Origin of the sequence: Dactylosporangium sp. NPDC006015, assembly GCF_040614215.1 — a bacterium.
In the GTDB taxonomy this organism is placed as follows: domain Bacteria; phylum Actinomycetota; class Actinomycetes; order Mycobacteriales; family Micromonosporaceae; genus Dactylosporangium; species Dactylosporangium maewongense.
Genome location: NZ_JBEXUD010000016.1, coordinates 126,573 through 180,657, shown reverse-complemented (window position 1 = coordinate 180,657; position 54,085 = coordinate 126,573). Strand labels below are relative to the sequence as shown.

Here is a 54,085-nt window from a genome sequence, read left to right as displayed (position 1 = left end):
AGCTGCACCTGCACCCGGACCGCACGGCGGCGATGGCGGTCGCGGTGCGCCGGTCGTTCCCCGCGATCCTCGCCTCCGCCGCCACCGTGTCCCTCGGCGTGCTGTGCCTGCTCGCGGCTCGGATGAACGACATGCACAGCTTCGCCCCGATCGCCGCGACGGGCATCATCGTGTCGTTCGCGGTGATGACGACGCTGCTGCCGGCCATGCTGGTGCTGCTCGGCAGGTGGCTGTTCTGGCCGTTCGTGCCCCGCTACGGCGCGGCCGTCACGACCAGACGCGGGTTCTGGCACCGCGCCGGGGACCTCGTGGGGCGGCGGCCGCGGCTGCTGTGGACGGTCACGGCGGCGGTCCTCGTGCTGCTGGGGATCGGCGTGTTCGGGCTGCGGCTCGGGCAGAGCACCTCCCAGATGTACACCACGGAGGTCGGCTCCGTCGCCGGCCAGCACCTCATCGACAGGCACTTCGCGGGTGGCGTGTCGTCGCCGGCGCTCGTCCTGGCGGACGCGTCGACGGTCGACGCGGTCGTCGCGGCGGCGAAGGCGACCGGCGGGGTGGCGGACGCGACGGCGACCGGCCGGTCCGCGGACGGCCGCTGGGTGTCGATCGCGGCGACGCTCACCGACCCGCCGGACTCCGCCGCCGCCCGGGCGACCGTCGACCGGCTGCGGGCGGCCGTGCACGCGGTGCCGGGCGCGGACGCCGTCGTCGGCGGGGAGACCGCGACCGCCGTGGACGTCGCCAGGGCGTCGGAGCGTGACAACCTCGTCGTCGTGCCGCTGATCCTCGGCGTGGTGCTGATCGTGCTGATCCTGCTGCTGCGGGCGCTCGTCGCGCCGCTGCTGCTGGCGGCGAGCGTGGCGCTGTCCTACGTCGCGGCGATGGGCCTGTGCGGGCTGGTCTTCCAGGCGCTCGGCCACCCGAACATCGTGCACGGCATGCCGCTGTACGCGTGGCTGTTCCTCACCACCCTCGGCGTCGACTACACGATCTTCCTGATGACCAGGGCGCGGGAGGAGGTCGCGGTGCGCGGCAACCGCGACGGCATGCTCACCGCCCTCACCGCCACCGGCGGCGTCATCACCAGCGCCGGTCTGGTCCTGGCCGGGACGTTCGGCGTGCTGGTGCTGCTGCCGTTCGTCGCGGCGGTGCAGATGGGCCTGATCGTCGCCCTCGGCGTGCTGCTGGACACGTTCGTCGTGCGGACGCTGCTGGTGCCGGCGCTCGCCATCGACGTCGGGCCGCGGCTGTGGTGGCCGAGCCGGCACGCCCAGACGCCGGCCGCCCCGCCACCGTCGAGGATCACGGTCGACATAGCAGGATGATTCCGCGTCGCGGTGCCCGCACCCCGGGTGCCGCAACGCGGTACTGTCGGCGTGCGGGGCCGGCTCCATGGCGTGCTTCCTTCTTTCTCGTACTCCGGTTCGCCGGAAACGAACCCTGCAGCGCGCCCGCTTCCCGGCCCCGCCCATCCGCACGGAACCACGGAACCACGGAACCGGATCGGTCGCGGGAGCGTCTCAGCAGCATGAGCATCGATGGAGGCCGCCGGTGGGCGGTCGTTGCCGCGGCGGGAGCCGGCACCCTGGTGGCCCTGGTCGCCGCCGTACTGGTGGTCAACCGGCCACCGGCCGCACCCGGCGAGCAGCCGCCGCCGTCGGCGCGGGCCGCCGCCGACCCCAGGACGCTCGTCGTCGACGACGGCGACCTCGTCGAGGCCAGCGGGCAGGTGCTGGTCGCGCCGGGGAAACCGGCCCGGCTCTGCGCGCCCGCCCCGGTCCCCGCGATCGGCCGCCCCGGCAACGAGCCGCCGACGTGCGCGCTCGGCGTCGACGTCACCGGCGTCGACCCCGCGAAGCTCACCGGCGCGAGCGTCGTGGCGGGCGTCACCACCGGCCAGGCCAGGCTGCGCGGCACCTGGCGCGACGGTCAGCTGCACGTCACCGAGCAGGGGCCGCCGAAGCCGCCGGCGCCGGTGGGCTTCGACGACACCGTGCCGTGCGGGGCGCCGAAGGGCGGCTGGAAACCCGGCGGCGGCGCCGACAGCAACGCGATGCACCAGTACATCTACGAGCAGCACCCCGACCGGTTCCGGCCGCTGCGGATCGCCTACCCGGACGGGCCGCCGACCGGGGCCACCACCGGCCCGCAGCCGACCGAGGTCACGGTCGTCGAGGTCGTCGCCGGCGACGCCGCGGGCGAGGAGCAGCGGCTGCGGAAGCTGTTCGACGGCAACCTGTGCGTGGTCGCGGCGCCCGGCCGGCCCAGCCTCGCCCGGCAGGAGCAGCTGCGGGAGCAGGTCAGCGCCGGCCTCGACCCGCTGATGTCCGACCCGGCCAGCGGCATCTGGTCCGTCGGCGGCGACGACGTGTTCACCGTCGAGCTCATGATGCTCACCCCGCGGCTGTACGAGCAGCTCAACGCCATCGGGTTCGACCTGCTGCGGGTGGAGCCGTGGCTGCGGCCTACCGTTGGGTGATGAGCAGTCGCACGGACATCCTGGGCCGGCGCAAGCAGGTCGCCCTCACCACGTTCCGCAAGGACGGCACGCCCGTCTCCACCGCCGTGTGGCACGTCGTCGACGGCGACGAGGTGCTGATCCTCACCGAGCCCGGGTCGGGGAAGGTGAAGCGGCTGCGCAACAGCGGCCGGGTCGTGGTCGCGCCCAGCGACATCCGCGGCCGGGTCCCGGAGGGCGCGCCGTCGTTCGAGGGGACCGCCCGGCTCGTCGAGGACCCCGACGGGGTCGACCGCATCCGCCGGGCGATCGGCCGCCGGTACATCTCCTCGCGGATCGGCAACTGGTTCAACCGGCTGCTGCGCCGCCCGCGGGTGAGCATCGGCATCGTCGTCACCCTGTAGCCGTCTCTGTGGCTGTGGCGGGCCGCGTTGTTCAGCGGGCGGCGACGTTCGGGGTGCCGAAGCGGACCGGGACGCCGGGGGAGTAGAGCACGCTCACCGGCGGCCCGGCCGGCGCCGGCAGGCCCGCCGCGGTCACCAGAGTGTCGTCGAGGTCGAGCAGGTCCGCGCGGTACAGCGGCCACCGCGGATGCTCGTTCGGCAGGTGCAGCGTGCGGCCGAACGCGCGGGTGTGCAGCCCCCAGCGGGCCGTGACGAAGTGCTCCAGGGGCGACGGCTCGGCGACCGGCGCGCCGACCCGCACCGCCATACCGTTCACCGCGGGGCGGGGACCCGGCCAGCGGCGGCGGCTGGTGTACCGCACGACGTCGCCGTCCTTCACCAGCCGCATCCTCGCCCACTTGTACGGCAGCCGCAGCGACACCTGAGCGGTCAGCACCGGCAGCAGGCGCGCCGCGTCCAGCGACAGGAACACCACGGCGCGCCGGCCGGCGCCGTCGACGCTGTACAGCCGCACGTTCGTCTCGCAGAACGTGCCGAGATAGGGCAGGCCCGGCCCGCTGAACAGGCCGAGCCGCACCATCCGGAAGCCGATCAGCCCCACGAACGACACCCCGTCGAGCGTGTCAGGGACCGTGCCCGCGGGCAGGAACGGCGCGACGGTCTCCGGCGGCACCGCCCAGTGCAGGAACGCGAGGTCGTGCCAGCGCTGCACCAGCATCGAGCGGCGCACCGGCCGCAGCGTCTCCGGGGTCACGTCCTCGATCCGCACGGCCCTCATTCTCCGGCATCACCCCGTCACCTTCACCACCGTCCTCGTCCACTGCAGGCCGTCGCTGGAGCGGTACAGCGCGTCGGCGTCGAACGCGTAGTAGGCGCCGGGGCCGGCGGCGAGGACCCGCTCACCGGCGGTGTGCAGCAGCGCGGTGCCGAGACCCGGCTGCTTCGCCGGGCGGTACGTCTGCCCGCCGTCGGTGCTGGCGTACCACTCCTGCGGCGGGTCCATCCGGGTCAGCACCACGTGGGTGCCGCCGGCCGCGACATAGGCGTCGCCCTCCTGGTACGCCGCCCGCGGCAACGTCTGCCCGGGGTGCACGCGCTGCCAGGTGCGGCCCCCGTCGCCGGTCCGGTAGACCAGCGTCCTGACCCCCGCGGTCGCCGCCGACGTCGGGCCCACGCCGGTCGTGTCCGCCGGGTCCGGCTGGGTGATGACCGTGTACCCGGTGACGCCGTCGACGCTGTCCACGGCCGGGTACACGTACATATCCGGCGCCGGGAAATCGGCGTCGCCGCGGCCGAACACGGACGTCGCCCACGTGACGCCGCCGTCGTGGCTGACGGACACCGCGGGCCGGTGCTCGCCGCCGCGCTCCCACCCGCTGACCCACAACCCGCCCGCCGCCGGCACCGCGACGGTGTCGTGGACGTCGATGTCCGGCGGGTTCGCCAGCAGCGTCGCGCGGGCGGTGACGGGGTCGACGGCGAGCATCGTGCACAGGTCGGCGGGCCTCGTCGGCGGCGCGCAGATGATCCAGCCGCCCGCCGGCACCTTCGGCACCTTCCCGGCGACCGTCTCCACGACCCGCCAGCTGCGGCCGCCGTCCCGGCTCACCATCGGGATGTGCAGCAGCTGCGGGCCCGCCGGGTCGGTGTTCTGCTGCTCGACGGTCTGCGCCAGCACCCCCGGCGACGGCGCGGACACGTCACCGGCGACGTCCTCCGACCGCACCGTCCACGTCTTGCCGCCGTCGTCGGATCCCACCAGGTTCACCGTGCACCGCGCCCCTTCACCGCACGCGTTCACCTTCGCGTACAGGTGCTCGGCGTCGGCGGCGGCGATCGACACGATGGACCCGTCGCGGGTGCCCGCCGGCCACCCGTCGGCGGTCTGCGTCGGCGGGTCCGCGGGCTGCCCCCCTGACGGCGTGAGCGTCGCCGCGGCGACGACCGCGGTGGTTGCCACCGCCGCCGCGACCGCCGTCCACCCCGCGGCCCGCCGGCGCCTGCGCTGGAACGCCCGCTCGTACACCGCGTCGGCGGACAACCTGCTCGGCGGCGCCTCACCGGCGGCCTCGTCGAACCGTTCCCGGATCTGGTTCATCGCAGCCCCTCCGTCAACGCGAGCTCACCGTCGGCCTCGAGCAATTCCCGCAGCCTCGCCAGCCCGCGCGCGGCCTGGCTCTTCACCGTCCCCTGTGCGCACCCGAGCACCGCCGCGGTCGCGGCGACGTCGAGGTCCTGGTAGTACCGGCACACCAGCACCGCCCGCTGCCGCGGCGGCAACTGCCGCAGCGCGGCCGCGAACGCGATCCGGCCCGGGCTGCCCTCCGCCGCGCCGGCCGCCCCCGCCACATCGGGCGGCTCCGCGACACTGCGCTCCCGCCGCCGCCAGACCCGCCGCACGTCCGCCAGGTACGCGCGCACCAGACACGTCCGCACGAACCCGTCGAGCGCCTCCCGGTCGCGCACCTTCCGCCAGCCCACCGCCAGCCGCATGAACGCCGTCTGCGTCAGGTCATCAGCCCAGTGCCAGTCCCCACACAACAGGTACGCCGTCCTGCGCACCACATCCCGCCGGGCCGTGAAGTACTCCCGGAACTGGCGCTGCTCTTCGCTCTCTCCGCTCGGCATCGCACCTCCCTAGCCCCTAGGTGCGCCCCACCCCTCGTTTCGGTTGCATGCCCCGTCCCGCCGCCCGCTCTGCTGGCCCGCCCGCCTGGCTGCTGGTTTCGGTTGGACGCGCCGCTCTGCCGCTCGTTCCGGTTGGGCGCGCCGCCTGGCTGCCGGTTTCGGTTGGGCGCGCCGCCCGCGCCCGAGCCGAGGGCGTCGCGCCGCGCGTCGGTCCAGAAACCGAAGGATCCCGCCGGTGCCGTCCGCATCCTGCACCCCGCCGTCCCTGCCCGTCAGCGATCCGACCGCGCCGCTCTGCCGACCGCGCCGCCGGCGCCACCCCTTGCTCGACGGCGCTGGCATCGACGCGGTCATCCGGTACACAGGCTGGCAAGGAAACGACGTCGATCACTACCCCTGATCCTGGACCCGGTGCCGGAACTCCGCGAGCGCCGACTGCACCACGCCGTTGAGCCGCTGCAACTCCTCCTCGGTCGGCTCCCGGCGCAGGTGCACCTCGATCTTGAAGTCCCCGTCGACGATCCTCGCCTCGAAGCGCTCCAGCAGATCCTGCGGCAACCGGCGCACCACGAACTCGCGGAACGCCTCCTCGACCGCGCCCGCCACGTCCCCGCACCCGCAGGTCCGGCCCTGCAGGACCGCGCCGAGGTGACTCCGCCCGGCGATCGCGTCCGGATGCGCGTCCGGCAGCGCGGCGAGCCCCTGCTCCAACGCGGTCCGTGCCTGCGCCAGCCGCTCCTGGTGCTGCAGGAAGATCCCGAGGGCGACCCCGGCCCGGCCGAGGATCTCGAAGTCCGCGCCGCGCTGCGCATGGGTCACCGCGTCGGTGAGGCACCGCTCCGCCTCCGCGGTCTGGCCGGCGTCGCGCAGCGCCAGCCCCCAGTTGCGCAGCACCAGACTGGTCAGCTCCGGCCGGTCGATCCGCAGCGCCCGCCGGTGCGCCGCCTCGTACGTGCGCAGCGCACCGTCCCGGTCACCGGCGTCGCCGTACGCGAGGGCGAGGCCGAGCTCCGCCGTGAGAGCGTCCTCGGCGCGCCCCTGCCGGTCGTGGGAGGCGAGGACCCTGCGGATCGCGTCGACCCGCCCGGCCGGATCGCCCAGGTCGCGGCCGGTGTTCGCGAGCGCGGTGAGGACGTTGAGCGTCACGGGATGGTCCGGGCCGAGCCTGACCTCGACCGCGGTGGCGAGCACGGCGATGACGGCCCGGTGCGCGGCCGGCTCGGCGAGCCCCTGCCGCAGCAGTACCGCCGACGCCATGGCCTCGACGACTCCGTCGGGCAGCTGGTCCAGCCCCGCGAACAGCGGCTCGCCGGTCCCGCCGGCGTGCACGACCTCCGCGCGCAGCGCGAGCGCCGACGCGACCTGGTCGTGCCCGTTGCTCCACAGGTTGCGCACCGCCTCCTCGATCACGTCCCGCGCCTGCCCGACGTTGCCGCGCTGCAGCAGCACGTCCGCCAGGGGTTCGAGGCCGAACGCGTACCCGGCGTGGTCCCGGCCGTAGAACGCCTGCCGCCCCTCAGCCCCACGGCGCAGCTCGGCCTCGGCGTCCTCGAGCCTGCCGGTCATGCGCAGCGCGAGGCCGAGGTTCAGCCGGTACGTGAGATGCTCCTTGCGGTCCACAGCAGGCACCGCGATCGCCGCCCGGTAGCAGGCGATGGCCCGGTCGGGCTGGTCGCAGTTGAGCAGGATGTTGCCCAGGTCGCACTGCGCCGACGCCCACGCGGCACTGCCGTGCCCGTGCCGGACGGTGACCGCCCGCAGCTCGCGCACCATCACTTCCTCGGCCTCGACGAACCGCCCTTCATGCATGAGCGAGACGGCCACGTCGATCGGTGCGGCGGATACGTTCACGGCGCGGAAGTCTATCCGTTCCCGAGACATAGCCTTATGGCTACATCGTGATAGGGTGAACACCGTGAATGTGCAGCGACACGTCCCGGCCATGTACCACCAGATCGCCGACCTCCTCCGCGACGACATCACCCGCGGCATCCATCCCTCCGGGCAGCCGTTGCCCACTGAACGCGAGCTCTGCGACCGGTACGCGGTCAGTCTCACCACCGTCCGCCGCGCCCTCGCCATCCTGCGCGAGGAGGGCCTTGTCACCTCCCGCCGCGGCGCCGCCTCGATCGTCCGCGAACGCCCCGCCCGCCGCATCGTGGTGATGGGCCGCGGCAGCCGGCTCACCTGCCGCATGCCCACCACCACCGAACGCTTCAAGCTGGGCATCGACCGGGGCGTCCCCCTCGTCGAGGTGCGCGACCGGCTCGGCCAGGTCGAGGTGTTCCTCGCCGACCAGGTCGAGGTCCTCAGCCCCGAAGGCCTCGCCACCGCCACCACCAGGGTCATGGACGTCGCCTGACCAGGCTGCCCACCGACTCCTCGCAACGGTCCCACCTCGACACCCTCCCTTCACCTCGCGGGTCACCACGCCCCGCCGGACGTCGGCCACTGCCACTCCAGAGGCCTGCACGACACATCACCTCGGATGCCGGCGCACGCCGCAGACCCGCACCGCGAGCCAGGCGCCCCCGTCCTGCCGGCCCTGCATCGCCTCCTGCACCGAGCCGCTCCGCAGCGCGCGTAAGGCCGCCACGGCGCTCGTCACGCCCGCAATCGCTGCCACAGCCGGACACCCCTCCTTCGCTGCCGGACGCGGACCTTACTGCGACGCCACCCACGGACCTCTGCGACACCATCCGTGGACTTCTCTGCGCCGCCACCTGCGGACGTCTCTGCGTCGCCGATCCGCGGACCTCTCTGCGCCGCCGGCGGACCTCTCTGCGCCGCCGCCGGCGGACCTCTCTGCGTCGCCCATCCGCGGACCTCTCTGCGACGCCGCCGGCGTGACCGTTCCGCAGGCCCTACAGCGGCTCCTGCACCGGCCCACTCCGCAGCGTGCGTAACGTCGGCACAGCGCTCGCCGCGACCGCCAGCAGCAGGCACAGCCCGACAACCCCGCCCACCACCGTCCACGGCACGACCAGCTCCACCGGCGCCCCCACCTGCTCGGCCAACCCCGCCCTGATGCTCAGCAACGCACCGAACGCGACCACGCCCCCGAGCACCGCCCCGATCAGCACCACGAGCGCCGACTCCGCCGTCACCAGCCGCAGCACCTGCCGCCGCGTCGCCCCCGCCAACCGCACCGCCCGCAGGTCCGCCGCCCGCCCAGCCGCCGCCATGAGCAGCGTGTTGGCAACGGCGATGGCCCCATACCCAGCAGACACCGCGATCAGCAACACCGTGAACATCCAAACGAGCCGGTCCTCGGCGCCGTCCTGCTCCGCCGCCCACGTGCCCACGTCGACGACCCGCGCACCAGACCCCGCCGGCACCTCGACCCGGTCCCGAACAAACACCGCCGACGTCAACGCCGACAGGTCATGCGCCCGCACCACCGCCCGCGGCAGGACCATGTCTCCCGGGATGGACGCATCGGAGATCACCGCGACCACCCGCAACGCCACCACCGTCCCGTCGGCGAACATCACCGGATACACCCCCGGAACCCCACCCCGCCCAGCCCCGCCACCCGCCGCCCCCGCGCCACCGGACGGCATGGCGGCTCCGGAGCCCGCAGCTCCAGTCGACGGCATCGCGCCATTGGACGGACCCGTCCCACCGGACGGCACCGCACCACCGGACGGCACCGCGCCACCGGACGGCACCGCGCCACCGGACGGCACCGCGCCACCGGACGGCACCGCGCCACCGGACGGTTTCGCGCTACCGGACGGCACCGTGCCGCCGGACGGCATCGGAGCGCCGGATGCACCGGCCGAGCCCGTTCCAACGCTGGCGCCGGATTCGGTCGCCGAGGCCGCCGCGGCAACAGATGCCGTCAGGACCACCGTGTCGTCCCCGCGCAGATCCGCGAGCGAGCCGCTCACCACCTCGAGACGCCGGTTCACCGCGGCGAACGCCGCAGGCTCCACCCCGAACGCGGTCCGCGGCGCCCGCCCGTCACCGCCCTCGGCAGGCGGGACGAACACCGTCGTCGGCAGGATCGCCGCACCGGGCACCGCCGCGACGGCCGCGTCGGACAGACCGGGCGCCCGGTCAGGCGCGACAACCCAGCCGGCGTCGACCCGCGCGGACCGCCCCGCCGCGTACGCCCCGGTCGACGTGCGGACCATGCCGGACACCAGCACCGCGAACGAAACCGTCAGCAGCACCGGCGCCGCCGTCGACGCCGTGCGCCGGGCCGCGGTCAGCGCACTGCCACGGACCAGCATGCCGATCGCACCGCCCCGCGACGGCAGCGGCGAACGCAGCAGCCGCACCACAGGACCGACGACCGCCGGCGCCAGGACGGTGACACCGCTGACGAGGGCCATCATGCTGTACAGCGCGAACGTCGCCGAATGCTGCGCGCTGCCCGACGTCGCCGTCCCCACGCCGAGCGCGGCACCGGCGGCGACCAGCAGCAGGCCGGTGACCCAGCGCGCCCACCCCATCGGCCGCTGCTCGACCACCGCCTCCCGCAACGCCTCGAGCGGACGCACCCGGGCCGCCCGCCGCGCCGCCGACCACGCCCCGGCCAGCGCGACGACCGGCCCGGCCGTGAGCGCCACGACGAACGGCCACGCCACCAACCGCACCCGGAACGTCGCCGGCTCGAACCCCGCATCGACGAGCGCCCATCCCAGTGGGGTTGCGGCGGCGGTCCCGACGAGCATGCCGACGACAGAGCCGGCGGCGCCGACGGCGAGCGCTTCGCCCTGCACCGTCCGCCGGATCTGGCGTGGCGTGGCGCCGACGGCGCGCAGCAGCCCGAACTCCCGCCGCCGCTGCGCCACCGCGAACGCGAACGTCGACGCGACCACGAACACCGTCACGAACCCGGACAACGCCGCCACCGCGGTCAGCACCTGCATCCCGATCCACCGCATGCGCGCGTCGTCGCGCGGCTCCAGCACGCCCCGGTCGTCGCCGGTCAGGACCCGGGCGCCGGTGCCGGTGACCTCGCGGGCCGCCGCGGCGACGGCCGTGGGGTCGGCGCCGGGGCGCAGCATCAGGCCGATCGTGTCGACGCCCGGCGCGAACGCCGCGGCGACCTCGTCGGTGACGTGGAAGCCGGGCGAGTCGACGGTGCCGCTCACCGTGTACGACGTGGGCCCGGCAGCGGTCAGCAACGTGACCCGGTCGCCGGGCGACAGCCCCAGCGCCCGGTCGACGACCACCTCGCCGGGACCGCGCGGGGCGGTGCCCGCCGTCAGACGCAGCCCGCCGAGCTGGGCGCTCGCCCAACCGTGTCCTTCGCGGGCGTCCTGCCTCCGCCCGTCGGCCGCAAACGGCCGGCCGTCGACGATCGCCTGCACATAGAACGTGCGGTCGGGGATGGCGGCCGCGACACCAGGGACAGCGGCGAGGCGCCCGGCGAGCGCCGAGGCAGCGTCGGAGGACAACGGCACCGGCGGCGGGAATGAGTCGGCGGGCGCGACGGCGTCCACGCTGCGGACGACCACGCCGGCGGCCGCGAGACGGTCGGGGACCTGCGGCCGTCCCGACGCGAACAGCAACGTCGTCGCCGTGACCAGCGCGATGCCCACGGCGACGGCGACGAACGCGCCCGCGAACCGCCGGACGGTCCGCGTCACCGCCGTACGCCACCCGTCACCGCCGACTGAATGCGATGCTCGCCGCCGGGTCAGCATGCCGGCCCCACGGCACCCGCTTCGACGGCGGCGGTCCGTGCGGCGACCGTCTCGGCCGTGATCCCGCCCCGCCCGCCGCTGCCGACCAGCTCGTCCACGATCCGCCCGTCGGCGAGGATGACCACCCGGTCCGCCCACGCCGCGGCGACCGGGTCGTGCGTCACCATCACGACCGTCTGCCCGTGCTCGTCGACGAGGGCCTGCAGCAGCGCGAGGACCTGCCGGGACGTGGCGCTGTCGAGGGCGCCGGTCGGCTCGTCGGCGAACACGACCGCGGGCCGGCTGATCAGGGCCCGGGCGAGCGCGACCCGCTGCTGCTCACCGCCGGACAGCTCGCTCGGCCGGTGCCCGGCGCGGTCGGCCAACCCGACGGCGGTGAGCGCCGCCGCGACGTCATCCCCTGCCGGCCGGCGGCCCGCGAGACGCTGCGGCAGCGCCACATTCTGCGCGGCGGTCAGCGTCGACACCAGGTTGAACGCCTGGAACACGAACCCGATCCGATCGCGGCGCAGGCGCGTCAGCGCGTCCTCGTCCAGGTCGTCGAGGCGGGTGCCGTCGACGGTGACCGAGCCTGACGCAGGACGGTCCAGGCCCGCGGCGCAGTGCAGCAGCGTCGACTTGCCCGACCCGGACGGTCCCATCACGGCCGTGAACGTCCCCCGGTCGAACCCCACTGTCACGCCCGCGAGGGCCGTCACCTGCCGTGTGCCGGAGCCGTACACGGCCCGCACGTCGTCGAGAAGCACCGTCGGTGTCATGCCCACGAGCCTGCCCGCGGGCGGGGTGTCGCCGCGTCCGACTCAGGTCGTTCGATTGCGTCGTACTTGAGTCGGAGGCACCGGGACCTGAGCCCGATGCGTAGTTCTTAAGTATGACCTCGCGAGGCAGACCTGAGAATGACGCGTCCCCGCCTCACCTGCGGCTACCGTCGACCTCGTGCGCGAACTCCTGCTGACCCGCCGCCTGCGGCCCGTCGACCTCTACGTGGTCGACGCGGTCCTCGCCGTGGTGCTGGGTGCTTCGCTGTGTGCCTATGCGGCGCTCGAGTCGCCCGAGGGCACAGGCGTGGTCGAGCCGGTATGGGTGTCGGTGCTGACCGGCCTCGTCATCGGCCTGCCGCTCGCCGTGCGCCGCCGCTTCCCGGTCGCGGTCGCCGTCACGGTCAGCCTCGCCACCACCGTCGCGCTCGCGACCGGCGTCATCCCCAACTTCGCGGCCGCCGCGCCGTCTCTCTCGCTCGCGCTGGCCTTCTATACCCTCGCCGTCGCGACCCCGCCACGATGGTCGCTGCCGGTCGCGGCAGGCTGCCTCGCGGCGGTCGTCACGGCGCTCGCCACGACCGGCGGCACCCTCTGGTCGAGCAGCTTCGCCGTCGTGTACGGGGCGGTGATGACCATGCCCGGCTGGCTCATCGGCTGGACGTTGCGGGAGCGGCGGGCGCACGCGGCACGGCAGAGCGAGCAGGTGACCCGGCAGGCGGTCGCGGAGGAGCGGCTGCGGATCGCCCGCGAGCTGCACGACATCGTCGCCCACACGATGAGCCTGATCGTGGTCAAGGCCGCCGTCGGCAACCACGTCGCCGAGGCGAGCCCGCAGGAGGCCCGCGACGCGCTGCGGGTCATCGAGGCGACCGGCCGGGGCGCGCTGCTGGAGATGCGCCGGGCCCTGGGCATGCTGCGCGACGACGCGCCGTATGCGCCGGCGCCCGGGCTGGCAGAGCTGCCGGCGCTGGCCGGGCAGGCCTCGTTCGGCGACGTGGAGGCGTGCCTGGAGGTCACCGGGACGGTGCCGCAGGAGGCAGTGCCCGAGTCGGTGGGTCTCGCGGTGTACCGGATTGTCCAGGAATCCCTGACGAACACGGTGAAGCACGCGGCGCCGGCCCGCTGCCGGGTGACGGTCATGATCGCCCCTGCGGATGTCCGCGTCGAGGTCGCGGACGACGGCCGCCGCCCGATCCGCGCGCACAGCACCGGCCATGGACTGATCGGTATGCGCGAGCGGGTCGCCGCCCACGGCGGCGACTTCACCGCCGCACCGAGGGAGAGCGGCGGGTTCGTCGTCACGGCGAGGTTGCCGTACACGCCGGTCGAGGTGCCGACATGACCACGACGCAACGCCCCGCATGGGCTGCCGCGCCGGCGCGACCCGTACCCCCGTCGACGGAACCCGCGCGGCCCAACGAGACGGCGCGCCTCCGTCGTGTCCTGACGGCGGTGGAGCTTGGCTGCGTCGAGGTTGTCGCGGCCGGGGTTCCCGGCGGCGGGTCCTGCTCGGGTTGGGGTAAAGGCGCGGCTGGGACTGGTGGCGGTAAGGCTGTCGGCGGAGGTGCTGTCGGGGGTGGAGCTTGGGCGGGTTCGGATGGCGCGGGTGGGGTTGCCGCCGGTGGGGCTTGGGTGGAGGGCTTGGGTGGCGCGGATGGGTTCGTCGACGACTGGGTTTGGGACGTTGGGGTGGCACGGTTGGAGTTGTCGGCGGTGGGGCCTGGGTGGGTTGAGGTGAAGGCGCGGCCGGGGTTGTCGGCGGTGGGGCCTGGGTGGAGGGGCTGGGTGGCGCGGATGGGTTCGTCGGCGGTGGGGCCTGGGTGGGTTGAGGTGAAGGCGCGGCTGGGGTTGTCGGCGGTGGGGCTTGGATGGGCTGGAGCGGTGGCGTGTTCGGCGTGGGTATGGGCGTGCATGAGAGCGTGGGGAACGGTCAGGTGCATGGGATTGTCGGTGGAGGTGGTGGCGTGATCAGGGTGTTGATCGCGGATGACCAGGCGTTGCTGCGAGGGAGCTTCCGGGTCCTGGTCGACCTGAGCGAGGACTGCACGACGGTCGGCGAGGCGGGCAACGGGGTCGAGGCGGTGGCGCTGGCCGGGCAGCATCGGCCGGATGTGGTGTTGATGGATGTGCGGATGCCGTTGATGGACGGGATCGAGGCGACCCGGCGGATCTGTGCCGACCCGGTGACCGCTGCGACGCGGGTGTTGATCCTCACGACGTTCGACCTCGACGAGTACGTGTACGGGGCACTGCGGGCGGGGGCGAGTGGGTTCCTGCTCAAGGACGCGCCGCCGGGGGAGCTGCTGAACGCGATCAGGGTCGTGGCGGCGGGGGACGGGCTGCTCGCGCCGTCGGTGACGCGACGGCTGATCGGGGAGTTCGCGCAGCGGCCGGTCGCCGTGCCGGCGGTGCACCGGCGGCTGGACGGGATCACCGGTCGGGAGCGGGAGGTGCTGACGCTGATCGCGCGCGGTTCGTCCAATGTGGAGATTGCAGGGCAGCTCAACCTGAGCCTCGCCACCGTCAAGACGCACGTGAGCCGGTTACTGGCCAAGCTTGAGGTGCGGGACCGGGCACAGCTGGTCATCGTCGCGTACGAAACGGGTCTCGTTACCGTCGCGCAATGACCGCCGTCGGCCAGTGGATGCGCCCCGTTGCCGTCGCAGCCGCCGGTGTTGGGTGCGTGCACGACGCTGGGTGTGCGTTGGGATGTCGGTATTGCGACCTGGTGGGGTGGGGGAGTTCGGGGCGGGGGATGCTCGGGGGCGTTGAGCGGAGAGGTTGTATGACGGTGGGAGTTGCGGTGCGCAGGCCTGGGACGGTGGACGCGGCGCGGTGGTTGCTGCTTGGGGTTGCGGTGCTGACGGTGGTTGGTGCGTTGCTGGGGGTGGTGTTGCTGGAGGACTTGCGGCGGGCGTACATCTCGGCGTACGGCGGGATGCGTGGCGGGGACGAGGCGACCGGGGCGGCGATCGCGGGGGTGATCGGTGCGGTGGTGGTCGCGGGGGTGTGTGCGGTGACGGCGTTGTTGCTCGGGCGGCCGCGGAACTGGGTGCGGGTCGGCGCGTGGGTGGTCTGCGCGATCGGGGTTTGCTGCCTGAGTCCTGGGCTGCTCGGGGGAGGGGTGGTGGCGTCGGCGCGGATCGTTGGCAATGGGGCGGGGTCGGATGAGATCGCGGCGGCGATGGAGGTGGCGATGCCTGGCTGGTACGGGCCGCTGACAGTCGTCCTCGCGGGTGCCTCGGTGGCCGGGGTGGTCGCTGCGGGGGTGTTGCTGGCGTTGCCGGCGTCGAACGCGTACTTCCGCAGGCCGCCGGCGCCGGTAGTCGGGTAGCCGCAGGCGCCGGTCGTGGGGTGGTCGCAACTGTGGGGTCGTCGGATAGCGGCCGGTGCGGGGGCAGAGGGCGCGGCCGCCGGGTAGCTGCCAGGCGTCGGGTAGCCGCAGGTGCCGGTCGTGGGGTGGTCGCAACTGTGGGGTCGTCGGATAGCGGCCGGTGCGGGGGCACAGGGCACGGCCGCCGGGTAGCCGCAGGCGCCGGTCGTGGTCGCAATTGTCGCGTCCTCGGGCAGGCCGTCCCGCCGGTGCACGGGGTGCGGCCGCCGCAAGGGGGTCAGGGCACGGCGGTGAAGAGTTCGTAGGCGATGCCGTCGGGGTCGAGGACGTAGACGCCGCGGCCGCCGGACAGGTGGTTGATCTGGTGGTCGATGACGTGTGGGGCGGAGCTCCACTGGAGGCCGGTTCGTTCGGCGTACGCGAGCGCGGCGTCGAAGACGGCGTCGTCGACGAGGAACGCGTAGTGGCCCGGGCGGGCGCCGGACCGGTCGTCGAAGTCGAGGGTGAGGTCGGCGTTCACGCGTACCGGAGCGAAAGGGCCGGCAGGAGGGGCCGCCTCGACGCCGAGAAGGCCGGCGAGCAGCTGCGCGGCACGGTGGCGATCAGAGACCGGGACGATGGTGTGGTTCAGCACGATGGTCATGACGCTCCTGAAGGACGGTCCGAGGAAGACGCGGGCGGAGAAGACGGAGAAGGCGACGAAGCCAGGCGGACCAGATAGGCTGCGAACCGGCGGGCGTCCGCCGCGGGCCAGTCGGCGACCAGCCGCGCGAACGTCTGCTCCTGCCACGCCCGAGCCCCCGCGAGAAGGTCCTCGCCGGCAGGTGTCAGGTCGAGCCACGTCCGCCGGGCGTCCTGGGGCGACACGGTCCTCGTGACCAGGCCGGCGGCGACGGTCGCGGCCAGCATCCGGCTCGCGTTGGAGCGGTCCAGGCCGAGCTCGACCGCCACCGCGCCGATCTGTGCGGGCCGGCCCGCGGCGGAGATCGCCTCCAGCACCAGGATGTGCGTGACGTCGCCGCCCTCGTCGTGGGTGATGCCGGCCGCCCACCGCCGCGACCAGAACCGGACCAGCCGGAACAGCGCCGGCCCGCCACCCGAATCAATATCTGTGCGCATCGCACAGATATTACGTGCGATCCGCACACAGTCGCAAGGGAGGACCGAAATGCGTCCACAGTGGACAGATCTGCCGGAGGCCGTGCGGAAGACGGTCGAAGCGCTGGTGGGAGGTGTCGGTCGGGTCGACGCGTGCCCGGACGGGTTCTCGCCCGGGTTCGCGGTGCGGTTGACGCGCGCGGACGGGCAACGCCGGTTCGTGAAAGGGATCGACGCCGGCGCCTGGCCGCACGAGGTCGACGCGTACCGGACCGAGGCGAGGATCGGCGAAGCCCTGCCGCCGGCGGTGCCCGCGCCGCGGCTGCGTGGCGTGCACGACGACGGCCACTGGTGCGTGCTCGCCTTCGACGACGTCGACGGCCGGTCGCCGGGCCGCCCGTGGACGCCGCAGGACATCCGCCGCGTCGTCGGCGCGATCGGTGACCTGGCCCGGGCCGCCACCCCGTCGCCGGTCCCGCTCCCCGCCAGCCATCCGCGGCTCGGCGGGTGGTCCGACCTTGCGTCCGACTCCTCACGATTGTCCGGATTGCGCCGGTACGACGAATGGGCCGCCGCCAACGTCCAGCGCCTCGCCGGGCTGGAGCGCAGTGGCCTCGAAGCGGCGCGCGGCGGGTCGCTCGTGCACGGCGACCTGTACCCGCACAACATCCTGCTGACCGGTGACCGGGTGGTGTTCGTCGACTGGCCGCACGCCCGCCGGGGCTCGCCCGTCATCGACCTGGTGGCGTTCCTGTCGAGCGTGGCCGCCGACGGCATCGACCCCGAGCCGTTCCTGCCCGTCGGTACGCCGGAAACCGCCACCACGGCGATCCTTGCCGCACACACCGGATTCCTGCTGGCGGGGGGCCTGGCAGAGCCGCTGCCCGGCCTCGAACGGATCACGGCGGAGAAGCTCCGCCTCGGACGGGGCGCGTTCAGGTGGCTGCGCACCCGCCTGTGAGTGGAAGTTTCACCGTCCGGCCCAGGTCCGGGACGCCCCGCACGAACGGAACACCACGGCCGGTCATCGTGGCCCTACGCTGCGCGGCATGCTCCCACGCATCCTGGCGGCGCTGGCAACGGTGCTCACAGCGACAGCAGCGACAGCAGCGACAGCAGTGACAGCAGCGCCGGCACACGCCGGCGGGCAGCACACCAAGCCGGTGAACGGGTTCTCCAGACAGGGGCCGTGGAACACGAAACTGCCCCGGCACGTGCCGCTCGCCGCCAACTCCGCCGCGGTCGTGGAGAACATCCGCCTCGACAAGGTGAACAACTACGGCTCGTGGGCGGTGAACACCGACGAGTACTCCACGCCGATCTTCACGGTCGGCAGGGACGCCCCGACGCAGCGGTGGACGTTCTCCGACTGCCTGAACCTGCCGCACCTCGCGCCGGTCATCGCCGACAGCCTCGCGGCGGTGCCGACCCCCGCGGACCTGATCGTGTCCAAGGGCACCGACGCCGCCGTGACGATCTACCAGCCGTCGACGGACACGTACTGGGACTTCTGGCGCGCCGAGCGGGACGCCGCCGGGCACTGGTCGGCGTGCTGGGGCGGGAAGATCGAGCACTACTCCCGCAACCCCGGCATCTTCACCAGCCCGCTCGGCGCGACCGCGACCGGCCTGCCGATGGGCGCGTTCACGATCCGCATCGACGAGCTGCGCCGCGGCAGGATCGACCACGCCGTCAACATCGCCACCGTCCGCACCCGCAAGGACTGCAACTCGTGGCCGGCGACCCGCAACGACGGCAACACCGAGGGCGCCGACATCCCGTGCGAGGGCCAGCGGTTCCGCCTCGACCCGGCGTTCGACATCAGCGTGGTGCGCAGCCCGGCCGCCCGCACGATCGCCCGCGCCATGCAGGAGTACGGCCTGATCATGACCGACAAGGCGGGCGCGCTCGTCACGTACGCCGAGGACCCGCGACCGTACATGGCGGCCAACGGCGGCGTCGACCCGTACTTCGCCCTCATGGACCCCGACGACATCGTCCCGGACGGCGCCGAGAAGTACCTGATCCTCGGCGACATCCCCGTCGAGCGGCTGCAGGCTCTCCCGTACGACTACGGCCGCCCCTGCTGACCGCGCTTGTTGCGGGCCCATCGACGATCCGGCATCATGACCGCATGATGATCAACCGGAAGGGCGGCCTCCGCCCGGCTCGATGAGCCCGCACGGGTGGCACCTGCCACCGCCCGACGACGATCGCCCCACCGTCCTCGCACACGCAATGGCGCTGCGGGCCGCGCACGGCCCCGGCCCCTGGCCAGACGGCGGCGACCCACTCCCGGACCGGCAGGCGCGGCCGGCCGCACCGCTGATCTCCGACACGGTCCTCGAGGGCATCCGCTCCCAGCACATGACCCGGGCCGCCGCGCCCACCGCGAGCCCCGGCCTGGCCGACCTCATCGAGGCGGTCGTACGCCGCCCGCCGGAAGCCGGCGCTGTCCGGCGGTTGCGCGCCGCGGCGACGGCCGCGGGCTCCGACGACCTCGTCCGGCAGTTGCAGGGCCGGGACCTGCCCGCCGGACGCCTGCGCGAGCTGGCGCTGCATCTCGCGCGGCACGGGACCGGCCGGGACGAGGTCGCCACCGGCGTGATGCTGCTCGGCGTCAGCGGCGACCGGCGCGACCGCGACCTGCTGCTCCTGCTCGGCGCCCTCGACACCCTCACCCGCTACGCCGTGGCCGCGCTGCGCGGCTCGCAGCCCGACCCGGACCGCGCCGTGTACGAACTGGCCCGCCGGGTCGACGGCTGGGGACGCATCCACGCCGTGGAGCAGCTGCGCGGCACCGGCGACCCGGAGATCCGGGCGTGGCTGCTCCGCGACGGGTACCGCAACACGATCATGGATGAGTACCTCGCCCACCTCGCCGCCACCACCGGCGGCCTGCTGGACGCGCTGGCACCCGACGCGATCGACGAGCCGCTGCTGTCCGGCGCCGACGGGATTCTGCTCGCGCTGCTGCACGGCGGGCCGGCGGCCGACATCACCCACTACCCGGACGGGCCGCGGGTCATCGACCGGTACCTCACCCACGCCGGCAATTACCCGCCGGACCTGAGCCGGGTCGGGGTCGTCGGCACACTGAGCGACTTCATCGCCGGGCAGACGGTGCGGCCGTCGGGTTCAGGTCCGAAGGCGGACGCGGTGGCGTGGTCCGCCGCCGAGCGGGCCCGGCTCCGCGACGCCTGCGACGCCCTGACCGCCCGGCCCGCCTGGCGGGAACTGCTCGACCGGGCGCTGCACAGCGCCGACCCCAAGGAGTTCCAGCGGGCGATCTGGGTGGCCGAGAAGCTGCACGTGCCGATGGACGGCCTGCTCCGGGCGCACCTGCGCCGCGAGCCGTTCGACACCTACCTGTGGTTCTCCCTCGTCGACGGTACGAGCGACATCGACGGCGTGCTCGACCTCGCGGCCGAACTCCTCCCGCTGGCGGACCTCGCCACCGGGCCCACCCTCGACCTCGGGCTCGGCAGCGACCGGCCCGAGCACGTCCTCGACATCGTCGTCAGCCGCCTCGACGCGCACCCCGGCAAGGGCTGGCCCCTGATCGCGGCGGCCCTGGCCAACGCGACGGTCCGCAACCGCAACATGGCCGTGCGGGCGCTGGACGCCTGGCCCGCCGGGACCCCGGCCGCGGCGGAGGCCGTCGCCGCCGCGGCGCGCGTCGAACCGGACCCCGGGATCGACCGGCGGATGCGGGCGCTGCTGCGCAAGTGGGGGATGTAGCCGAACCGGCCCGACAGCGAGGGACCGGCGGCCCGGTCCCTCGCTGCGAGGGAGGTCAGCGGGGGCGGCCCAGGAAGGCGCGGCCGGCCTGGCGCTGCTGCTCGGCGAGCAGGAACGCGGCGAACTCGGCACGCTGCTCGTCGGTCATCGTGTCCTTGGGGATCGTGAGCGACTGGACCTTGCCGAGCAGCATGTACCAGGCGTCCGGTGTCTCGACGACGCTGTCCACGCCCGCCCAGCGGTAGCGGGACTCGACGAGCGGGTACACGACGCCGACCCACTCGTCGGTGAGCGTCATCTGGAAGCCGTCCTTGATGACGTGCGACTGCATGCGCACGGCCCGGCTCGCGGTGAGCGGGCCGATCACGGTGCCGATCAGGACGCCCAGGACGAGCGTCATGACGATCAGCTCGAGCGGGCCGCCGGTCGCGATCAACAGCACGCCGAGCGCGAGGAGGATGCCGCCCATGATGCGCATCCGGCGGACCTGCGGGCGCATCACGACCGTGATCGTGCGGCGCAGGCGCCGCTCGTCGTAGGGCACCCACATGGTGATCTGCATCGGCGCATCGTAGGCGATCCGAACTGGACCTGAAGTCCCGGTGAGGTCCTACGATCGTCTGCATGGCCGCCATTCGGGGAGATCGCAGGACCTTCTACCAGCTGCTCGTCAACACGCTGCTCGTGTCGGTGGTCAACTTCACGGTGTGGTTCGCGATCACGTTCTACGTGTACCTGGAGACGCGGTCGGTGTTCGCGACCGGGCTCGTGTCCGGCATCTTCCTGGTCATGACGGCCGTGACCGGGATCTGGTTCGGCAGTCTCGTCGACCATCACAGCAAGACGACGATGATGCAGGTGTCCGCGGTCGCGTCGTTCCTGCTGTACGCGGCGGCGTTCGGCGTCTACCAGACGGTGCCGCGGGAGGAGTTCAAGGACCCGGCGAGTGTGCCGCTGTGGGTGATGATCGTGCTGCTCATGTTCGGCGTCATCGCCGGCAACATCCGCACGATCGCGTTGCCGACGATGGTGACGGCGCTCATCGAGGAGGGCGACCGCGACCGGGCCAACGGGCTCGTCGGCACGACGTCGGGGGTGTCGTTCCTGGTGACGTCGGTGATCAGCGGCTTCCTGGTGGCGATCGGCGGCATGTTCTGGGTCCTCGTCATGGCCCTCGCGGTGCTGGCCGCGGCGGTCGTGCACATGTCGCTCCTGCGCGTGGTCCCGGCGGCCGTGGCGACCGCCGAGGACGGCGAGGAGCCGCGGCGCAGCGTCGACCTCAAGGGCACCATGCGCGTCGTGGGTGAGGTGCCCGGCCTGACCGCGCTCATCCTGTTCTCGACGTTCAACAACTTCCTCGGCGGCGTCTACATGGCGCTCATGGACGCGTACGGGCTGTCGCTCGTCGACGTGCGGACGTGGGGCCTGCTGTGGGGCGCGCTGAGCGCCGGGCTGATCGTCGGCGGCCTGTGCGTCGCCCGGACCGGCCTCGGCAGCCGCCCGGTCCGCCTGCTCCTGCTGGTCAACGTCGTGCTGTGGACCGTCACCGTGCTGTTCCCGGCCAGGTCGTCGATCGTCCTGCTCGGCGCGGGGATGCTCGTGTACATGGTGCTCGTCCCCTACGCGGAGGCCGCCGAGCAGACGATCCTGCAGAAGGTGGTCCCGTACGAGCGGCAGGGGCGCGTGTTCGGCTTCGCCCAGAGCGTCGAACAGGCCGCGTCGCCGCTGACCGCGTTCCTGATCGCGCCGGTCGCCCAGTTCGTGTTCATCCCGCTGATGACCGACGGCGCCGGCGCCCGCCTGATCGGCGACTGGTTCGGCACCGGCGCCGACCGCGGCCTGGCGCTCGTGTTCGTCCTGACGGGGTTCGTCGGCCTGGCCGCCAGTGTCGTCGCGTTGCGCAGCCGCCCGTACCGCCGGCTCAGCGACCACTTCACGGCGACCCCCGCGCCGTTGGTGGAGAAGGTCACCGAACCGTCCTGACAAAGACCACCCGCAACGCTGGCGTTCGTACACGTGTACGAATAACGTCTACGTTGGTCGGTCGTTGGTCCTTGGAAGGGTGGTTCGCCGATGCTTCGCAAAGACCTCACCGATCTCGTCCGCGCGGTGCTGCGGCGCCCGGCGCCGGGCGACGGGTTCGCGGTGCGCATCGACTGGCCGGGCTACGGTCCGGTCCTCGTCTGCCACGACTTCACGCAGTTCAGCCCTACCCTGGACCGCGCGCTGCGACGGGCGGCCAGCACCGAGCGCTACTGGTCCCGCGGGCCGTTCCAGCCCCTCGCCGTCACGGTGGTCCCGATCGAGCACGCGGCGTTCCTCGCCCACCCGCGCGAGTGCCCGTCGACGGACTGCCCGACGACCGCGCCCCTGCTCGGCATCGAGGGCAAGGACCTGACGAAGCGCCCCTGAAGCCGGGCCGCCAAAGAAGCGGCCCGGCAACGGAGCCCCCCCAGAGCTCAGGACGGGGGGTCGCAGTGCCAGATCAGCAGCCGGCGGTCCCCGGTCGCGCCGGTGACGGTGCGGCCGTCGTCGCTGATCGAGCGCGCGCCGGCACCGGATCCGGCGGGCAGCGGCCGCACACCCGGCGGCAGCGGCAGCCGCTGGACGGCGCCGCCGGGGGAGAGCCGGACCGGCTCGCGCAGGTCGCCGCCGATGGTGATCGACCAGCCGGTCGGGGTGCCGTCGGCGATGTCGGACGGGGCGCCCGCCATCACGAACGCGGAGTCGCCCGCCGCGGAGGAGAGGAACCAGCGGACCGGCACGACCCGGTTGCCGCCGGTGACCGCCGCCCAGCCGTACGCGAAGGTGCCGCGCACCGCCACGGCCTCGGCGCCCTCGTAGCCGGCCGGCAGCGGCAGCAGCGTCGGGCTGCCCTCGTGCACCCAGCGGACCGCCGCCCCACGGACCACGCCGACGACGACGCCGTCGTCGGACACGCCGCTGGCGTGCGAGCCGCCGGTGCCCGGCGTGCCGAACCCGGGCGGCATCGGCAGCGCGACGACGGTGCCGGGGCGGTCCGCCGGCCACAGGACCGGGACGTTGTCGTCGCCGGCCTCGCCCGAGGCGTACCCGACGACGTCGCCGCGGGCGTTGAGGGCGGTCGGCGTCGTGTACGGGTACCCGGCCAGCTTCGGTAGCATCGTCTTCGCGCCGTCGCGGTAGGTCCACGCCAGCTGTTGGCTCGAACTGACGACGTCGTCGTAGCCGGCGATCACCCCGTCGACGTTGACCGCCACCACCTCGCCGGTCGCGCCGGGGTAGGCCACGGCCTGCCCGTCCGTGATACGGGACGCGATCCCCCCGACGGAACCGACGACGTAACGACCCGAGGGGTCGACCACCGGGATGCCGGGGGCGCCCGGGACCTGGATCGTGTCGACCGCGCACGCCGCGAACGGCGGGTCCTGCGGCCCATGCGCGGCGGGCGCGCCGCGGTGCCCGTCCGGTGCGGCGGCGCCGAGCGCGTAGGCGGTGCCGCCGGCGACGACCAGCGCGGTCGCCGCACCGGCCAGGATCGCGCCACGTCGGGCGGCCTGGCGGCGGCCGGTGGCGATGGCCAGCCCGATGTCGGCGGTCGTCGGCGGCACCTCGACCGCCAGCAGCAGGTCACGGAGCTCGTCATCTGTGGTCATCGCAGTGTTCCCATCGTCTTGGCCGGAGCGGGCGCCGGCGTCAGCGCGGCCCGCAGCACGGCGAGGCCCCTGGAGGACTGGCTCTTGACGGTGCCGGCGGAGCAGCCCAGCGTCTCGGCGACCTCCTCGACCGGCCGGTCGAGGAGGAACCGCAGCACGATCACGGCGCGCTGCCGCTGCGGCAGACTGCGCAGCGCGGCGATGAGCACGCCCCGGTCGTCGGCGGCGTCATACGGCCGGTCGGCGCCGGGCCGCTCGTCGTCGGCGTGCGGCAGCAGCCGCACCCGTGACCACAGCCGGCGCTTCTCGTCGATGTAGGTGCGCACCAGCATCCGGTGCACGTACGCGTCGAGGTTCTCGGCGCCGCTGGCCCGCCGCCAGTGCCGGTACAGCTTCGTGATGGTGACCTGCACGACGTCGTCGGCACGGTCCTGGTCCCCGCCGCACAGCAGATATGCGGCGCGATGGAGCGCTGTCAGCCGCGCCGACACGTACGTCGTGTAGTCGGCCTCGCTGTCGCCGCGCATCCGGGCTCCTCCCTGTCGCCTTCACCCCGTCCGACGGGGGCGGGCGCGGCGGAGGTTGAGCGGTCCGCGGAAATCAGCCGGAGCGCAGCGCGTCCTCCACGCCGGTCTCGTGCTGCCCGAGGTAGACGGGGTCGCGGCCGGACGCCACGTCGTAGACGACCTTGACGCAGGCCGGGTACTCGCGGCGGGCGTTGGCCCGCCACACGGACTTGAACTTGCTGACGCTGTCGTCGCCGACCCCGGCGGCGTCCAGGCCGAGCCGGCGGCACAGCATGACCGCGCGGGGCAGGTGGAACGACTGCGTCACCACGGTCACCTGGGTGACGCCGAAGACGCGCTTCGCGCGGGCGCACGTGTCGTAGGTGTCGAAGCCGGCGTAGTCCCGGACGATCTTCCGGTCGGGCACGCCGTGCTCCATCAGCCAGGCGCGCATCGCGGTGGGCTCGTCGTAGTCGTGGTGCATGTTGTCGCCGGAGACGAGCAGCACCTTGACCTTCCCGGTCTCGAGCAGCCGTCGGGCGAGCTCCAGCCGCGCCTCCAGGAACGGCGAGGGGGTCCCGTCGGCGTACACCTGAGCGCCGAACACCAGCGCGACCGGCGCGACCGGCACCGTCTGCTCGGTGTACAGGTGGCCGTCGGCGGACGAACGGACCCAGAGCACGCTGCCGACGATGAGCAGCAGCACGCTGTGCAGGCCGGCGGCGGCGAGCATCGCCAGGCCACGGACGGTGCGCCACTGCCACCAGCGCCGGCGCGCCGGCGCCGCCGCCCCGACCGGAGGCGCCGGCTTCGAAGGCATGGCCCCGAGCCTGACACCCGCCGTCAAGCCCGGTCACGACGCGTCCGGCAGCCCCGCGCTCGCCCGCCAGTCCGCGACCCTGACCAGCATCTCCAGGTATGCGAGGACGAACGGCCCGTGCCGGTCGCGCAGCCCGGCCGCCGTCGCCGGCCACCCGACCGTCGGGTCGCCCGCCAGGACGCCGGCGGGCTGCCCGAGCAGCGCCGGCACGGCGACGGCCAGGCCGGCGCCGACGTCCCCGGGCAGCGGCACGTGCAGGCGGAGGTTGCCGTGGTGCGCCAGGACCAGGTAGCGAACGAGATCGGGGTCGTCGACGCCGTCGAGCAGCCCGCGCATCGGCCCGTCGAGCAGCAGCAGCGACCCGAACTCGTGCCGGTAGGCGACGTCGTCGCGGAACCGCAGCGGTGCGTCGATCCCCGACTTCGCCCACGGCCGGCCCGCCGTGATCCACGCCGGCTCCGGGTCACCGGCCAGGCAGCAGAGCGCGTCCTGCCACGTCGGGTGCGCCTTGCCGAGGTCGTGCGTGAACCCGGCGGTGACGGCGGCGTGCGCCGCGCCCGGCGGCAGGTCCGGGCCGAGGGTGCTCAGCAGCGCCCGGACCTGGTCACGGACGTCGGCGCTGTGCTGGTCGAGCGACAGCCACCCGGTGCCCGGACCGGTGCCCGGACCGACCGGCCGCGGGACCGGGTCCACGTCGGGCGCCGGGTCCACCGGCCCGCCCGTGGACGCGTCGAGGCCGCCGTCGTGCGCGGCCACGAGGACCGTCTCCCCGGGCCGCAGCGGCGAGTCCGCCGTCACCCGGGCCCAGCCGCCGTCGGCGTGGTCGAACCACCAGACGGCGACCCGGCCGGCGAAGGCCCGGACGGCGCGGGACGGCACCGGGGTCCGCCACCGCTGCTCCGGCGGCCGGACCTCCGGCACGGGCCGTCCCGAGCCGTCGGCCGGCGTCCACCGCGCCCACGCGACCTGCACGTCGAAGTCGCCGGTCTCGGAGAGGTACGGCGTCACGTCGACCTCGGCCGTCGTGTCGAACAGGGCGACGAGGTCCGCCCGCGACAGCGACGGCGGCGCGGCGGCGGGAGCCGGCGACACGCAGGTGAGCGACAGCGGCTCGGCGGTCGGCCACGGCCCGTCCGGTGCGGCGAACGACAGCAGCCGCAGCAGGGTGGCGGTCGCGGTGGGGGACCGGTGCGGCTCGGCGACGATCCAGTGCGCGCCGTTGGTGACGAGGGCGAAGTCGATCGGCCACGCCCCCGGGAACAGCCCGTAGCCGCGGTTGAGGGCCTTGCTGGCGAGCGCGTCGGCGGACCCGATCACCACCGCGGGCCGGTGCGGGTGCAGGCGCCACCGCCGGTCGGCCTCGCCGGCGCCGCCCATCACCACGTGCACGCTGACCTCGCCGGTCAGGTCGAGCGCGTCGAGCCACCGCGCGACGTCCCCGGCGACCGGTTCCAGCGGGACCCCGTGCGGCAGCGCGAGCAGCAGCCGGCGCGGCGCCAGCTCGTACAGACGCCGCCAAAGCCACACGAGCACCAGGTGCGACGGGTCAGGGACGGCCGGGACCGTGCCGGGCAGACCGTCGCGGGCGAGCCCGGCCAGCACCGGGTCCGGCGGGCCACCCGTCGCGCGCCGGAAGAACGCGTCGAACACCCGGCCGACCTTACCCGGCATCGAAATGCGTTGCCGGTGCGGCGGCGCCGGTGCTGCACTGTGCGCCGGAGGTGGACGTGCAACGTCAACAGCGGCCGGCGGGCGCCGGTCACGTCGGGGACCGCATGAAGCTGCACCGCAGGACGGTGTGGCTGGACGGTCGCGCGCGCACCGTCATCTCGCCGCGGGCCGGCACCGACTGCCGGTTCAGCACGAACTTCCACCACGGGACGTGGCACATCCTGGGCGACTGGCGCAGCGCGCGGCTGCTGGGCCGGCTGCTGTGGGGGCTGTCGTTCCAGCGGCGCCAGGACACCCTCGTGGTCATCGACCTGCCGCACATCGACCCGAACCCGTTCGACGCCGCCCCCGGCGACCCGATCGTGCTCATGCCGTCGGACCTGACCGGCATGAGCACCCGCGCGTTCCGGGACCTGCGGCGTCAGCTGCCGCTGCGCGGCGCGCCCGAGGGCACCGTCCGCTGGCACACGCACGGCCTCGACCCGGTGGCGGCGGAGCGGGCGATCCCTTGGTATGAGCGGACGCGCAGCGTGGAGTCGCCGCCGTTCGTGCCGGCGCGGAGACCGCGGACGCAGATCGGCCGGGTCGGCGGGCTGCTCGCGCTGACCGCGTCCGCGCCCGACCTGCGCGCCTACGCCCCCGGCGTCTACCTGCTCGGCCAGAACGCGCACCGGGGCATGGACTACCTGGAGCTGGAGTGGCCGGAGGGCGAGGTGCAGGTGTTCAACGACTACCGGCACCGCGTGTCGGCGGCCCAGGTCGCCCGGCGCGAGCTGATCGCCGAGGGCAACGACCCGGCCGGCGCGCGGTTCGACGAGCTGGTCTGGGACCGCGGCGACGACGTGCGCCGCCGCGCCCTGCGGCCGATCGCCTCGGTGGGGGAGCGCTCTCCGAGGGATTGACAGGCGTGCGCAGGCACCCCGACGACACCGCCGTCTACCTGGACGCCGCCACCCTCTACGGCATCCTGTTCCGCGAGTCGCCCCGCCCGCTCAGCAACCTGTACGCCGCCGCCGCGACCGCCACCTCGATGCGCGACGTCGCCGCCACGGCGATCGGTTACTGACCGTTCGCCACACGGGCGGCCGGGCTTTGCCGGGCCGCCCGCCGGGCGCGTTATCGTGTCGCGGTGACGGGGATGCTGCTGTGTGCGCACCGGGCGGGCAACAACCTGGCGGAGCTGCGGGACGCGCTCGACGCCGGGGTCGACCTCGTCGAGGCCGACGTCAGGCTGTACCGGGGTGCCCTGGAGATGCGGCACGCCAAGGCGCTCGGGCCGCAGCTGCTGTGGGAGCCGTGGCGGGACGTGGCGCGCCGCCGCGACACGCCGGTGCCGCTGCTGGCCGAGGTGCTCGCGACGGCGGCGGGGGAACCGCGGCTGATGCTGGACCTGAAGGGGCCGTTCCTCGGGGTGGCGCCGGCGACCGCGGCCGCGCTGCGGGAGGCCGCGCCCGGGGCGCCGGTGGCGGTGTGCTCCAGGCAGTGGCGGATGCTGGACGCGTTCGAGGACCAGCCGCACGTACGGCGGGTCTACTCGGCGGGCAACAAGCGCGAGCTGGCCAAGGCGCGGCTGCTGGTGCGCCGGCAGCGGGTCGCCGGGCTGTCCATCCGGCTCAGCCTGCTCACCCCGCAGGTCGTCGAGGAGCTGCACCAGCACTGCGACCTGGTCATGGTGTGGTCGGTCGACACCGAGAGCGACCTGGCCCGGGCCCGCGAGCTCGGTGTCTCCGGCATCATCAGCAAGAACCTGCCGATGCTGCGGGCCATCGCCGGTGATCAGCTTGGAGATCAGCCCGGAGATCAGCCCGGTGACGGCCCGGCGACGAACGTCCGGGCCTCCACGACGTAGGACAGGTCGGGCTGGACGCGGACCCACTCGCGCATCGGCCGGCCCGGGCGCGGGGAGCACGGCCGGCCGGCCCCGCCCGCGACGAGCTCCGCGACCCGGGCCGCCGGCAGCTTCACGATCAGGTCGTCGCCGACGACGAAGGCGTAGCAGCGCCCGCCGGCCCGCAGCGCCGGGGAACCCAGCATCCGGCCGATCTCGTCGCCGGGGTACCGGCGCAGCGCCGCCGCCAGGATGTCGGACATGTCAGGCCATCCCGCGCAGCTCGGCGAGGCGCTGCTCGCGGTGGCGGCGCTCCACGTCGGTGACGGTGCCGGCGAGGGACGAGGTGAGGGCCTCGACCGCCTCCGCGTGGCGGCCGGCCCGGGCGAGCAGGTCGGCGCGCACCGCGTGCCAGCGCGGATCCGGCGGCAGGTCCGCGAGCAGGGCGAGGCCGGCCGCCGGACCCGACGCCTCCGCGGCGGCGACGGCCCGGGCCAGCCCCGCCGCGGGGTTCGGGGCGACCGACATGAGCAGGTCGTACAGGCGCAGGATCTCCGGCCAGTCGGTGCCGTCGTAGGAGGTGGCGCGGGCGTGCTCCGCGGCGATCGCCGCCTGCAGCTGATACGGGTCGGCGCGCCGCTGCGACGCCTCCAGCGACGCGTTGAGCAGCGCGATCCCGCGGGCGATCGCCGCCGCGTCCCATTGCGTGCGGTCCTGGCAGTCGAGGGTGACCACGGCGCCGGAGGCGTCGAGGCGGGCGGGCCGGCGGGCCTCGGTGAGCAGCAGCAGCGCGAGGACGGCGGCGGGCGCGGGCTGGCCGGGGAGCAGCGCGTGCAGCAGCTCGGCGAGCCGGACCGCCTCGCGGCAGGCGTCCACGTCATAGGTGGCGTGCCCCGACGTGTACAGGCTGTGGATCACGCCGCACACCGCGGGGAGCCGCGCCGGGAGCTCCGAGGGCGCCGGCACCCGGTAGGGGATGTGCGCGGCGGCGATCTTCTGCCGGGCGCGGGTGAGCCGTTTCTCCGTCGCCGCCTCGGTACTGAGCAGCAGCCCCGCGATCTGCGCGGGCGACAGGCCGCACAGCGTCCGCAGCGCGAGGGCGACCTGCGTCGGGGGCGACAGCGCCGGATGGCAGCAGGTGAAGATGAGCCGGAGCAGGTCGTCGTGCACGACCTCGTCGGGCGGCAGGTCGGCGCGGGCCAGCTCGATCATCCGGGTGCCTTCCTCCTCCTTGCCGCGGCGGGCCTGCTCGCGGCGCAGGATGTCGATGGCCTTGCGGCGGGCGGTGACGGTGAGCCACGCGCGGGGCTGCGGCGGCACCCCGGTCACCGGCCACGCCCCGAGGGCCGCGAGGGCCGCCTCCTGCACGGCGTCCTCGGCGATCTGGACGTCGCCGACGGTCCGGATCAGGGTCGCGAGGATCCGCGCCCCTTCCACCCGGACCGTCTCGGCGACGGTGTCGTGCACGCCGTCTACCTGGCGGCGATGACCGGGCGGACCTCGACGGCGCCGCCCCACGCCGCCGGGATCTGCGCGGCGATCGCGACGGCCTCGTCCAGGTCGGCGGCCTCGATCAGGTAGTAGCCGGTCAGGGCCTCCTTCGTCTCCGCGTACGGGCCGTCGGTCGTGACGACCTTCCCGCCGCGAGCGCCCTCCACCCGGACCACGGTGGCCGTCGCCGTCGGGTGCAGGACGGCGCTCGCCCGGAGGCTGCCGGCGTTGTCGACCGCGAACTGCCGGTACTCGGCGAGCTCGGCCGCCTGCTCCGGCGCCCACCAGTCGACGTCGGCGGTGTAGGTCAGTGCGAGGTACTGCGGCATCGGACCGCTCCTTCCATCTCGGGAACTCAACCATGGAACGATCGGCACCCGCCGGGAAAGGACATCAGGACCCGGTGATTGCCGGATGAGAATTTGATTTGGCAGAAAGTTCTTACCTGGCTCCCAGGAAGCACCGTTACGTTGGTTGCATGCGCCGCGAGGAGGCACCACGCGACCTTGAGGTCGAGTTCGATGTCCCGGCCCAGGGCGACGTCCTCGCCCAAGGTGACGACGCCCCGCCGCGCCCGCCCCGGCAGTGGCCGAAGCTGCCCGCCCCCCGCAGGAACGTGCTGCTCGCTGCCGTGGTCCTGCTCGCGCTGGCATTGACCGCCTACGTCGCGTTCCAGGCCGGCGGCGGCGGAGCCGAGACGGCGAAGCCGCGCCCGTCGGCGTCGCCCTCGCCGTCGGCGTCCGGGCCGCCCACGATCGCGCAGGTCTACGCGGCCGTCGCCCCGTCGGTCGTCACCATCCAGGCCATGAACGGCGAGGCCGTCACCGCGACCGGCACCGGCGTCGTCGCCAGTGCGCAGGGGATCATCCTGACCGCGTTCCACGTCGTCGAGGGCGCCGCCGGCATCCAGGTCATCTTCGCCGACGGCACCAAGACCCCGGCGAAGGTCGCCCAGTCCGACCCGGCCCTCGACATCGCCGCGCTCGCCCCCGAAGGGCTGCCGGACGTGCTGGTCCCCGCCGTCATCGGCAACTCCGAGCGGCTCGCCGTCGGCAACACCGTCATCGCGATCGGCAACCAGCTCGGGCTCACCAGCAGCGCCACCGCCGGCGTCGTGTCCGGCCTGCATCGCACCGCGACCAACCCCGACGGCACCAAGCTCACCGGCCTCATCCAGTTCGACGCGGCCGTGAACCCCGGCAGCTCCGGCGGCCCGCTCCTCAACGCCAAGGGCGAGACGATCGCGATCGTCGTGGCCCTCGCCAACCCGACCTCCGCCGGCACGTTCGTCGGCGTCGGCTTCGCCGTGCCGATCGGCGCCGCCCTCGGCGCGGGTGGCGGAGACCAGGCACCACAGCAGTAAGCACCCGCTCGCAGACGTAAGGACGATACGTGGACACACCATCCGAAAGCGGCATCACCAGCGCGGTCGAGCAGGTCCTGTACGAGGTCAAGAAGACCATCGTCGGGCAGGACGCGCTCCTGGAGCGGCTCATGGTCGCCCTGCTGTCGCGCGGGCACATCCTCGTCGAGGGCGTCCCCGGCCTGGCCAAGACCCTCGCCGTGAAGGCGCTCGCGTCGGCGATCGGCGGGCAGTTCCACCGCGTCCAGTTCACCCCCGACCTGGTGCCCGCCGACATCGTCGGCACCCGCGTGTACCACCAGGTCAGCGGCCAGTTCCAGGTGTCGCTCGGACCCGTGTTCACCAACCTGCTGCTCGCCGACGAGATCAACCGGGCGCCGGCGAAGGTGCAGAGCGCGCTGCTGGAGGTCATGCAGGAGCAGCAGGTGACGATCGGCCGGGAGACGCACCACATCCCGCGGCCGTTCCTGGTCATGGCCACCCAGAACCCGATCGAGTCCGAGGGCACGTATCCGCTGCCCGAGGCGCAGGTCGACCGGTTCATGATGAAGGTCGTCGTCGGCTACCCGAGCCCGACGGAGGAGTTCGTCATCGTCGAGCGGGCCATCTCCCCGGCGCCGCTGCTGCAGGCGATCGTCGACCCCACCCGGCTGATCGAGATGCAGGGCGAGGTCGAGCAGGTCTACGTCGACCCGGCGCTCATCGAGTACTCCGTCCGCCTCGCCAACGCGACCCGCCGGCCCGAGGAGGTCGGGCAGGGCGACCTCGCGCGGTACATCAGCTTCGGCGCCAGCCCGCGCGCCTCGATCAACCTGGTCCTCGCCGCGCGCGCCCTCGCGTTCATCCGCGGCCGCGACTACGTCATCCCACGCGACCTGACCGAGCTCGCCCTCGACGTGTTCCGGCACCGGCTCGTGCTGTCCTACGAGGCGCTGTCCGACGACATCACCGCCGACACGATCCTCACCCGGGTCATGGCGGCGCTGCCGGTGCCGGCGCCGGTGCGCAGCGGAAGCCGCTGACCGTGACGAGCGCACCCGACCGGCTGCTGCGGCGCCTGGAGTGGCAGGTGATCCGAAGACTCGACGGGCAGTTGCTGGGCTCCTACCGCACGGTCTTCCGCGGTTCCGGCATCGACTTCGCCGACCTGCGCGAGTACACGCACGAGGACGACGTCCGCCACATCGACTGGAACGTCACCGCGCGCCTGGACGAGCCCTACGTGCGCCAGTACACCGAGGACCGGGAGCTCACCGCCTGGCTGGTCCTCGACCTGTCGGCCTCGATGCGCTTCGGCACCTCCGGCGGCAAGGACGGCCTGCTCACCGAGCTGGCGGTCTGCCTCGCGCGGCTCTTCACGAATGGAGGCAACCGGATCGGCGCCGTCCTCTACGACAACGGGCTGCAGCGGGTCGTCCCGCCGCGCACCGGCCGCAACCACGTCCTGCGGCTGGCCCACGAGATCTCCCGGGCTGCTTCGGCCGTCGGGGACAAACCGGGCGCCGCCACCGACGTCGACGGGATGTTGCGCCTCGCCGCGTCGCAGGCCCGCCGCCGGTCCCTGGTCTTCGTCATCTCCGACTTCATCAGCGGCGACGCCGTCAACTGGGAGTCGTCGCTGACGCGGCTCACCCACCGGCACGAGGTCGTCGCGATCCGGGTCGTCGACCCGATGGAGCTGGACCTGCCCGACCTCGGCCTGGTCCTCGTCGAGGACGCCGAGACCGGGGAGCAGGTCCTCGTCGACACCAGCGACCCGCTCTTCCAGCAGCGGCTGCGCGAGCAGGTCGACGGCCGCGAGGCCGCGGTCGCGGCGGCGATGCGCCGGGCGCGCGTGACCCCGCACCTCGTCACCACCGACCAGGACCCGCTCCTCGCCCTGGTCGACATGGTCCGCTGGTCGAAGCGGCGCCGCTCATGAGCGGGCCGCAGCGGAGCGAGGACCCGCGAATCATGGGTGCAGGGTGGAGCTCAGGCCGATGCCGGAGCGCAGCGGAGGCGTCGGCATGAGCTTCCAGAACCCTTGGCTGCTGGTTGCCGGAGTGGTTGTCGCTCTTGCGGTGTTCGTGGCGTACTGGTGGCTGCAGCGGCAGCGCAGCCTCGCGCTCTCTTCGGCTGGACTTGCCACGGCGAAGAAGGACGGGCTCCGCCGCCACCTGCCGCCCGTGCTGTTTCTCGTCGCGCTGACCCTGCTGCTGCTCTCCGTCGCCCGTCCCCAGGCCGAGCTGCCGGTCGCGCGCGCCGCCGGGACCGTGATCCTCGCGTTCGACGTGTCCAACAGCATGGGCGCCGACGACGTCGCACCCACCAGGCTCGCCGCCGCCCAGGCCGCCGCGATCGAGTTCGCCGACGCGCAGCCCGACAGCGTCAGCATCGGCGTCGTCGCGTTCGACGAGGGCGCGCTCACCACCCAGCAGCCGTCCGAGGACCGGGCCGCGACGACCGCCGCCATCAAACGCCTCCGGGTCAACGGCGGCACCTCCCTCGGCCAGGCGATCCTCGCCTCCCTCACGGTCATCGCCGGCAAGCCCGCCACCCTCCCGGAGGACGGCCGGCCCGCGCCGGACCTCGGGTACTGGGGCAACGCCACCATCGTGCTGCTCTCCGACGGCGAGAACACCGGCGGACCCGACGCCGTCGCCGCCGCCCAGCTCGCCGCGACCGCGGGCGTCCACATCGAGACCGTGGGCGTCGGCACCGTCGACGGCACCACCGTCGAGGTCGACGGCTTCCAGGTCGCGACATCCCTGGACGAGGAGCTGCTCACCGAGGTCGCGAAGACCACCACCGGCAGCTACCACCGCGCCGAGAACGCCGAGGCCCTCCACGACGTGTACGAGTCGCTGGACCTCCGGCTCACCGTGCAGACGAAGCCGGTCGAGCTGACCGGCGCCGCCGCGGCGCTCGCCGTGCTGCTGCTCACCATCGGGGGAGTACTGATGACCACCTGGTTCGGACGGATCCTCTGATGTCGCTGCACTGGCCGTGGGCCCTCGTCGCGCTGCTGGCGTTTCCGCTGCTCCTCGCGGTCCGCTGGTGGACCCGCCGCCGTCGCCGCCGCGCCGCGGTCCGGCTGCCGAGCGTGGGGCTGATCCGGGCGGCGCTGCCCGGCCGTACATCATGGAAACGCCGGATCCCGCTGTGGCTCTTCGCCGCTGGACTGCTCGTCACCGGCACCGCCGCCGCCCGGCCGGAGGCGTCCGTCGTCGTGCCGGACAGCGCCGCGACGATCATCCTGGCGATGGACGTGTCCGGCTCGATGTGCTCCACCGACGTCTCACCCAACCGGCTCACCGCCGCGCAGAAGGCCGCCCGGGAGTTCATCAAGGAGCACGACGGCAACCAGAAGATCGGCCTGGTCGCGTTCTCCGGCATCGCCGGGCTGATCGTGCCGCCGACCACCGACACCAGGCAGCTCCTCGACGCCATCGACGGCCTGCGCACCGCCCGCGGCACCGCGATCGGCCTGGCCATCCTCACCTCCATCGACGCGATCGCCGAGATCAACCCCGACGTCCCACCGACCGGCGTCGAGGTCCCCGACGACGGCGTCGCCACCGGCGAGTACGAGCCCGACACCATCGTCGTGCTCACCGACGGCCGCAACACCGACGGCGTCGACCCGATGACCGCCGCGGCCGCCGCCGAGGCCCGCCGCCTGCGCGTCTACACGATCGGCTTCGGCACCTCCGTCCCCTCCCCGATGGTCTGCTCCAGCGACCAGATCAGCAGCGGCGGCGGCCAGTTCCGCGGCGGCCCCGGCCCCGGCGGCCAGTTCGGCGGCCGCGGCCGCTTCCAGGACATGGACGAGGGCACCCTCACGAAGGTCGCCGAGACCACCGGCGGCAAGTACTTCAAGGCCGAGGACGCCGAAGCCCTCGGCGACGTGCTCCGCGACCTGCCCAGCCAGGTCACCCTCCAGCGCAAGAAGACCGAGCTGACGTCGTGGTTCGCCCTCGCCGGCGCCCTGCTGGTCCTGCTCGCCGTCGCGCTGTCCCAGTGGTGGAACCGCGTGCGGCCACCCGCGGCTTCGGCCGTCAGCCGCCGCTGAACCGCTCCGGCGGCGCACTTGATCGCCGCGGCTACCTTGACCGGCATGACCGCCCGGCCCGCCCCGGCGCCATTCACCTGGCGCCGGGCACCCCTGTCCATGCTGCTGCTCGCGCTCATGCTGCTGTGGCTGCTGAGCCCGATGATCTGGCTCTACGCCATCGGCCAGATCGGTCCCGACTCCAACGTCGACCCGACCCCCGAGCAGTCCCGCGCGCTGCGCGTCGCGCACTGGACGACGTTCTCCTACGTCCTCATCGCCCCGATGGTCGTGCTCTCCGTCTCCTGGTGGACGAGGCGCCGCGTGGTGCTGATCCTGACCCTGGCGGAGCTCGCCCTCGGCGCCCTGGCCGTGGCCGCCCTGCTGCTGATGATGACCTGACGACGCCTTGACCGGGCCGGGTTGGTTCGTCGCCGCTGATCAGTCAGTGCCGGCAGGCGGCGAGCTGGTCGTCGCCGGCCGTGACGGTGTGTCCCAGCCCTGCGCCGGCCGCGGTGCCCGGTCCGCGGCGACGAGCGCACTCAGACGGATGCCCCCGATGGTTCCTGGCCTCGCGCCTTGAGCTGCCGTAGGCGGCGCCACCAGGACCAGCACCAGCACCAGGGCCGGGTGAGGACGAGGCCGAGGACGAAGATGGCCACGGAAATGGCGAGGGTCATGGCGTCGTCCTTCCAGCTCTGGGCGCCGGCCAGCGGATAGATCACGGTTGGGCTTCCGGTGTCGCGGGCGGGGAGCGTGTCCCCGACCTTGGCGCCGGGCGGCAGTCCTCCGGACAACCCCGTGTCCCGGCGCACCACGGTGCCGTCGTCGCTGACGAAGTCGCCGACCCATCCGCATCGTTGCCGTGGTGGATCCCAGCGGTCGCAGGGCCGGGGGTCGGTGAGGGTGAAGGTGCCCGTCACCCCGGCGCCCTGTGCCGCCCGCCAGGCCGGCACCGTCGTGATGGCCGCACCCGCGGTGCCGACGCCGCCGAGCAGCAGTGCGAAGATGCCGAGGACCAGCACCTTGACTCGCTTGTTCGTGGCGATCGCCCGCATGCGTCATCGTAACTTGGTCACGTCGCGGGGCGGGTGTAGACCTCCTTCGGGATCGTGTACCGGTTCGTCGCCGCTGCTTGCGTCCGTGGCCCTGCTCGCCGCGGACTCGTGCCACAACGGGTGGGGGCCGCTGCTGCTGCGGGTGGCGTTCCCGCCCGGGTGGCAGGAGCGGCCGCTCACCGGCAACCAGCGGGAGTTCCTGCGCCGGCTGGTCGGCAACGACTCCGTCTGGGGCGGCGGGGCGACGGATACGCCGTCGCGCTTCGCCGGGGTCGGGCTGCCCCAGGACCGGGAGGCCTACCGGACCCTGATCGGGATCGGGATCGGGGTGCGGGCGGGTCGTGACAGGGGTCGGCGGGGTGGCCTAGGCTCCGGCCGTGCGGGTGATGATCCATGACGAGACGGCCGGCGGGCGGGTCGTCGGGGCGCTGGAGCTGGACGTTGCCGGGCCGGTGCGGCTGCGGGAGCTGATCCGGCTGCGGGTGCGGGAGGAGGTCGCGCGGTACAACGCGCGGCCGGTCGAGCGGTTCCACGGGCTGGTCCGGCCGACGGCGGCCGAGGCGGATCTCAACGGGTACCTGATGCCCACGCCGGCGCGGATCGACTGGGAGCGGCAGGCGGACGCGGCGGAGGCCGCCTTCGAGCGGAACGGGTTCTTCGTGCTCGTCGGGGACCGGCAGGTGGAGGATCTCGACGAGGAGCTGACGCTCGACGAGGCGTCCCGCGTGGTGTTCATCCGCCTCGTGCAACTGGTCGGCGGATGACCGCCGCCGAAGCCCTCGCCGGACACCAGGCCCGGGCCGCGCAGGTGCTCCCCAACCCCGCCGGGCTGAACGCCGACGCGGTCGAGGACGTGCGGCGGCGCGTGCTGCCGTCCCTCGACGACGAGCAGGTCCGGTCCGTCACGGTCGCGCTCGTCGAGCGGGCGGCGGCCAACTACGGGTGGGGAGCGTGGGCGCCCGGCCGCCTCCTTCCCGACCTGGAGGCCCGCCGGCCGGCGTGGACGGTGACCGACGTCGGGCTGCTGTTCGACCTCGCCCGGCAGGCGTCCAGCAGGTCGGCAGAGGCCGTGCTCCGGGTTGCCGTGGGCGCCGCCGAAGGACTGGATGCGGCGGGCCGGGCTCAGCTCGTGGAGCGCTTCTGGGAGGCGCAGGCGATCGACGCGCCCACCGCGGCTCGGGCGGAGCTGGTGCGGCGGCTGATGCTGCTCGCGGACACCACCGGCAGCGGCGTGCCCGACTGGGCGGGGCGGATCCGACTCGGCGACGGCTGGAGCCGGGCCGCGGTCGCGCTGCTGCGGTCCGCGCCGGCCGGCACCGACGACCTCGGCCCGCTGCTCGACCACGCGCTCACCCTGACGTCCGGCCCGCGGCCGACGAAGGCGTGGGTACAGCGCGCCGCCGAGCTGCTGGACGGCCGGGCCGGGCTGCTCGAACTGCTGCACCGCCTGCTGCATCTCGCCCACAATTGCCGGCCCGAGCCGGTCGAGCAGGACTACGCGACGTTCCACCTGCGGCTCAGCCGGGACAACGCCGACCTGCTGCGGGGGCTGCTGTGGGCGGCGCAGGTGTCCGGCGAGGAGTGGCTGGTGCACGTCGTGCTGGCGCTGGAGCCGACGCTGCACGAGCCAAAGCCGCTCAACGCCTGCTACGCGGTGCTGGGCCGGCGCGGCGACGCCGACGCGATCGCCGCGCTCGTGCGGATGCAGCGCGGCACCCGGCACCGCGGGAAGCTCAAGCAGATCGCGGCCGCGCTGGACGAGGCCGCTGCCGCCGCCGGGATCAGCCGCTCGGAGCTCACCGAGCTGACGATCCCCGACTGCGGCCTCGACCGGCGGCGGCAGCGGCGCATCGGAGCCGCGCTCATCGAGGTCGACGAGCGGGCCCGGGTCCGCGTGACCTGGGACGACGGCGCGGACAGGACCGATGCGGAGGTGCGCCGCGCCACCGCCGACCTGAAGAAGGCCCTCGCCGACGAGCGTGCCCGCCTCGAGGACCTGCTCGTCGAGGACCGCGACTGGCCCTTTGCGGTGTGGCGGCAGCGGTACGCCGAGCACCCGGTCACGGGCAGCCTCGCCACCCGCCTGCTGTGGACGGTCAGCGACGGGGACCACCGGTACACCGGCCTGCCGGACGCGGACGGCGGGTTCACCCTGCCCGGCGGGGAAAAGCCGGGCGACGCGGCGCGGGTGCGGCTGTGGCACCCGGTGGACGCCGATGCGGAGGAGGTCCGCGCCTGGCGCGCGCACATCCTCGACCACGAGCTGGCGCAGCCGTTCAAGCAGGCATTCCGGGAGGTGTACCTGCTGACCCCCGCCGAGGAGGAGACCCGCCTCCACTCAAACCGGTTCGCGGCGCACATCCTGCGGTACCAGCAGGCCTACGCGCTCATGAAGGAGCGCCGGTGGGGCAGCAACTACCTCGGCGGCTGGGACGGCGGCTACGACGGCGAGGCGAAGCGGGAGTTCGCCGCGGCCGGCCTGACGGCCGTCTTCCACCACGAGCAGGCCGTCGACGGCGGCGGCGACCCCGTGCAGTTCTGCTCCACCGACCGGGTCCGGTTCGAGCGGGGGCGCGGCCGGGCGCGGCAGGACGTCCCGCTGGCGGAGGTCCCGGGAAGGGTCTTCAGCGAGGCGATGCGCGACGTCGACCTGTTCGTCGGGGTCACCTCCATCGCCACCGACCCGACCTGGGCCGACCACCGCACCGACGACGCCCGGTTCGGCTACTGGCAGGCGTTCGCGTTCGGCGAGCTGACGGCCAACGGCCAGGTCCGCCGGCAGGTCCTGGAGCACCTGCTGCCGCGGCTGAAGATCCGCGACCGGGCCCGGCTCGACGGCCACTACCTCGTCGTCGACGGCCGCCGCCACACGTACCGCATCCACATCGGCAGCGGCAACATCCTCATGTCCCCGAACGACCGCTACCTGTGCATCGTGCCGGCCGGCGCGGGCAAGACCCCGGGGGTGCGCTTCATCCCCTTCGAGGGCGACGCCATGCTGTCGATCGTGCTGTCGAAGGCCATGCTGCTGGCCGACGACCACAAGATCACCGACCCGTCGATCCTGCGCCAGCTCGACTAGGCGACCGGGGTGAGCAGGACGATCGGGATCTCGCGGTCGGTCTTCTGGGCGTACTCGTCGTACAGCGGGAAGATGCCCGCCATCTGGATCCAGAGCGGGGCGCGCTCGGCCGGGGACGCGACGCGGGCGCGGGCGGTGAACCGGCGGGTGCCGACCTGCACCCCGACGCTCGGGTCCGCCTCCAGGTTCTTGAACCACGCCGGGTCGTCGTCGGCGCCGCCCTTGGAGGCGACGACGACGAAGTCGTCCCCCGTGGTGCCGTAGATCAGGCAGTTGCGGCGCGGCTCGCCGGTCCGGCGGCCGGTCGTGGCGAGCACGAGGGTGAGCACGCCGTTCGACTCGTGCCCTTCGGTGCCGCCGGAGGCCAGGTACTTGCGGGTGTGCTCGGCGACCCAGTCCCACTTCGAGTCGGTGGCGCGGTCGAGGTCTTCGGCGACAGCCATGTCGGGCGGTCCTTTCTGATGCGGACGGTACCGGTTGTTCCTACCCCATGGACGGAGCCGGCAACACGTTCTCGACATCGGAAGGACCGCCCGTGGCACTCAGTTCAAGTTCCAGGTCACGGTGTCGGTGACGGGGGTGCCGTTGACGGTGGCGGTGACCTGGACGGTGTTGGCGCCGGCGCGCAGGGTCACGCCGGTCCACTTGAAGATGTGATCGGCGCTGGTGCGGGAGCCGAGCGAGACGCCGTTGAGGGTGGCGGTGACGAATGCCGCGTTCGAGTACACCTTCAGCTCGGTCGCGGCGGTGGTGCGCTGGGTCCAGCGGCGGCTGGTGATGTACAGGGTGGGCGCCGCCGACCAGTTCGCCTTGTAGAAGTAGAAGGCGTCCTTGCGGGTGACCCGGTCGCGGGTGACGAGACCCTTGTCGTTGATGCCGGGCTGGCCGCCCTCGTTGCGCGCGTCGGCGGCGAAGTCGAACATGTTCCACACGTACGTGCCCCACACGTACGGGCGGGCGTCGAGCTGCTTCCAGGACGCCTCGTGCAGCAGCGCCTGGTACTCCTCGGGGTGGGACTGGCCGCCGGGGCTGGGCGCGGCGGGGTTGAGGGCGTGCTGGGTGGTGTTGGCGCCCGCACCGTACTCGGACAGGGCGATGCGGCGGGACGGGTTCGCGGCGTGCAGGCCGTCCAGGTTCCCGCCGAGGTCGTTGTAGCCGCCGTTGTACCAGCCGAAGTACTTGTTGTAGCCGCTGGCCTCGGCGTGGTTGTTGACGGCGCCGGTGTCGCTGACGCAGCAACTGGCGTAGACGGAGACCCGGTCGGGGTCCTCGGTGTTCACGAGGCCGGCGAGGCTGTCCAGCAGGGCGTTGGTGGCGGCGTTGTCGACCCGCTGCTCGTTGCCGATGCCCCAGAAGACGATCGACGGGTGGTTGTAGTTCTGCCGGATCAGCTCGATCATCTGCTGGCGGGCGTTCGCCGTGTAGCCGGCGGAGTTGGTGGTGTCGTTGACGAGCGGGATCTCCGCCCAGACGACGAGGCCGCGTTCGTCGGCGAGGTTGTAGTCCTTCTGGTCGTGCTGGTAATGCGCCATCCGGATGGTGGTCGCGCCGATCTCGCGGATCAGGTCGAAGTCCTGGGTGTGCTGGGTGTCGTCGACGGCCCAGCCGACCCCGGCGCGGTCCTGGTGCAGGTTCACGCCGTGCAGGTCGTACGGGTGACCGTTGAGGGTGAAGCCGGTGTTGGGGTCGACGCCGAAGGTGCGCAGGCCGAGGGGCTCGGTGACCACGTCGGTGACCTGACCGTCGGAGCGGATCTCGACGTTCGCCTTGTACATGTACGGGTCGGCGAGCCCGTCCCACCGGTGCGGGTCGGCGATGGTGACGGTCTGCACGACGTCCACGCCGGCGTTCGCGGCCACGGTACGGGCGGGCAGCGACTGGTCCGCGACGATGTTGCCCGCCGCGTCGGTGACGACCGTGCGGACGACGACGGAGCGGCTCGACGTGGAGTTGTTGAACAGTTTCGTGGTCACGTCGACGGTCGCCGACGCCGCGGTGACGGACCGCTGCCGCAGGTACACGCCGGGGCCGGCGGAGTCGAGCATCCGCACGGCCAGGGGGTCGACGACCTGCAGGCTGACGTTGCGGTAGATGCCGCCGTAGAACGTGAAGTCCGCGGACAGCGGCGGGATGTCGGCGTTGTTGGCGTTGTTCACCTTGACCGCGATGACGTTGTCCTGCCCCACCTTGAACGCCGACGTGGCGCCGAAGCGGAAGCGGGAGTAGCCGCCGGAGTGCTTGCCGAGGTAGGTGCCGTTGACCCACACGTCGGCGACCTGGTTCGCGCCGGCGAACTGCAGGAACAGCATCTTGCCGGCGAAGGACGCCGGGACGGTGTAGTGCCGCCGGTACCAGCCGACACCACGGTAGTAGTTGTTGCCCCCGTCCGCTCCGTCAAGAGCGTTCCAGGTGTGCGGGACGCTGAGCTGCTGCCAGCCGCTGTCGTTGAATGCGGTGGCCTCGGCGCCGGCGACGTCGCCCTTGGTGAAGCGCCAGCCGGAGTTGAGGTCGACCCGCTGCCGGAGCGCGGGCGGGGTGTACGTGGCCGCGGACGCGTGGGGCGCCGCGATCACGTTGGCGGCCACGACCATGACGGCCGTGGCGAGCCACGTGACGATCCTGGGCATTGTTCACTCCCGAACGGGACGTATGGCGGTACGCGCCGCCCCGGGCGGGGCAGCGGTGAGGTGCCGTGTTCAGTTGAGACGCAGGCGCGCGACCTGTTCGACGAGCAGGTCGCGCCAGGTGGTGCCGAGCGGTTCCCCGAGGAACGGCTGGAGTGCGTCGACGAGCGAGGCGGGGGTGGAGCGGCCGGCCGCCGCGGCCGCCAGCGCCGCCGCCTGCGGGTCCTCGACGGGTTGGCGGGTGGCGACGTACACCATCCACGCCGCGACGGCGAGCGCGGTCCACTGTGGAGTGTGTCCCGAACTGAGACGGTCGCGGGCGGTGCCGAGCAGCCGGATCGGCAGCTTCAGCGAGCCGTCGGTGGCGACCTGGGCGGTCCGGTGGCCGAGTGCCGGGTCGGCGAACCGGCGCAGGATCGACTCCTGGTAGCCGCGCAGGTCGAAGCCGCCCGGCAGGGTCAGGGTCGGCGCGGCGTCCTCGGTCATGAGCCGCCACGCGGCGTCGGCGAGGACGGGGTCGGTCAGCGCCGACGCGATCGTCTCGTGGCCGGCGAGGGCGCCGGTGTACGCGAGCAGCGAGTGGGTCGCGTTGAGCAGCCGTAGCTTCGCCGCCTCGTACGGCGCGACGTCCGTGGTGAACGTGGCGTCCCACGCGGGCCGCCCGGCGGCGAACGTGTCCTCGATGACCCACTGGCTGAAGGGTTCCGCGACGACCGTGCCTTCGTCGCGGACGCCGAGGATCCGCTGTACATCGGCGAGATCGGCGGCGGAGGTCGCGGGGACGATCCGGTCCACCATGCACGACGGGAACGCGACCGAGGAGCCGATCCACTCGACCAGCCGGTCACCGGTCGGCAGGGTGGCGGCGTGGGCGAGGACGATCCGGCGCAGGGTGGCGCCGTTGGCGGGCAGGTTGTCGCACGGCAGCACGCTGAGCGGCCCGGCGTCGGCGCGGCGGCGCAGCTCCAGGCCGGCGACGAGCCGCTCGACCGCGTTGCCGGGCCGGTAGCCCTTCTCGGTCACGGTGAGGGTCACCAGGCGCACGGCCGGGTCGGCGACCCTGTTCACCAGTTCGAACGCCAGGCCGATCTCGCGCAGGGCGCCGATGATCCGCGGAGGTCCGGCGCCGACGCCCCGTTCGAGGACGGTGTACAGGCAGTCCTGCGGCGCGAGCTGGTCCCGGACGGTCGTGGACCGCTGGGTGAAGCCGGCGATCCCCCAGGTCGGGTCGGCGGCCAGGGTGGCGTCGGTGTAGACGGCCTGGTGCGCCCGGTGGAACGCGCCGACGCCGAGGTGCACGATGCCGACCCGCACGTCCGCCGGGTCGTACGGCAACGCGGGCAGCGACCGCAGGGCGGACATCGACAGGCGGGTCACCAACTGTGCATCGTCCCGTCTTCGAGCCGGTTCACCGGCAGCGACGCCGGCTTGTACGGGTACCGCGCGGCGAGCTCCTCGTCGATGTCGACGCCCAGCCCCGGCTCCTCGGACGGGTGCAGGTAGCCGCCGTCGAAGTGGTACCCGTGCGGGAACACCTCGTCCGTCGCGGTCGTGTGCCGCATGTACTCCTGCAGCCCGAAGTTCGGGATGGCGACGTCGACGTGCAGGGCGGCCGCCATGCAGACCGGGGACAGGTCGGTGGCGCCGTGCGAGCCGGACCGCACGTGGTGCAGCGCCGCCAGGTCGAAGATGCGCCGCAGGTGGGTGATCCCGCCGGCGTGCACGACGGTCGCGCGGATGTAGTCGATGAGCTGCTCGCGGATGAGCTGCTCGCAGTCCCAGACGGTGTTGAACACCTCGCCGACGGCGATCGGGGTGGTGGTGTGCTGACGGATGAGCCGGAACCCGTCCTGCAGCTCGGCGGGGACGGGGTCCTCGATCCAGGTCAGGTCGAACGGTTCCAAACTCTTGCCGAGCCGGGCGGCCTCGATCGGGGTGAGCCGGTGGTGCACGTCGTGCAGCAGCCTGACGTCGGGGCCGAACTCGTCGCGGACGCGGGCGAACACCGTCGGCGTGTGCTTCAGGTACTTCGCCGTGGACCACACGTTCTCGGTCGGCAGGGTGGCGTCGGCGGGCTCGTAGTACATCTTGTCGCCGGAGACGCCGTAGGTGCTGGCGAGCCCGGGGACGCCGGTCTGCACCCGGATGGCCTTGTAGCCGAGGTCGACGTACCTGGCGACCTCCACCAGCACGTCGTCCACCGTGGATCCGTTGGCGTGGCCGTAGACGGTGACGCCCTCGCGGGAGCGGCCGCCGATCAGCCTGTACACCGGCAGCCCCGCGATCTTGCCGAGGATGTCCCACAGGGCGGTGTCGACGGCGGCGATCGCGCTCATCGTGACGGGCCCGCGCCGCCAGTACGCGCCCTTGTACAGGTACTGCCAGGTGTCCTCGATACGGGTCGGGTCGCGGCCGATGAGCTGCGGCACCACGTGGTCGGTGAGGTAGCTGGCGACGGCGAGCTCGCGGCCGTTGAGGGTGGCGTCGCCGACGCCGGTGACGCCCTCGTCGGTGACGATCTTCAGCGTGACGAAGTTGCGGTCGGGGCAGGTGACGATGACCCGGGCCTCGCTGATCCTCATGTGACGTCCTCCTCCTTGACCCGGGCGACGAGCTGGGTCGGGTTCACCAGGCGCAGCGCCAGGACGAGCAGCACGAGCATCGTGCCGGTGTAGATGACGGCCATCGCGTCCACGGACTGCTGCGCGCGGATGCCGGCGGCGGACATCGAGTTGTAGAGCGCGACGACGAGCGTGGTCGAGTCGGGCCCGGCGGTCAGGAACGTCAGCTCGAACATGCCGACGGTGCGGACGAGGACGAGGATCGACGCGGCGAGGATGCCGGGGACGAGCAGCGGGGCGAGGATGCGGGTGAAGATCTGGCGGGTGCCGGCGCCGCACATGCGGGCGGCGCGTTCGATGGTGGGGTCGATCTGCTCGATGAACGGGGTCATGGTGAGGATGACGAACGGCACCGACGGCACCAGGTTCGCCAGCACCACCCCGGTCATGTGCCCGGCGAACCCGTACTTGTAGAGCACGGTCGCCAGGGGGATGCCGTACGTGATCGGCGGCATCAGGATCGGCAGCAGGAACAGCAGGTACAGGACGCGCCGGCCGGGGAACGCGCGGCGGGCCAGCACGTAGGAGGCGGGCACGCCGACGAGCACGGAGATGCCGACGACGAGCGCGGACACCTCCAGGGTGGTGACGAGGACGGGCAGCAGCCCGAAGTCGCGCCACGCCTCGCCGTACCACTGGCCGGTGAAGCCGGAAGGCAGCCACGTGTCGAACCATTGGGTCCCGAACGAGCTGACGACGACGGAGCCGACGAGGCCGAACAGGTTGACGAAGAAGAACGCGACGACACCCCAGACGAGCCAGGCGGCAGGACGCGCGGTGAGTCTCATCCTTTGCCTCCGGTGGATCCGGTGTACAGCAGCGACCGCCAGCCGAGGACGGCGGCGATGACGGCGAGCTCGACGAGGCCCATGACGACCGCGATCGCGGACGCCTTCGGGTAGTCGTACTGTTCGTAGCCGGCGTGCCAGGCGGCGATGGAGATGACGCGGGTGTCGCCGGCGGGGTCGCCGACGAGAACCGCGGACGGGAACACGCTGAACGCCAGCACGAACGTCAGGCAGAACGTCGTGGCCAGGCCCGGCGCGAGCAGCGGCAGGGTGATCCGCCGGAAGCGCTGCGCCCAGCCGGCGCCGAGGGTCGCGGCGGCCTTCTCCAGGGTCGGGTCGATGCCCGACAGGTACGACAGCACCAGCAGGAACGCGAACGGGAAGCCGGTGATGACGAGGGAGAAGAACACGCCCCAGTAGTTGTGGGTGAGCCGGACCGGGTCGTCGATGATCCCGGCCGCCATCAGGGTGCGGTTGAACCAGCCGGTGGGGCCGAGGAAGTTGAGCAGCCCCTGCGCGGTGAGGACCGTGCCGAGGGTGATCGGCACGACGAGGAGCGTGGTGAGCAGCCGCTTGCCGCGGAACCTGCCCCGCATCCGGTAGGCGATCGGCACCGACGCGCCGACGTTGAGCAGCGCCACCGGCAGCGACAGCCACAGCGTGGTGGTGAGGGTGCCGCGCTCGTACGCGTCGCTGAAGAACGACGTGTAGGCCGCGAACGGCCCACCCTCTTCGGGTTGGAACGACAGCCCGATGCCGTAGAAGAACGGGTAGACGAACAGCGTCACGACGAACAGCAGCGCGGGGCCGAGCAGGAGCAGCTGCCGGTCGACGCCGCGCTCGGCGAGCCGGTGCCGCAGCGCCACCTTGGCCATCAGCTCTCCCCTCCGGCGGGGAACACGAGCAGCGCCGACGGGTCCACCGCGAGGCGGACGTCGTCGCCCGGCGCGGGCCGGGTCCCGGTGCGCAGGTGCAGGCGCTGCCCCGCTTCCGTCACGACCTCGACGGCCACCTCGCGGCCCTGGTACTCCACCACCTCGACGGTGGCGGGGAACCCGTCGCCGGCGATCCGCAGGGACTCCGGTCGTACACCGGCGACAACGGCATCCCCGATGGCCAGGTCGCCGACGGCGGTGCCGTGCAACGTCAACCCGCCGCCCTCCACCACTGTGGACGGTCCGGTGTGGACGACCTTCATCGGCAGCAGGTTGCGGAAGCCCATGAAGTCGGCGACGTGCCGGTTCGCGGGCTGGGTGTGCATCTGCTCCGGGGTGCCGACCTGCTGGACCCGCCCGTTGCGGAGCACGACCAGGCGGTCGGCCATCGACAGCGCCTCCTCCTGGTCGTGCGTCACGTAGACGGTGGTGAGGCCGAGCGCCTGGTGCAGCCGGCGGATCTCGGTGCGCATCTCCAGCCGCAACTTCGCGTCCAGATTGGACAGTGGCTCGTCCATCAGGACCAGCGACGGCTCCAGCACGACCGCGCGGGCGATCGCGACCCGCTGCTGCTGCCCACCGGACAGCTGCCCGGGCAGCTTCCGCGCCTGCTGCTCCAGGTGGACCAGGGCGATCGCCTCGTCGGTGCGACGGCGGATCTCGGCGCTGGGCAGGCGGCGCATCTGGAGCCCGAACGCGATGTTCTTCGCGACCGTCAGGTGCGGGAACAGGGCGTAGTTCTGGAAGACCATGCCGAAGCCGCGCTTCTCCGGCAGCAGCGTGTCGAGGCGGGTGTCGTCCTGCCAGATGCTGCCCGCGGTGAGCGGCAGCAGGCCGGCGAGGCAGTTGAGGGCGGTCGACTTGCCGCAGCCGGACGGGCCGAGCAGGGCGATGAACTCGCCCCGCTCGATCGTCAGGTTGAGGTCGACGAGCGCGTCCTGGCCGCCGAAGCGCCGGGTCACGCCGTCGAGCCGCAGCTGGTTGAAGGTCACTTCTTCACCTTCGCGCCGCCCACCTCACGGTCCCACTTGTCGAACGCGGCGACGAGCGCCTTCGCGTCGAGCGGGACCTCCAGGGGGTTGCCGGAGATGAGCTGGTCGTACTCGGGGCGGCCGAAGTCGGTGATCGCCTTCTGGCTGTCGGCGGGTGCCATCGACAGCGGCACGTCCTTGACCGCCGGGCCGGGGTAGAAGTAGCCCTTGTCGTAGGCCTTCGCCTGCTGCTTCGGGCTGAGCATGTCCTGCAACAGCAACAGGATCGCGGCCTGCTTGTCGGCGGAGACGCCCTTCGGCACGACGGCGTAGTGCGCGTCGGTGACCCAGTGGAAGCCGTTGAGCGAGCCGATCTTCGCCTCCTTCGGCACCTGGCCGAGGACGCGCGGGTTGATGTCCCAGCCGGTCGTGGTCGCGATGATCTTCGCGGAACCGTTCGCGAGGGACTTCATCGTCTCGCTGGTCGAGCTCGGGTACAGCTCGACGTACTTGTTGAGCTCGGTGAGGTATGCCCAGGTCTTCTCCCAGCCGTTGACCGGGTCCTTCGGGTCCTTGTCGCCGAGCAGGTACGGCAGGCCCATCAGGAACGTGCGGCCGGGCCCGGAGTTCGCGGGCCGGGCGTACTGGACGGCGCCCGGGTTGGCCTTCGCGTACGCGAGGAGCTCGTCGGCGCTCTTCGGCGGGTTCGGCACCTTGTCCGGCAGGTACTCGATCAGCGGGCCCGACGGGTAGTAGGTGACGGTGACGCCGAAGTCCCCGGCGAGCTTCTGCATCGCGGCGGCGCCGGGCAGGTAGCTGTTCATGTTGGACAGGCGCTGGGCGTACGTGGGAAGCAACGGCTGCCAGAGGCCCTGGTCCACACCGGCGGCGAGGCCGTCGACACCGGTGAGCACGAGGTCGATGTCGACCCGTCCGGCGTTCTGCTGCGCCTTGACCTTCGGCGCGAGCTCGGGCGCGGTCGCCTTGGAGTAGGTGACCTTGCTGATCGTGTCGCCGTGCGCGGACACGAAGTCGTCGATCATGCCCTGGGTGAGCTGCAGGTTGCCGGCGACGTCGAGGATGTTGAGCGTCACGGGGGACGCGGGCTTGAGCGGCAGGTCGCCGCTGGACGCGGCCGACGGGGTGTTCTTCGCCGGGGCGCCGCAACCGGCGACGAGCGTGAGGGTGAGCAGTGCGGCGAAGTGTCTGCGGGTCAGGGACATAGCGGGATTCCCTTCTGGTGCACGCTTCAGGGGGTGTCGTGCGGCGTGGCTCAGGTGGTGCTGGCCGCGGGTGGGCGGCCTGTCGAGTGGCGGACCATGAGCTGTGACGGGAGCTCGCGGCGGGCGAGGGCGGCGCGGTCGGGGTCTTCGAGCAGCTGCAGCAGCATGTCGACGCCGGCGCGGCCGATCGGCTCCTGCGGTTGGGCGACGGTGGTGAGCGACGGGCTGACCATCTGGGACAGCACGATGTCGTCGAAGCCCATGACGCTGATCGCCTCTGGCACCTTGACGCCGCGGGTGGCGAACCAGTTCAGCAGGCCGAGCGCGACCAGGTCGTTGTAGGCGATGACGGCGGTGACGCCGGTCGCCAGCACCAGGTCAGCCGCCGCGACGCCGCCGGCGAACTGCGGCACGAAGTTGCCGACCTCGACGAGCTCGATGTCGCCGGCCGCGGTCACCGCCCGCAGCGCCTTGGCCCGCTCCCGGTTGGACCACGACGCCCGCGGGCCGGCGACGTAGGCGATCCGCCGGTGGCCGAGGGCGGCGAGGTGCGCGACGGCCTGCCGGATGCCGTCGACGTTGTCGATGGTGATCGCCGGGATCTGGCCGACCCGGCGGTTGAGCATGACGATCGGCGTCTCGCCCGCGACCGAGCGCAGGTCCTCCTCGGTCATGCGCGGCGAGCAGAGCACGATGCCGTCGACCTGCTTGCTCAGCGCCCTGACCAGGCCGGCCTCGGCGTTGGGGTCCTCGTCGGTGTCGGCGAGGAAGACCGAGAAGTCCGACTCGCGGGCGCGGCTCTGCACGCCCTTGACGACGCCCGGGAAGAACGGGTTGGTGAGGTCGGGCACGATCAGCCCGATGTTTCCGGTGCGGCCGGTGATCAGGCCGCGGGCCGCGCGGTTGGGCTGATAGCCCAGCTCGGCGGCCGCCCGCTCGACCCGGGACCTGGTCTCGGCCTGGACGAGCGCGGGTGTGGTCAGTGCCCGGCTCACCGTCGACGGCGACACGCCGGCCACGCGGGCCACGTCCTTGATCGTCACCGGCATCGAGCACGCTCCCTGGGTCTCGTGATGACGGCAAGCATGAAATCGTTTGTAGGTCGATGTCAAGAGATTCCTCACGCTCACTCTTGACGCGGCGATTTCGTGCGCACACAGTGATGAGAACGTTTGTGGGATCTACCTCTGAGGAGTCACCACGGTGCCGCAGCTCCACCTCGACCCCGACCGGGCACTGCCACCGGACCCCACGACCAGGGAGATCGCCCGCACCGTCTACGCCGCGACCAGGTCGCTGCCGCTGGTCTGCATGCACGGCCACGTCGACGCCGCGCTCCTCGCCGACGACACCCCGTTCGGCGACCCGGCCTCGCTGCTGATCACCCCGGACCACTACGTGACCCGGTTGGTGCATGCGGCGGGTGTACCGCTGGAGGCGCTGGGCGTGGGCCCCTCGGCGACGACCGACCCGCGGGCGATCTGGCGGACGTTCTGCGCCAACTGGCGGCTCTTCCGGGGCACCCCGTCGCGGTACTGGCTGACCCACGAGCTCGTCGAGGTCTTCGGCGTCGCCGTCGTCCCGTCCGCGGCCACCGCCGACGCGCTGTACGACGCCCTGTCATCGCGCCTCGCTTCGCCGGAGTTCCGCCCGCGGGCGCTGTTCTCCCGGTTCGGCATCGAGGTGCTCGCCACCACCGACTCGCCGCTGGACGACCTCGACGCCCACGCCCGGCTGGCCGCCTCGGGTTGGGAGGGCCGGGTCATCCCCACCTTCCGCCCCGACGCCCTCGTCCACCTCGACCGTCCTACGTGGACCGCCGACGTGGCCGCCCTCGCCAAGCGCGCCGACGTCCCCACCGACGACTACGACGGCTACCTGGCGGCGCTGCGCGCCCGGCGGCAGGCCTTCATCGCCGCGGGCGCCCTCGCCACCGACCACGGCCACGAGTCCGCCGACACCACCCCGCTGCCGCCGGCCGAGGCCCGCCGCATCTACGCCGCCGCCCTCTCCGGCCAGGTCACCCCGGCGGAGGCCCGCGCGTTCGCCGGCCACATGCTCCACCAGATGGCCGCCATGTCCTGCGAGGACGGCCTGGTCATGCAGCTGCACCCCGGCGTCCTGCGCGATCACAGCACCGATGCGTTCGAGCAGTACGGCCCGGACCGCGGCTTCGACATCCCGGTCACCGCCGAGTTCACCCGCTCGCTGCGCCCGCTGCTGCAGTCCTTCGGCCGCCACCCCGCGCTGCGCCTGATCCTGTTCACCGTCGACGAGACGGTCTACAGCCGCGAGCTGGCCCCCCTCGCCGGCGTCTACCCCGCCGTCCGCCTCGGCGCCCCGTGGTGGTTCCTCGACAGCCCCGAGGGCCTGCGCCGCTTCCGCGCCTCGGTCACGGAGACGGCGGGCTTCTACAACACCGCCGGTTTCGTCGACGACACCCGCGCGTTCGCCTCGATCCCGGCCCGCCACGACCTGGCCCGCCGCATCGACGCCGGCTACCTGGCGGGCCTGGTCGCCCAGCACCACCTGGACCTCGACGAAGCCATCGAGACGGCGGTCGACCTCGCCTACACGATCCCGAAGGAGGTCTACACCCGCCCCGCGACGTGACCAAGTTACGACGGCGCCTGCGGGTGATCGCCACGAACAAGCGAGTCAAGCTGCTGGTCCTCGGCATCTTCGCGTTCTCGTTCCACCGCGCCGGCTTTGTTCAGCCGGCCGGTTGTGCCGGGATGTCGAGGACGGCGACGTCGGTGGCGGTGAGGCTGCCAGCGATGACCGTGCCGGCGTGTTCGGCGACCGAGGTGACGAAGCCGTAGGAGCCGTCGGTGGTGCGCAGGTCGTGGACGAGGTGGCCGTCGAGGGTGAAGGCCATGACCCACGCGATCGGGGTCGCCTTGGGGCGCAGGGCGGTGGGCAGGTTCCAGGCCAGGAGGCGCAGGAGGCCCGGCAGCGGCAGGAGGCGGTCGAGCAGCGGGTTGCGGGGCGCGGCGATCGCGACCCACAGCAGGCCGTCGCTGCCGAGGCTCATGTTGTCGGGGAAGCCCGGCAGGTTCTCCACGAAGGGCTCGACCCGGCCGTCGGGGCAGTGGCGGCGGATGCGGTACCCGGCGGTCTCGGCGAACAGCAGGGAGCCGTCGGGGACGAGGACCAGGCCGTTGGCGAACTTCAGGTCGTGCAGCAGGGTGGTGACGGTGCCGTCGGGGTCGCGGCGGATCAGGCGGCCGGTGCACGTGTGCTCGAACATGTCGCCGAGGTGGTGTTCGAGGTCCCAGCGGGTCGTCGACGTGGTGAACCAGATCGTGCCGTCCGCGCCCTGCACGACGTTGCTGGCGAACGTGAGCGGCGCGCCGTCCACGGTGTCGACGAGCACCTCGACCGTGCCGTCCGCGGTGACGCGCAGGAGGCCCCGGTCGTGGTCGCAGACCAGGACGCTGCCGTCGGGGCACGGCTGCACGCCGAGGGGGCGGCCGCCGGTGTCGGCGACGACCATGCGCGAGCCGGCCGGGCCGAGGCGCAGGAGCCGGCCGTCACCGGTACCGGTGACGACGGCACCCGACACATCGAACATGACGTCCTCAGGGCCGTGCCCACCCGTCGCCAGCCGCCGCGCGACGACGAACGCGCCGGTCGGCCCGGTGTCGCGCGCCGCGGGCGGCCGCCATCGACGCGGCACGATCCAGCGGCGGGGCATGGCAGCACCCTACGACGGCGCGGCCGCCCGCGCCACGGCGGCGGGCAACCTGCGGGGGTGGGTGCGGCGTCGAATACTCGGACCGTGTCCCAGACAGATTGGACGGTGGGAATGCAGACGATCGGGCAGCCGTGGGGTGTCAGCGTGTTCGGTGCGGCGAGTGTGAAGGCGGTGCCGGAGCTGGTCCGGATCCGGTTCAAGGTCGTGCGGACGCTGGAGACGGCGGCGGAGGCGCTCGACAGCGCGAGCGCCGCGGTCGGCGAGGTCAGGCACGTGCTGCGTCGGCACGGGATCCCCGATGCGGCTGTACAGGCGTCCCGGTTGAGCCTCGTGACGGCGACGAGGTACGTCGACGGCGACAGCCGCTTCGCCGGCTACCGGTGCGTGGCCGGGTTCTCCGTCGAGTCGGCGGACCTCGACGGGAGCCGGCAGCTGCTGGTCGACCTCGTCGCGGCCGGCGCCAACGAGATCGAAGGCGTCGACTTCGACGTCACCGGCAAGCCGGCGCTGCGGGCCGAGGCGCGGCGCAAGGCCGTCGCGGCCGCGCGGGCCAAGGCCGAGCTGTACGCGGAGGCCGCCGGTGTCCGCGTCGGGGTGGTGCTGCACATCGAGGACGTCGACCCGGAATCGCCGGGCGTGAACCGGTACCGCGGCCATGCCAGCGGCTCGGGCGAGGCCGCCGACCAGGACCTCGCCCCAGGCCACGTCATCGTGTCGGCCGCGGTGATGCTCGGGTTCGCGCTAGCGCACGACTGACGGGGGCTCGGGTTCGCGCTAGCGCACGACTGACGGAGCGCGTCCCGAGGCCAGGAGCGCCGCCGTCGGCAGGGCGAGCGCGCCGTCGTCGTCGAGGAACCCGGCGGCGAGGCGTTCGTATGTTCTGCGGGCGGCGGCGACCGTCGCCGCGTCCTGGCCGGCGAGCGCCTCGCCGAGGGCGCCCATGCCGTTGGCGGGCCCGATCCACCAGGTGTCGACGTCGGTGCGGTGCGTCCAGCTGATCGTGTGGCAGGCGACGTCCCGCAGGCCGGCACCGGTGAGCAGGCCGGCGACGCCCTCGGCGGTACGGGCGAAGTTCAGCGACGGCGGGATGATCGACGGCGCCGGGGTGAGCCCGACGGCGGCCATGACGTCGTTCCACAGCTGCTGCAGCGGCGGCGACGGGTGCGGCCACACGGTGACCGCCACCCGCCCGCCCGGCGTGGTCAGGCGCACCAGTTCGGCGACCGCGCGGCCGGGGTCGGTGACGTGGTTGACGACGAAGTTCGCGACCACCGCGTCGAAGGCGGCGTCGGGCAGCGGCAGGTCGGGCAGGCCGGCGTGGAGGACCTCGGGCACGACCGCGCGGGCGAGCTCGACCATGCCCGGCTCGGCGTCCACCGCGGTCACCGTGGCGCCGCCCGCGACGGCGAGCGCCGCGACCGTCCCCGTGCCCGTGCCGACGTCGAGCAGCCTGATCCCCGGCGCGAGCCCCGCGGCTGACAGCAGCGTCGGCGCCGTGTACGCGCACAGGTGGGCGTAGCTGTCAGCGAACGCCGCCGCGCGGCCGGTCCATTTCCCCATGCGGGGGAGCTTAGTCAGGGGCCTCGGAGAGCAGCGTCTCGATGCGCTCCAGCAGGACGCTCGGCTCGAACGGCTTCACCAGGTAGTCGTCGGCGCCG

The 54,085-nt window shown here is 73.1% G+C and carries 56 protein-coding genes (2 of these 56 only partly in view); 26 read left to right on the top strand and 30 right to left on the bottom strand.

Annotation, left to right across the window (positions count from 1 at the left end):
- The 3 genes from ABZ321_RS28050 to ABZ321_RS28040 form a co-directional block, all read left to right on the top strand.
- Positions 1-1,325, top strand: the 3' portion of a protein-coding gene (locus tag ABZ321_RS28050; protein ID WP_354896515.1) for an MMPL family transporter. 715 nt of this gene lie to the left of the window's left edge; only the last 1,325 of its 2,040 coding nucleotides appear in the window; the start codon falls outside the window, past its left edge; its stop codon occupies positions 1,323-1,325.
- A gap of 203 nt (positions 1,326-1,528) precedes the next feature.
- The gene (locus tag ABZ321_RS28045; protein ID WP_354896512.1) at positions 1,529-2,479 is read left to right on the top strand and encodes a hypothetical protein; all 951 of its coding nucleotides are present in this window, start codon (positions 1,529-1,531) and stop codon (positions 2,477-2,479) included.
- Positions 2,479-2,862 carry a PPOX class F420-dependent oxidoreductase gene (locus ABZ321_RS28040; protein WP_354896509.1) on the top strand — a complete coding sequence of 128 codons (384 nt, stop codon included), beginning with the start codon at positions 2,479-2,481 and terminating at the stop codon, positions 2,860-2,862. Before ABZ321_RS28045 ends, ABZ321_RS28040 begins: the two co-directional genes overlap by 1 nt.
- Positions 2,863-2,893: 31 nt before the next feature.
- On the opposite strand, the gene ABZ321_RS28035 is transcribed toward ABZ321_RS28040, so the two are convergent.
- The 4 genes from ABZ321_RS28035 to ABZ321_RS28020 form a co-directional block, all read right to left on the bottom strand.
- The gene (locus tag ABZ321_RS28035) at positions 2,894-3,640 is read right to left on the bottom strand and encodes a DUF2071 domain-containing protein (protein ID WP_354896506.1); all 747 of its coding nucleotides are present in this window, start codon (positions 3,638-3,640) and stop codon (positions 2,894-2,896) included.
- Between the two features lie 9 nt (positions 3,641-3,649).
- Positions 3,650-4,960 carry a hypothetical protein gene (locus ABZ321_RS28030; protein ID WP_354896503.1) on the bottom strand — a complete coding sequence of 437 codons (1,311 nt, stop codon included), beginning with the start codon at positions 4,958-4,960 and terminating at the stop codon, positions 3,650-3,652.
- On the bottom strand, positions 4,957-5,490 hold the full coding sequence (locus tag ABZ321_RS28025; RefSeq protein ID WP_344499250.1) for a SigE family RNA polymerase sigma factor: 534 nt from the start codon (positions 5,488-5,490) through the stop codon (positions 4,957-4,959). The genes ABZ321_RS28030 and ABZ321_RS28025 overlap by 4 nt, the downstream gene beginning before the upstream one ends.
- Positions 5,491-5,880: 390 nt before the next feature.
- The gene (locus ABZ321_RS28020; RefSeq protein WP_354896500.1) at positions 5,881-7,341 is read right to left on the bottom strand and encodes a tetratricopeptide repeat protein; all 1,461 of its coding nucleotides are present in this window, start codon (positions 7,339-7,341) and stop codon (positions 5,881-5,883) included.
- 64 nt (positions 7,342-7,405) lie between these two features.
- Here ABZ321_RS28020 and ABZ321_RS28015 point away from each other — a divergent pair, with 64 nt between their 5' ends.
- A complete protein-coding gene (locus ABZ321_RS28015) occupies positions 7,406-7,852 on the top strand; it encodes a GntR family transcriptional regulator (RefSeq protein WP_344499254.1) in 447 nt (148 codons plus the stop codon).
- A gap of 117 nt (positions 7,853-7,969) precedes the next feature.
- Here ABZ321_RS28015 and ABZ321_RS28010 read toward each other — a convergent pair whose 3' ends face one another.
- The 3 genes from ABZ321_RS28010 to ABZ321_RS28000 form a co-directional block, all read right to left on the bottom strand.
- Positions 7,970-8,116 carry a hypothetical protein gene (locus tag ABZ321_RS28010; protein WP_354896497.1) on the bottom strand — a complete coding sequence of 49 codons (147 nt, stop codon included), beginning with the start codon at positions 8,114-8,116 and terminating at the stop codon, positions 7,970-7,972.
- A 238-nt stretch (positions 8,117-8,354) separates the two neighbouring features.
- Positions 8,355-11,093, bottom strand: a complete 2,739-nt coding sequence (locus tag ABZ321_RS28005) for an FtsX-like permease family protein (protein ID WP_354896494.1) — start codon at positions 11,091-11,093, stop codon at positions 8,355-8,357.
- 50 nt (positions 11,094-11,143) lie between these two features.
- Positions 11,144-11,908, bottom strand: a complete 765-nt coding sequence (locus ABZ321_RS28000) for an ABC transporter ATP-binding protein (protein ID WP_354896491.1) — start codon at positions 11,906-11,908, stop codon at positions 11,144-11,146.
- A gap of 178 nt (positions 11,909-12,086) precedes the next feature.
- Between ABZ321_RS28000 and ABZ321_RS27995 the strand changes: the two genes are divergently transcribed.
- From ABZ321_RS27995 to ABZ321_RS27985, 3 genes are all read left to right on the top strand, one after another.
- Complete coding sequence (locus ABZ321_RS27995; RefSeq protein WP_354896488.1) at positions 12,087-13,253, top strand: sensor histidine kinase; 1,167 nt, start codon at positions 12,087-12,089, stop codon at positions 13,251-13,253.
- 622 nt (positions 13,254-13,875) lie between these two features.
- Positions 13,876-14,538 (top strand): response regulator transcription factor, encoded by a 663-nt coding sequence (locus ABZ321_RS27990; RefSeq protein ID WP_354896611.1) that lies wholly within the window; start codon positions 13,876-13,878, stop codon positions 14,536-14,538.
- A gap of 194 nt (positions 14,539-14,732) precedes the next feature.
- Positions 14,733-15,245: a hypothetical protein gene (locus ABZ321_RS27985; RefSeq protein WP_354896485.1), complete on the top strand. Its 513-nt coding sequence runs from the start codon at positions 14,733-14,735 to the stop codon at positions 15,243-15,245.
- 277 nt (positions 15,246-15,522) lie between these two features.
- Here the strand turns inward: ABZ321_RS27985 and ABZ321_RS27980 are convergent, their stop codons facing one another.
- Positions 15,523-15,888, bottom strand: a complete 366-nt coding sequence (locus ABZ321_RS27980) for a VOC family protein (protein WP_354896482.1) — start codon at positions 15,886-15,888, stop codon at positions 15,523-15,525.
- Complete coding sequence (locus tag ABZ321_RS27975; RefSeq protein WP_354896479.1) at positions 15,885-16,364, bottom strand: MarR family winged helix-turn-helix transcriptional regulator; 480 nt, start codon at positions 16,362-16,364, stop codon at positions 15,885-15,887. The genes ABZ321_RS27980 and ABZ321_RS27975 overlap by 4 nt, the downstream gene beginning before the upstream one ends.
- Positions 16,365-16,413: 49 nt before the next feature.
- Here ABZ321_RS27975 and ABZ321_RS27970 point away from each other — a divergent pair, with 49 nt between their 5' ends.
- From ABZ321_RS27970 to ABZ321_RS27960, 3 genes are all read left to right on the top strand, one after another.
- The gene (locus ABZ321_RS27970; RefSeq protein WP_354896477.1) at positions 16,414-17,304 is read left to right on the top strand and encodes an aminoglycoside phosphotransferase family protein; all 891 of its coding nucleotides are present in this window, start codon (positions 16,414-16,416) and stop codon (positions 17,302-17,304) included.
- Positions 17,305-17,392: 88 nt separating this feature from the next.
- Positions 17,393-18,433, top strand: coding sequence for a hypothetical protein (locus ABZ321_RS27965; RefSeq protein WP_354896474.1), 1,041 nt, complete (start codon positions 17,393-17,395; stop codon positions 18,431-18,433).
- Between the two features lie 82 nt (positions 18,434-18,515).
- The gene (locus ABZ321_RS27960; RefSeq protein ID WP_354896471.1) at positions 18,516-20,084 is read left to right on the top strand and encodes a hypothetical protein; all 1,569 of its coding nucleotides are present in this window, start codon (positions 18,516-18,518) and stop codon (positions 20,082-20,084) included.
- 55 nt (positions 20,085-20,139) lie between these two features.
- Here the strand turns inward: ABZ321_RS27960 and ABZ321_RS27955 are convergent, their stop codons facing one another.
- Positions 20,140-20,646, bottom strand: a complete 507-nt coding sequence (locus tag ABZ321_RS27955) for a YcxB family protein (RefSeq protein ID WP_354896468.1) — start codon at positions 20,644-20,646, stop codon at positions 20,140-20,142.
- A gap of 62 nt (positions 20,647-20,708) precedes the next feature.
- On the opposite strand from ABZ321_RS27955, the gene ABZ321_RS27950 reads away from it, so the two are divergent.
- Together ABZ321_RS27950 and ABZ321_RS27945 are read left to right on the top strand one after the other, a co-directional pair.
- On the top strand, positions 20,709-22,067 hold the full coding sequence (locus ABZ321_RS27950) for an MFS transporter (protein WP_344499279.1): 1,359 nt from the start codon (positions 20,709-20,711) through the stop codon (positions 22,065-22,067).
- 90 nt (positions 22,068-22,157) lie between these two features.
- Complete coding sequence (locus tag ABZ321_RS27945; protein ID WP_354896465.1) at positions 22,158-22,496, top strand: hypothetical protein; 339 nt, start codon at positions 22,158-22,160, stop codon at positions 22,494-22,496.
- A gap of 47 nt (positions 22,497-22,543) precedes the next feature.
- On the opposite strand, the gene ABZ321_RS27940 is transcribed toward ABZ321_RS27945, so the two are convergent.
- The 4 genes from ABZ321_RS27940 to ABZ321_RS27925 all read right to left on the bottom strand — a co-directional run bounded on the left by ABZ321_RS27940 (position 22,544) and on the right by ABZ321_RS27925 (position 26,695).
- Positions 22,544-23,719, bottom strand: coding sequence for a hypothetical protein (locus ABZ321_RS27940; protein WP_354896462.1), 1,176 nt, complete (start codon positions 23,717-23,719; stop codon positions 22,544-22,546).
- Positions 23,716-24,246, bottom strand: a complete 531-nt coding sequence (locus ABZ321_RS27935; protein ID WP_344499285.1) for a SigE family RNA polymerase sigma factor — start codon at positions 24,244-24,246, stop codon at positions 23,716-23,718. The genes ABZ321_RS27940 and ABZ321_RS27935 overlap by 4 nt, the downstream gene beginning before the upstream one ends.
- Positions 24,247-24,319: 73 nt before the next feature.
- Positions 24,320-25,045, bottom strand: coding sequence for an ElyC/SanA/YdcF family protein (locus tag ABZ321_RS27930; protein ID WP_344499287.1), 726 nt, complete (start codon positions 25,043-25,045; stop codon positions 24,320-24,322).
- 33 nt (positions 25,046-25,078) lie between these two features.
- Complete coding sequence (locus ABZ321_RS27925; protein WP_354896459.1) at positions 25,079-26,695, bottom strand: HD domain-containing protein; 1,617 nt, start codon at positions 26,693-26,695, stop codon at positions 25,079-25,081.
- A 77-nt stretch (positions 26,696-26,772) separates the two neighbouring features.
- Here ABZ321_RS27925 and ABZ321_RS27920 point away from each other — a divergent pair, with 77 nt between their 5' ends.
- The 3 genes from ABZ321_RS27920 (at position 26,773) to ABZ321_RS27910 (ending at position 28,565) form a co-directional block, all read left to right on the top strand.
- Positions 26,773-27,618: a hypothetical protein gene (locus ABZ321_RS27920; protein WP_354896456.1), complete on the top strand. Its 846-nt coding sequence runs from the start codon at positions 26,773-26,775 to the stop codon at positions 27,616-27,618.
- A 5-nt stretch (positions 27,619-27,623) separates the two neighbouring features.
- Entirely contained in the window at positions 27,624-27,782 is a 159-nt protein-coding gene (locus ABZ321_RS27915; protein WP_344499293.1) for a hypothetical protein, read from the top strand.
- A gap of 72 nt (positions 27,783-27,854) precedes the next feature.
- Positions 27,855-28,565 (top strand): glycerophosphodiester phosphodiesterase, encoded by a 711-nt coding sequence (locus ABZ321_RS27910; RefSeq protein ID WP_354896608.1) that lies wholly within the window; start codon positions 27,855-27,857, stop codon positions 28,563-28,565.
- Here ABZ321_RS27910 and ABZ321_RS27905 read toward each other — a convergent pair.
- The 3 genes from ABZ321_RS27905 to ABZ321_RS27895 are packed head-to-tail and all read right to left on the bottom strand — an operon-like array spanning position 28,517 to position 30,364.
- A complete protein-coding gene (locus ABZ321_RS27905) occupies positions 28,517-28,807 on the bottom strand; it encodes a hypothetical protein (protein WP_354896453.1) in 291 nt (96 codons plus the stop codon). The two genes, ABZ321_RS27910 and ABZ321_RS27905, sit on opposite strands and share 49 nt — an antisense overlap.
- 1 nt (position 28,808) lies before the next feature.
- On the bottom strand, positions 28,809-30,011 hold the full coding sequence (locus tag ABZ321_RS27900; protein WP_354896450.1) for a sigma-70 family RNA polymerase sigma factor: 1,203 nt from the start codon (positions 30,009-30,011) through the stop codon (positions 28,809-28,811).
- A 5-nt stretch (positions 30,012-30,016) separates the two neighbouring features.
- Positions 30,017-30,364 (bottom strand): YciI family protein, encoded by a 348-nt coding sequence (locus tag ABZ321_RS27895; protein ID WP_344499299.1) that lies wholly within the window; start codon positions 30,362-30,364, stop codon positions 30,017-30,019.
- 149 nt (positions 30,365-30,513) lie between these two features.
- On the opposite strand from ABZ321_RS27895, the gene ABZ321_RS27890 reads away from it, so the two are divergent.
- The 6 genes from ABZ321_RS27890 to ABZ321_RS27865 all read left to right on the top strand — a co-directional run bounded on the left by ABZ321_RS27890 (position 30,514) and on the right by ABZ321_RS27865 (position 35,830).
- Positions 30,514-31,398: a trypsin-like peptidase domain-containing protein gene (locus ABZ321_RS27890; protein ID WP_354896447.1), complete on the top strand. Its 885-nt coding sequence runs from the start codon at positions 30,514-30,516 to the stop codon at positions 31,396-31,398.
- A gap of 29 nt (positions 31,399-31,427) precedes the next feature.
- Positions 31,428-32,420 carry a MoxR family ATPase gene (locus ABZ321_RS27885; protein ID WP_344499303.1) on the top strand — a complete coding sequence of 331 codons (993 nt, stop codon included), beginning with the start codon at positions 31,428-31,430 and terminating at the stop codon, positions 32,418-32,420.
- Between the two features lie 2 nt (positions 32,421-32,422).
- Entirely contained in the window at positions 32,423-33,319 is an 897-nt protein-coding gene (locus ABZ321_RS27880) for a DUF58 domain-containing protein (RefSeq protein ID WP_354896444.1), read from the top strand.
- Between the two features lie 85 nt (positions 33,320-33,404).
- A complete protein-coding gene (locus ABZ321_RS27875) occupies positions 33,405-34,367 on the top strand; it encodes a VWA domain-containing protein (RefSeq protein ID WP_354896441.1) in 963 nt (320 codons plus the stop codon).
- Positions 34,367-35,449 (top strand): VWA domain-containing protein, encoded by a 1,083-nt coding sequence (locus ABZ321_RS27870; RefSeq protein ID WP_344499309.1) that lies wholly within the window; start codon positions 34,367-34,369, stop codon positions 35,447-35,449. The genes ABZ321_RS27875 and ABZ321_RS27870 overlap by 1 nt, the downstream gene beginning before the upstream one ends.
- 45 nt (positions 35,450-35,494) lie before the next feature.
- Positions 35,495-35,830: a hypothetical protein gene (locus ABZ321_RS27865; protein WP_354896438.1), complete on the top strand. Its 336-nt coding sequence runs from the start codon at positions 35,495-35,497 to the stop codon at positions 35,828-35,830.
- Positions 35,831-35,970: 140 nt separating this feature from the next.
- On the opposite strand, the gene ABZ321_RS27860 is transcribed toward ABZ321_RS27865, so the two are convergent.
- Positions 35,971-36,486, bottom strand: coding sequence for a hypothetical protein (locus ABZ321_RS27860; RefSeq protein WP_354896435.1), 516 nt, complete (start codon positions 36,484-36,486; stop codon positions 35,971-35,973).
- Between the two features lie 85 nt (positions 36,487-36,571).
- Here ABZ321_RS27860 and ABZ321_RS27855 point away from each other — a divergent pair, with 85 nt between their 5' ends.
- The 3 genes from ABZ321_RS27855 to ABZ321_RS27845 are packed head-to-tail and all read left to right on the top strand — an operon-like array spanning position 36,572 to position 39,568.
- Positions 36,572-36,883, top strand: a complete 312-nt coding sequence (locus tag ABZ321_RS27855) for a hypothetical protein (RefSeq protein WP_354896432.1) — start codon at positions 36,572-36,574, stop codon at positions 36,881-36,883.
- A complete protein-coding gene (locus ABZ321_RS27850) occupies positions 36,873-37,250 on the top strand; it encodes a hypothetical protein (protein ID WP_344500699.1) in 378 nt (125 codons plus the stop codon). Before ABZ321_RS27855 ends, ABZ321_RS27850 begins: the two co-directional genes overlap by 11 nt.
- Positions 37,247-39,568, top strand: coding sequence for a DUF4132 domain-containing protein (locus ABZ321_RS27845; protein WP_354896429.1), 2,322 nt, complete (start codon positions 37,247-37,249; stop codon positions 39,566-39,568). The genes ABZ321_RS27850 and ABZ321_RS27845 overlap by 4 nt, the downstream gene beginning before the upstream one ends.
- Here the strand turns inward: ABZ321_RS27845 and ABZ321_RS27840 are convergent.
- The 9 genes from ABZ321_RS27840 to ABZ321_RS27800 form a co-directional block, all read right to left on the bottom strand.
- The gene (locus ABZ321_RS27840) at positions 39,565-40,011 is read right to left on the bottom strand and encodes a nitroreductase family deazaflavin-dependent oxidoreductase (protein WP_344499318.1); all 447 of its coding nucleotides are present in this window, start codon (positions 40,009-40,011) and stop codon (positions 39,565-39,567) included. The two genes, ABZ321_RS27845 and ABZ321_RS27840, sit on opposite strands and share 4 nt — an antisense overlap.
- A gap of 99 nt (positions 40,012-40,110) precedes the next feature.
- Positions 40,111-42,195, bottom strand: coding sequence for a glycoside hydrolase family 2 TIM barrel-domain containing protein (locus ABZ321_RS27835; protein WP_354896426.1), 2,085 nt, complete (start codon positions 42,193-42,195; stop codon positions 40,111-40,113).
- A gap of 69 nt (positions 42,196-42,264) precedes the next feature.
- Positions 42,265-43,569: a mannitol dehydrogenase family protein gene (locus tag ABZ321_RS27830; protein WP_354896605.1), complete on the bottom strand. Its 1,305-nt coding sequence runs from the start codon at positions 43,567-43,569 to the stop codon at positions 42,265-42,267.
- Positions 43,566-44,774, bottom strand: a complete 1,209-nt coding sequence (gene manD, locus ABZ321_RS27825) for a D-mannonate dehydratase ManD (protein WP_354896423.1) — start codon at positions 44,772-44,774, stop codon at positions 43,566-43,568. Before manD ends, ABZ321_RS27830 begins: the two co-directional genes overlap by 4 nt.
- Positions 44,771-45,601, bottom strand: coding sequence for an ABC transporter permease subunit (locus ABZ321_RS27820; protein WP_354896420.1), 831 nt, complete (start codon positions 45,599-45,601; stop codon positions 44,771-44,773). Before ABZ321_RS27820 ends, manD begins: the two co-directional genes overlap by 4 nt.
- Positions 45,598-46,476, bottom strand: coding sequence for an ABC transporter permease subunit (locus ABZ321_RS27815; RefSeq protein ID WP_344499326.1), 879 nt, complete (start codon positions 46,474-46,476; stop codon positions 45,598-45,600). The genes ABZ321_RS27820 and ABZ321_RS27815 overlap by 4 nt, the downstream gene beginning before the upstream one ends.
- The gene (locus ABZ321_RS27810; RefSeq protein WP_354896417.1) at positions 46,476-47,528 is read right to left on the bottom strand and encodes an ABC transporter ATP-binding protein; all 1,053 of its coding nucleotides are present in this window, start codon (positions 47,526-47,528) and stop codon (positions 46,476-46,478) included. The genes ABZ321_RS27815 and ABZ321_RS27810 overlap by 1 nt, the downstream gene beginning before the upstream one ends.
- Positions 47,525-48,730, bottom strand: a complete 1,206-nt coding sequence (locus ABZ321_RS27805) for an extracellular solute-binding protein (protein ID WP_344499330.1) — start codon at positions 48,728-48,730, stop codon at positions 47,525-47,527. The genes ABZ321_RS27810 and ABZ321_RS27805 overlap by 4 nt, the downstream gene beginning before the upstream one ends.
- Positions 48,731-48,780: 50 nt before the next feature.
- Complete coding sequence (locus ABZ321_RS27800; protein ID WP_354896414.1) at positions 48,781-49,779, bottom strand: LacI family DNA-binding transcriptional regulator; 999 nt, start codon at positions 49,777-49,779, stop codon at positions 48,781-48,783.
- Between the two features lie 154 nt (positions 49,780-49,933).
- Here ABZ321_RS27800 and uxaC point away from each other — a divergent pair, with 154 nt between their 5' ends.
- Positions 49,934-51,343, top strand: a complete 1,410-nt coding sequence (gene uxaC / locus ABZ321_RS27795; protein WP_354896412.1) for a glucuronate isomerase — start codon at positions 49,934-49,936, stop codon at positions 51,341-51,343.
- 100 nt (positions 51,344-51,443) lie between these two features.
- Here the strand turns inward: uxaC and ABZ321_RS27790 are convergent, their stop codons facing one another.
- On the bottom strand, positions 51,444-52,427 hold the full coding sequence (locus ABZ321_RS27790) for an SMP-30/gluconolactonase/LRE family protein (RefSeq protein WP_354896409.1): 984 nt from the start codon (positions 52,425-52,427) through the stop codon (positions 51,444-51,446).
- A gap of 84 nt (positions 52,428-52,511) precedes the next feature.
- Between ABZ321_RS27790 and ABZ321_RS27785 the strand changes: the two genes are divergently transcribed.
- Positions 52,512-53,183 carry an SIMPL domain-containing protein gene (locus ABZ321_RS27785; RefSeq protein ID WP_354896406.1) on the top strand — a complete coding sequence of 224 codons (672 nt, stop codon included), beginning with the start codon at positions 52,512-52,514 and terminating at the stop codon, positions 53,181-53,183.
- An 18-nt stretch (positions 53,184-53,201) separates the two neighbouring features.
- Here ABZ321_RS27785 and ABZ321_RS27780 read toward each other — a convergent pair whose 3' ends face one another.
- Together ABZ321_RS27780 and ABZ321_RS27775 are read right to left on the bottom strand one after the other, a co-directional pair.
- Positions 53,202-53,987 (bottom strand): class I SAM-dependent methyltransferase, encoded by a 786-nt coding sequence (locus tag ABZ321_RS27780; protein ID WP_354896403.1) that lies wholly within the window; start codon positions 53,985-53,987, stop codon positions 53,202-53,204.
- Between the two features lie 10 nt (positions 53,988-53,997).
- A protein-coding gene (locus tag ABZ321_RS27775) for a response regulator transcription factor (RefSeq protein WP_354896400.1) crosses the window boundary here: on the bottom strand, positions 53,998-54,085 show its end. 287 nt of this gene lie beyond the right edge of the window; the window shows 88 of its 375 coding nt (coding positions 288-375); its start codon lies beyond the right edge, outside the window; its stop codon occupies positions 53,998-54,000.

Excerpts from the sequence above, each read along its gene's own strand:
- ABZ321_RS28045 (WP_354896512.1), top strand. The coding sequence starts at position 1,529 with ATGAGCATCGATGGAGGCCGCCGGTGGGCGGTCGTTGCCGCGGCGGGA.
- ABZ321_RS28040 (WP_354896509.1), top strand. The coding sequence starts at position 2,479 with ATGAGCAGTCGCACGGACATCCTGGGCCGGCGCAAGCAGGTCGCCCTC.
- ABZ321_RS28035 (WP_354896506.1), bottom strand. The coding sequence starts at position 3,640 with ATGAGGGCCGTGCGGATCGAGGACGTGACCCCGGAGACGCTGCGGCCG.
- ABZ321_RS28030 (WP_354896503.1), bottom strand. The coding sequence starts at position 4,960 with ATGAACCAGATCCGGGAACGGTTCGACGAGGCCGCCGGTGAGGCGCCG.
- ABZ321_RS28025 (WP_344499250.1), bottom strand. The coding sequence starts at position 5,490 with ATGCCGAGCGGAGAGAGCGAAGAGCAGCGCCAGTTCCGGGAGTACTTC.
- ABZ321_RS28000 (WP_354896491.1), bottom strand. The coding sequence starts at position 11,908 with ATGACACCGACGGTGCTTCTCGACGACGTGCGGGCCGTGTACGGCTCC.
- ABZ321_RS27980 (WP_354896482.1), bottom strand. The coding sequence starts at position 15,888 with ATGACCATCGTGCTGAACCACACCATCGTCCCGGTCTCTGATCGCCAC.
- ABZ321_RS27975 (WP_354896479.1), bottom strand. The coding sequence starts at position 16,364 with ATGCGCACAGATATTGATTCGGGTGGCGGGCCGGCGCTGTTCCGGCTG.
- ABZ321_RS27970 (WP_354896477.1), top strand. The coding sequence starts at position 16,414 with ATGCGTCCACAGTGGACAGATCTGCCGGAGGCCGTGCGGAAGACGGTC.
- ABZ321_RS27965 (WP_354896474.1), top strand. The coding sequence starts at position 17,393 with ATGCTCCCACGCATCCTGGCGGCGCTGGCAACGGTGCTCACAGCGACA.
- ABZ321_RS27960 (WP_354896471.1), top strand. The coding sequence starts at position 18,516 with ATGAGCCCGCACGGGTGGCACCTGCCACCGCCCGACGACGATCGCCCC.
- ABZ321_RS27955 (WP_354896468.1), bottom strand. The coding sequence starts at position 20,646 with ATGCAGATCACCATGTGGGTGCCCTACGACGAGCGGCGCCTGCGCCGC.
- ABZ321_RS27950 (WP_344499279.1), top strand. The coding sequence starts at position 20,709 with ATGGCCGCCATTCGGGGAGATCGCAGGACCTTCTACCAGCTGCTCGTC.
- ABZ321_RS27945 (WP_354896465.1), top strand. The coding sequence starts at position 22,158 with ATGCTTCGCAAAGACCTCACCGATCTCGTCCGCGCGGTGCTGCGGCGC.
- ABZ321_RS27940 (WP_354896462.1), bottom strand. The coding sequence starts at position 23,719 with ATGACCACAGATGACGAGCTCCGTGACCTGCTGCTGGCGGTCGAGGTG.
- ABZ321_RS27935 (WP_344499285.1), bottom strand. The coding sequence starts at position 24,246 with ATGCGCGGCGACAGCGAGGCCGACTACACGACGTACGTGTCGGCGCGG.
- ABZ321_RS27930 (WP_344499287.1), bottom strand. The coding sequence starts at position 25,045 with ATGCCTTCGAAGCCGGCGCCTCCGGTCGGGGCGGCGGCGCCGGCGCGC.
- ABZ321_RS27910 (WP_354896608.1), top strand. The coding sequence starts at position 27,855 with ATGCTGCTGTGTGCGCACCGGGCGGGCAACAACCTGGCGGAGCTGCGG.
- ABZ321_RS27905 (WP_354896453.1), bottom strand. The coding sequence starts at position 28,807 with ATGTCCGACATCCTGGCGGCGGCGCTGCGCCGGTACCCCGGCGACGAG.
- ABZ321_RS27895 (WP_344499299.1), bottom strand. The coding sequence starts at position 30,364 with ATGCCGCAGTACCTCGCACTGACCTACACCGCCGACGTCGACTGGTGG.
- ABZ321_RS27890 (WP_354896447.1), top strand. The coding sequence starts at position 30,514 with ATGCGCCGCGAGGAGGCACCACGCGACCTTGAGGTCGAGTTCGATGTC.
- ABZ321_RS27875 (WP_354896441.1), top strand. The coding sequence starts at position 33,405 with ATGAGCTTCCAGAACCCTTGGCTGCTGGTTGCCGGAGTGGTTGTCGCT.
- ABZ321_RS27870 (WP_344499309.1), top strand. The coding sequence starts at position 34,367 with ATGTCGCTGCACTGGCCGTGGGCCCTCGTCGCGCTGCTGGCGTTTCCG.
- ABZ321_RS27865 (WP_354896438.1), top strand. The coding sequence starts at position 35,495 with ATGACCGCCCGGCCCGCCCCGGCGCCATTCACCTGGCGCCGGGCACCC.
- ABZ321_RS27860 (WP_354896435.1), bottom strand. The coding sequence starts at position 36,486 with ATGCGGGCGATCGCCACGAACAAGCGAGTCAAGGTGCTGGTCCTCGGC.
- ABZ321_RS27850 (WP_344500699.1), top strand. The coding sequence starts at position 36,873 with ATGATCCATGACGAGACGGCCGGCGGGCGGGTCGTCGGGGCGCTGGAG.
- ABZ321_RS27845 (WP_354896429.1), top strand. The coding sequence starts at position 37,247 with ATGACCGCCGCCGAAGCCCTCGCCGGACACCAGGCCCGGGCCGCGCAG.
- ABZ321_RS27840 (WP_344499318.1), bottom strand. The coding sequence starts at position 40,011 with ATGGCTGTCGCCGAAGACCTCGACCGCGCCACCGACTCGAAGTGGGAC.
- ABZ321_RS27835 (WP_354896426.1), bottom strand. The coding sequence starts at position 42,195 with ATGCCCAGGATCGTCACGTGGCTCGCCACGGCCGTCATGGTCGTGGCC.
- manD (WP_354896423.1), bottom strand. The coding sequence starts at position 44,774 with ATGAGGATCAGCGAGGCCCGGGTCATCGTCACCTGCCCCGACCGCAAC.
- ABZ321_RS27820 (WP_354896420.1), bottom strand. The coding sequence starts at position 45,601 with ATGAGACTCACCGCGCGTCCTGCCGCCTGGCTCGTCTGGGGTGTCGTC.
- ABZ321_RS27815 (WP_344499326.1), bottom strand. The coding sequence starts at position 46,476 with ATGGCCAAGGTGGCGCTGCGGCACCGGCTCGCCGAGCGCGGCGTCGAC.
- ABZ321_RS27805 (WP_344499330.1), bottom strand. The coding sequence starts at position 48,730 with ATGTCCCTGACCCGCAGACACTTCGCCGCACTGCTCACCCTCACGCTC.
- ABZ321_RS27800 (WP_354896414.1), bottom strand. The coding sequence starts at position 49,779 with ATGCCGGTGACGATCAAGGACGTGGCCCGCGTGGCCGGCGTGTCGCCG.
- ABZ321_RS27790 (WP_354896409.1), bottom strand. The coding sequence starts at position 52,427 with ATGCCCCGCCGCTGGATCGTGCCGCGTCGATGGCGGCCGCCCGCGGCG.
- ABZ321_RS27780 (WP_354896403.1), bottom strand. The coding sequence starts at position 53,987 with ATGGGGAAATGGACCGGCCGCGCGGCGGCGTTCGCTGACAGCTACGCC.